Below are 57,671 nucleotides of genomic sequence, written 5' to 3'. Positions count from 1 at the left end.
GGCTCGCTCCCGGCCGGCCGCCCGACCACCCGGCACGCGACACACTGAACCAGTTGCGCACCAACGACTTCCGACGCCAACAGCGCGCCGAGAAGCGCTGGAACGACGCCAACCCGCCACCCTTCTAGACACCGCCGGTCACGACAACACCGACGCGGTGGGCGAGATCATGAATTCCGGGAAGCTCCGTAGTAGCGGCGCAGGAACTCGTCGCGGTACTCGGTGTAGGTGCCGTTCTCGATGGCTTCGCGGGCACGGTCGACGAGGGTGACGATGAAGGACACGTTGTGCAATGTCGCCAGGGTTGCACCCAACCCCTCCTTGGCTTTGAACAGATGGTGCAGGTAGGCCCGGCTGTATTGCGACGTGTAATTCTCGACCTCGGGGTCGAGCGGCCGGAAGTCGCTGCGGTACTTCGCATTGGTGACGTTGTACCGGCCGTCGAGTGAATAGATCGCGCCGTTGCGGGCGACCCGGGTCGGCGACACGCAGTCGAAGGTGTCCACACCGTTCTCGATGGCGGTGAAGATGTCGTCGGGTTCACTGATCCCGAGCAGGTGTTTCGGCGAGTCCTCGGGGAGCTCGTCGTTCACCCAGCCGACGATCGTGCCGAGGTTGTCCTTCTCGAGCGCCCCGCCGATGCCGTAGCCACCGAAACCCTTTCCGCCGACCGCGCGGTCCGCCTCGCTCAACGCGACGAGATCGCGGGCCGCCTTGCGACGAAGGGCCTCGTATTGGGCGCCCTGGATGACACCCCACAGCGACTGCTGGGGACGGTGCGCACGCTCGACACTCAACCGGTTGTGTTCGTCGAGGCACCGAATCGCCCACAGGCGGGTTCGCTCCAGCGAATTGACCTGGTACTCGCGGGTGTTCATCAGCGTGGTCAGCTCGTCGAAGGCGAAGATGATGTCTGCCCCGAGCTGGTGCTGGATCTGCATCGACACCTCCGGCGTGAACCGGTGGGCCGACCCGTCGAGGTGCGACTTGAAGGTCACCCCGTCGTCGTCGACCCGCGAGAGCCGTTCCTTGCCGTTGGCGGTGAGGTCGTCGTCGGGGGTGCCGGTGGCCTCCATCGAGATGACCTTCTTGAACCCCGCACCCAGCGACATGACCTGGAAGCCGCCACTGTCGGTGTAGGTGGGACCCCGCCAGTTCATGAACGCCCCGAGCCCACCGGCAGCGTCGATGATCTCGGGCCCCGGCTGTAGATACAGGTGGTAGGCATTGGCGAGCACCGCCTGGGCGCCGAGGGCGGAGACAGATTCCGGCAGGACCGTCTTGACCGTCGCCTTGGTACCGACGGGAACGAACGCAGGGGTGCGGATCGGTCCGTGCGGTGTGGTGATCGTCCCCGTGCGCCCGCGGGTGCCGGCCAGGGTGGTGCCGACGACGTAGGTCGGGTCGGCGATATCGGTTCCGGTACTGCTCACGTCCAGCATCTTCGCAGGTCGAGGGCGCCCACCCCAAACCGGCGCGAGGCACCGGCAACCTGTTCGGCCGGTGGCATCCCATTCGCTACGGTGGTGAACCATGTCGCGCAGAACTCGTCCCACCGGTGCCACCACGAGCCACTCTCGCCGAACGATCAGGGTCGCCGCGGCGGCCGTCGGCCTCGCCGCGGCGATGTCGACGCTCCTCGCATGCGGGGCGGAACAGGACGTGACCACCGCGTCGTCGACCACCCAGGCCGGCACCGCGGAGTCGGGACAGCAGTCCGCCGAACAACCCGCCACCTCGCCTCCGGTGGTCCCCGGTCGCAAACCCGTGTCATCGACGCCGACCTCCAGCGCGACACAGTCCGACGACTCCGACACCACCTGCGGCACCATCCCCGGCCCCGACGGCGCGCTGCGCGTGCTGATCCTCGCCGGCGACGTCGCCTGCGACTCGGCGACGAGCATCGCCGCCCAGTACGGCCCGAAGATCGCGAGCGGCCAGCAGCAGTCGGTGGCCGGATGGACCTGCGCACCATCCCAGCTCGAAGGCGTCCTCGCCGCCTGCCAGAAGGGCACCGCGGTCATCGGTTTCGCACCCTGATCGGCTTAGCGGGCTTGACCCTCACGTGACGTCAGGCAGCAGGGTTGTCGATGTGAGCGAGGACAAGCACACTTCGAAGATGGATGCCCGGGAGCTGACCGTGGGTGTCGTCGCCGGCATGGTCGGCGTCAGCATCCGCACGCTGCACCACTATGACCAGATCGGTCTGGTCGAGCCATCCGGCCGGACCCCGGCCGGATACCGGGTGTACGACGACACCGACGTCGAACGACTCCACCAGGTACTCACTTATCGAGAGCTGGGCTTTTCCCTCGAGCAGATCGCGACCCTGCTCGACGACCCCGATGCGGACCCGCTGAGTCATCTGCAGACCCAGCGTGCGCTCCTCACCGACCGGATCGACCGCTTGCTCCGGATGGTCGCAGCACTGGAGGAGATGATGAACGCCAAGAACGAGGGCATCTCGCTGTCGGCGAGTGAGCAGGCCGAGATCTTCGGGGACGACTGGCTCGGGGACGAGTACGCCGCCGAAGCCGAGGAGCGCTGGGGGAACACCGAGGCGTGGACGCAGAGCCAGAAGCGGTCCGCCCAGTACTCCAAGGACGATTGGCAGCGGATCAAGGACGAGACCGACGATCTCGAGCGCCGTCTCGCCGAGGCGATGCGTCGCGGGGTGACACCCGGCACCGCCGAGGCGAATTCACTCGCCGAGGAGCACCGCGCACAGATCGGCCGCTTCTACGACTGCGACCACGACATGCAGGTCTGCCTGGCCGACATGTACGTCGCCGATCCGCGCTTCACCGAACACTACGACGCCCAGGCTCCCGGCCTGGCCGTGTACCTGCGGGAGGTGATCCGCGCAAACGCCGAGCAGCGCCGATGATGATCATCATCGGCCCGCGCCCTCGTCTGTGGTGAGTTAGATTTGCTGTTCATGACCACTGACGAGGGCGTCCACAACCAATCCGGCGGAGCGCGCGCGACGACCAACATCGGCGATGCGATGTCGTTGCGGACCGTCTTCACCCGGACGGGCGAGGCCACCGAGCTCCCCAAGTTCTCGCTCAGTGACTCGATGTTGTTGCCGGAGACGGCATATCAGATCGTCCACGACGAGGCGATGCTCGACGGCAATGCGCGACTGAACCTCGCGACCTTCGTCTCGACATGGATGGACGGCGAGGCGCAGAAGCTGTATGCCGAGACCGTCGACAAGAACATGATCGACAAGGACGAGTATCCGCAGACCGCCGCGATCGAGGACCGGTGCTGGCGCATCCTCGCCGACCTGTGGCACAACCCCGACGTCGAGAATGCCATCGGCACCTCGACGATCGGGTCGTCGGAGGCGTGCATGCTCGGCGGACTCGCCCTCAAGCGGCACTGGCAGACGCGGCGCCGCGCCGAGGGCAAGTCGACCGAGAACCCCAACATCGTGCTGTCGACGGCGGTGCAGGTCTGCTGGGAGAAGTTCTGCAACTACTTCGAGGTCGAGCCGAAGTGGGTGCCGATCAGTCCCGACCACCTCGTCCTCGACGGTCACGAACTCGAGAAGTACGTGGACGAGAACACCATCGGGGTCGTCGCCATCATGGGGCAGACCTACACCGGCATGTACGAGCCGGTGACCGCGATCGCGGCCAAGCTCGACGAGATCCAGGCCGACACCGGCCTCGACGTGAAGATCCACATCGACGGTGCGTCGGGTGCGATGATCGCCCCCTTCTGCCAGCCCGACCTCGAATGGGACTTCCGGGTCGACCGTGTCGTCTCGATCAACACCTCCGGCCACAAGTACGGTCTCGTGTACCCGGGCGTCGGGTGGATCGTGTGGCGCGACACCGAAGCACTACCGGAGAGCATGGTGTTCCACTGCTCCTACCTCGGCGGTGACATGCCGACGCTGGCGCTCAACTTCTCCCGACCCGGCGCCCAGGTCTTGCTGCAGTACTACATGTTCCTGCGGCTGGGCCGGGACGGGTTCACCCAGGTCCAGCAGGGCTCCCTCGATGTGGCGCAATGGCTTTCCTCGCAGATCGCCCAGATCGACGGGCTCGAGTTGGTGAGCAAGGGCGACACCATCCCGGTCTTCGCGTGGAAACTGAAGGCCGGGCACACCGAGAACTGGAATCTCTACGACCTGTCCGACCGGCTGCGCATGAAGGGCTGGCTGGTTCCCGCCTACCCGATGGCCGACGACCTCGCCGACCTGACCGTGCAGCGAATCGTCGTGCGCGCCGGGCTCAGTCACGATCTCGCGCGTGCACTCATCGCGGACATCGAGACCGAGGTGCAGTTCCTCGACCGCCTCGAGAGCCCGATGCCGCGCGAGGGCGACGGGTCACACTTCCACCACTGACCCTGCCGGTTGAGCTTGTCGAAACCCCTCAGTCCAGCAGTGCCTGCGCCACGCGCTCGAGCGCGGCGACCCGACTGCCCTTGACCAGCACCGCGGCCCCCTCCTCGAGGGTGCCGAGTTCGGCCGCCACGCCGTCGACGTCGGAGACGTGCCGGGCGGAGTCGCCGTAACCGGCCTCGGCGACCGCGATGACCTCGATCCCGAGGTCACGGGCCTCGAGCGCGATCGCGTGATGCTGGGCGGGTGAGTCGGCGCCGAGTTCGGCCATGGTGCCGAGGACTGCCACCCGTCGCGTCGCGGGCAGGGCGGCCAGCGACCGTAGTGCCGCCGACATCGACGTCGGGTTCGCGTTGTAGGCGTCGTTCAGCACCACCACGCCGCGCGACGAGGTCGTCAGTTCCATTCGCAGGCCGGACAATTGCGCACCGAGCAGGCCGGTCGCGATGTCCTCGACAGCGACCCCGAGACCGCCGCCGGCAGCCGCGGCGGCCAGCGCGTTGGGGACCTGATGTTCGCCACGTGCGCCCAACCGGACATCGGTCGATCCCCACGGGGTGTGCAGCCGGAACGACGCGCGTAGTTCGTCGTCCATCACGATGTCGGAGGCGAACACATCGGCGTCCGGTGAGAGTCCATAGCGCAGGACGCGAGCCGAGGTGCGGTCCGCCATCGCCGCGACGTACCGATGGTCGGCGTTGAGCACCGCGATCCCGTCGGCCGGTAGCGACTCGACCAGTTCACCTTTCGCGCGCGCGACGGACTCGATGTCGCCGAACAGCTCCAGGTGGACGCCCTCGACGCGGGTGATGACGCCGACCGTCGGATGCGCGATGGAACACAGCAGGTCGATGTGCCCGATTCCGCGTGCGCCCATCTCGAGGACCACCGCCTCCACGTCGTCGGCGGCCGCGGCGAGGGTGATCGGGAGTCCGAGCTCGTTGTTGAACGACTTCTCGCTGGCCGCGGTCCGATAGGTGGTGCCCAGAACTCCGGCGAGCAGATCCTTGGTCGAGGTCTTGCCGACCGAGCCGGTGATGCCCACCACGCGATCGGGGATCCGGGTGCGGACGGCCCGCCCGAGGTCGGCGAGCGCGAATGCGGTGTCGGCGACGCGGATGGCGGTTCCGCCGACCGGATCGGTCCGTGAGGTGAGGTAGGCGCCGGCCCCGCCGTCGATGGCCGCCGGGATGAAGTCGTGGCCGTCGCGCTCGGCCACGATCGGTACGAACAGCTGACCCGGCCGGATGCTCCGCGAGTCGATACTCGCCCCGTCGATCTGCACGTCGGGCCCCAGGAGTTCCCCGCCCACGGCCTGCGCGACCTCGCTCGCTCTGAAATGCACGGTCTCACGCTAGCCGACGAGCACTGCCGCCCCGCACACGGCGAGAGCCCGATCGCAAGGGGCCGTATCGTGACAGTCATGTCTTCTCGGCTGCTGCGTCTGGTGGTTCTCTACGGTGGCGTCTCCGCCGAGCACGATGTGTCGCGGGTCACCGCGGCGCACGTCCTGGCCGCCGCCGACCGGGCCAAATACGACCTGGTCCCCATCGGCATCGCCAAGGACGGGGCGTGGCTTCGCAACGACAAGGCGATCGCGGCCATCGCCGACGGGACGCCGCTCCCCGACACCCTCGAGGTCGCCGGGACCGCCGTCGACCCGCTGACCGAACTGCGAGGTCACGCCGACGAGGCCATCACGGTCGTCCTCCCGCTTCTACACGGTCCGCACGGCGAGGACGGCACCATCCAGGGGATGCTCGAGCTGTTCAAGCTGCCCTATGTCGGCGCCGGTGTGCTGTCGTCGGCGGTCTGCATGGACAAGGCGATGGCCAAGATCGTCGCCGAGCAGGCGGGCATCCCGCAGTGCCGCTGGGTCGAGTTCCGCGACGGCGTCGACGACCCGGAGACCGTCACCGCCCGCGCGATCGACGCCCTGGGGCTCCCGGTGTTCGTCAAGCCGGCGAACCTCGGCTCGTCGGTGGGCATCACCAAGGCGCACGACGAGGCCGAACTCGACGCGGCGGTGAACCTCGCGCTCCGCTACGACAACGTGGTCATCATCGAGGAGGCGGTGACCGGTCGCGAGATCGAGGTCGCCGTTCTCGGCGACACGGCACCCGAGACCTCGGTGCCGGGCGAGATCAAGCCCGGCAGCGAGTTCTACGACTACGAGGACAAGTACGTCACCGGCGCCGCCCAGCTCGTCATCCCCGCCCCGGTGTCCGACTCGGCGGCCGCCGAGGTTCGCGAACTCGCGGCGAAGACGTTCACCGCGATGCGGTGCAGCGGCATGGCCCGCGTCGACTTCTTCTACGAGGAGTCCGGCCGTGGCTGGCTGCTCAACGAGGTCAACACCATCCCCGGATTCACCCCGGGGTCCATGTATCCCAAACTGTGGGAAGCGAGCGGCGTGTCGTACCCGGACCTGATCGATTCGCTGGTGACCTTCGCGCTCGAGGTGCACCGTCGCCGCGTGGGCTTCTCCACCGAACACTGATCCACCCGATCCGTGGCGGACATGTGCACATAGCGCGCACGTTTTCCCCAGATCGCGAGCGCGTCGGGTTGTAGCATCGCAACCGTGACCCACTCCCAGTCTGCGCGGGCCCTGCGAGTGCTGGTCTATTCCGACGACGCGCAGACCCGCGCCCAGGTCATCGGCGCGATCGGCAGCCGCCCGGACCCCGGGATCCCGCCCGTCAGCTACATCGAGGTCGCCACGGCCCCAATGGTGTTCGCGCAGCTCGACGCCGGTGTCATCGACGCCGTGATCGCCGACGGCGAGGCCACCCCGGCCGGCGGCATGGGCCTGGCCAAGCAGATGAAGGACGAACTCGATCCCAGCCCGCCGGTGCTCGTCCTCCTCGGGCGCGCCGACGACCGGTGGCTCGCGGACTGGTCGCGCGCCGACGCCGTGTCCGTGCTGCCGGTCGATCCGATCGCCCTGCCCCGTGCGTTCGTCGAGATGGTCGGAAACGCCGAACTCTAGAAAACAGTGACTCGCGCCACACACTCACCTAGGCTTGTGTTGCAGCTCACATTCGTACTGGCGGACCAGATCGGCAGCCGGCGCGGATAGGACGAACACCCGGGCCGGCCGCACCGAACAGGTGCACTCCGGTCGCCACAAGCGAGGAGGGGTCCGCGCTTTGAACGCCTACGTCCCGATCATGATCCTCGGGGCAATCGGCGTGGCGTTTGCCGTTTTCAGCGTCTTCATCGGCATCGCGATCGGTCCGAAACGGTACAACCGCGCCAAACTCGAGCCCTACGAATGCGGCATCGAGCCGGTCGAACAGAGCCTGCTCTACCCGACGCGACGCACCGCGGGCGGCGCCGTGGCGACCGGTTCGGTCCAGCGCGTGCCGGTCAAGTACTACCTCACCGCGATGCTCTTCATCATCTTCGACATCGAGATCGTGTTCCTCTACCCGTGGGCCGTTGCCTTCGACTCACTCGGGTGGTTCGGCCTCATGGCCATGCTCTTGTTCATCGTCAACGTGTCCGTCGCGTACGCCTACGAATGGCGCCGCGGCGGACTGAGTTGGGACTGAGAGCTTTTCGCACGATCCGACACCGGCAAGGAGGTCACCCATGGGACTCGAGGAGAAACTCCCCAGCGGATTCCTGCTGAGCACCGTCGAGGATCTGGCGGGCTTCATGCGCAAGGGCTCGCTGTGGCCGGCGACATTCGGGCTCGCCTGCTGCGCCATCGAGATGATGGCCACCACGTCGGGGCGCTATGACCTCGCACGCTTCGGCATGGAGGCGTTCCGGGCATCGCCACGTCAGGCCGACCTCATGATCGTCGCCGGCCGGGTCAGCCAGAAGATGGCACCCGTCCTGCGGCAGATCTACGATCAGATGCCGGAACCCAAATGGGTTCTCGCCATGGGAGTCTGCGCGTCGTCTGGCGGGATGTTCAACAACTACGCGATCGTCCAGGGCGTCGACCACGTGGTCCCCGTCGACATCTATCTGCCGGGCTGCCCGCCGCGTCCGGAGATGCTGCTGCACGCGATTCTGAAACTGCACGAGAAGATCCAGGAGATGCCGCTCGGGGTCAACCGCGAGGAGGCCATCTGGGCGGCCGAACGCGCAGCCCTCCAGGCCACCCCGACGATCGAGCTCAAGGGGTTGCTCCGATGACGACGCCCGCAGGCCACCAGGATCCCGAGAATCCGGCGCCTCCGCCCCCCGATTCCGAACAGATCGGCGTCCGGCACGGCCTGTTCGGCCCGCCCGGAACCGGCGACACGTCGGGATACGGCGGGCTGGTCCGGCCGGTCACGCTGCCGCCCAGCTCGTCCCGTCCGTACGGCGGCTACTTCGACGAGATCGCCGATCGCCTGCGAGACGAACTGGGCGATCGTCACGACGACGCGATCGAGAAGGTCGTGGTCTTTCGCGACGAGATGACCATCCACGTTGTGCGCCGGCATCTCCCGGCCGTTGCATTGGCTCTTCGCAATGCGCCCGCCCTGCGCTTCGAACTCTGCCTGGGGGTCAGCGGTGTCCACTACCCCGGCGATGCGGACCGGGAACTCCACGCCGTCTATCCCCTCGCATCGCTCACGCACGGTCGACGAGTGCGGCTCGAGGTCGCGGCCCCGGACGCCGATCCGCACATCCCGAGCATCTGTGACATCTACCCGACCAACGACTGGCACGAACGCGAGACCTACGACTTCTTCGGCATCGTCTTCGACGGCCATCGATCTCTGACCAGGATCGAGATGCCCGACGACTGGGAGGGGCATCCCCAGCGGAAGGACTACCCGCTCGGCGGAGTCCCCGTGGAATACAAGGGAACCCGCATCGACCCGCCCGACCGGAGGAGGTCGTACAACTGATGACCGACACCCACACACGCACCTACACCGTGTCCGGGCAGGACTGGGACTCGATCGTGTCCGACGTCCGCACCCGCGCCGAACAACAACCCGGTGACGAACGCATCGTCGTCAACATGGGTCCGCAACACCCGTCGACACACGGGGTCCTGCGTCTGATCCTCGAGATCGAGGGCGAGACCGTCACCGAGGCCCGCTGCGGAATCGGGTACCTGCACACCGGGATCGAGAAGAACCTGGAGTACCGCAACTGGACTCAGGGCGTCACGTTCGTCACGCGGATGGACTACCTGTCGCCGTTCTTCAACGAGACCGCCTACTGCCTCGGTGTCGAGAAACTCCTCGGCATCACCGACGACATCCCGGAGCGTGCCACCGTCATCCGGGTGATGCTGATGGAACTCAACCGCATCTCCAGCCACCTCGTCGCATTGGCCACCGGCGGAATGGAACTCGGTGCCGTCACGGCGATGTTCCTCGGATTCCGCGAACGGGAGATGATCCTCGACCTGTTCGAACTCATCACCGGCCTCCGGATGAACCACGCCTACATCCGGCCCGGGGGTGTCGCACAGGACCTCCCGGCGGATGGTGTCGAACGTGTCGCCGAGGTGATCCGCCAGCTCCCCGGCCGCCTGGACGAACTCGGAGATCTGCTGACCGACAACTACATCTGGAAGGCGAGGACCCAGGGCGTCGGTTACCTGGATCTCACCGGCTGCATGGCACTCGGGATCACCGGCCCGGTGTTGCGGTCGGCCGGTTATCCGCACGACCTGCGCCGGGCCGAACCATACTGCGGTTACGAGGACTACGAGTTCGACGTCATCACCGAGGACACGTGCGATTCGTACGGCCGCTACCTGATCCGCGTCCGGGAGATGCGCGAATCGATCCGCATCGTCGAACAGTGCCTGGAACGCCTGCGTCCGGGGCCGGTGATGGTCGCCGACCGCAAACTCGCCTGGCCTGCCGACCTCGCGCTGGGGCCGGATGGACTGGGCAATTCGCCCGAGCACATCGCGCGGATCATGGGGACCTCCATGGAGGCTCTCATCCACCACTTCAAACTGGTGACCGAGGGCATGCGCGTCCCGGCCGGCCAGTGTTACATCGCCGTCGAATCACCGCGGGGCGAACTCGGCGTCCACATGGTCAGCGACGGCGGCACCCGTCCGTACCGCGTCCACTTCCGCGACCCGTCGTTCACGAATCTGCAAGCGGTCGCCGCGATGTGCGAAGGCGGGATGGTCGCCGACGTCATCACGGCGGTGGCCAGCATCGACCCCGTGATGGGAGGCGTGGACCGATGACCGATCCCGTGTTCGTGGACCTGAGCACCGCACCGCCGCCGGAGGGATCGGCGCCGGCGCACGCCACCCCGGTCCCACCCATCGTCTTCGACGGCCCGACGGACTACCCGGTCGAGGTCGCCGAGCACCTCGAAACACAGGCCCGGCCGATCGTGGCCCGCTACCCGCAGGCTCGATCGGCGCTGCTGCCGCTGCTGCACCTGGTCCAGTCCCAGGACGGCCGCCTCACGCGCGCCGGCATCGAGTTCTGCGCCGCGCTACTGGATCTGACGCCCGCACAGGTGGCCTCGGTCGCCACCTTCTACTCGATGTACCGGCGCACACCCACCGGCGAGTACCTGGTCGGCGTCTGCACCAACACCCTCTGCGCGACCCTCGGCGGCGACGAGATCCTGCGCTCGGTCTGCGACCACCTCGGCGTCGAACCCGGGGACACCACAGCCGACCACCGCATCACCGTCGAACACGTCGAGTGCAACGCGGCCTGCGATTTCGCGCCGGTGGTGATGGTCAACTGGGAGTTCTTCGACGACCAGACCCCGGAGTCGACCATCGAGCTGATCGAGGACCTCCGTGCCGGCGTCGAGGTCACCCCGGCTCGCGGAACCGGTCCGGTGCGATCGTTCCGAGAGACCGAACGGGACCTTGCCGGGGTGGTCGCGCCGGCCCCGGCCGAGCAGCCGACGAGTGCAGCACCCGACCCCGAGCCCGAACCTCCGGAGGCCCCGGTCCTGTCCCGCCACTGGAGCGAGCCGGAATCCTGGACCCTCGAAAATTACCGACGCCACAACGGCTATCGCGCGTTGTCGACCGCGTTGCGGACTCCGCCCGACGACATCATCGAGATGGTCAAGGCCGCCGGACTCCGCGGCCGCGGCGGCGCCGGCTTCCCGGTGGGCATGAAGTGGTCGTTCATCCCCCAGGGCGACGAGACCATCCCGCACTATCTCGTGGTCAACGCCGACGAGTCCGAGCCCGGTACCTGCAAGGACATGCCGCTGATGCTCGCGTCGCCGCACACCCTCGTGGAGGGCGTGATCATCGCGGCCCATGCCATCCGGGCTCACCACGCGTTCATCTACGTACGCGGCGAAGTCGCCTCGGTTCTCCGGCGATTGCGCACCGCCGTCGACGAGGCCTACGCCGCTGGTTATCTCGGCGCCGACATCCTGGGTTCGGGCTTCGACCTCGAACTGGTCGTCCACGCCGGCGCGGGTGCCTACATCTGCGGCGAGGAAACCGCACTGCTCGATTCGCTCGAGGGCCGACGGGGACAGCCCCGCCTGCGCCCGCCCTTCCCGGCGGTCGCCGGGCTGTATGCGAGTCCGACGGTCGTGAACAACGTGGAGTCGATCGCGAGTGTCCCGTCGATCGTCCGTAACGGCGTCGACTGGTTCCGGTCCATGGGCACCGAGAAGTCGCCCGGGTTCACCCTCTACTCGCTGTCGGGCCATGTGACCCGTCCCGGACAGTACGAAGCGCCGCTGGGAATCTCGCTACGGGAACTGCTCGATCGCGCCGGCGGGGTGCGCGCCGGGCACGAGCTGAAGTTCTGGACGCCGGGCGGGTCGTCGACGCCGATGCTGACGCCGGAGCACCTCGACGTCCCGCTCGACTACGAGGGCGTCGCCGCGGCCGGGTCGATGCTCGGCACCAAGGCCCTGCAGATCTTCGACGAGACGACGTGTGTGGTCGGCGCCGTTCTGCGGTGGACGGAGTTCTACGAACACGAGTCCTGCGGGAAATGCACCCCGTGCCGCGAAGGTACGTACTGGCTGGTGCAACTGCTCCGTCGTCTCGAGCACGAGGGCGGGACCGCCGCGGACCTCGACACCCTCGCCGACGTCACCAACAGCGTCGTCGGCAAGTCGTTCTGCGCTCTCGGGGACGGCGCGGGCAGCCCGATCGTGTCGTCGTTGGAGTACTTCCGCGACGAGTATCTGGCTCACCTCGACCACGGGTGCCCGTTCGATCACTCACGGTCGACCGTCTGGTCGGGAGGCGTCCGATGACACTGGTTCACGGCAGCGGTCCGGCGACCGAGACAGACAACCTGGTGGGCATCACGATCGACGACCGTGTTGTCCGGGTTCCCAAGGGCACCTTGGTCATCCGTGCGGCCGAGCAGATCGGGATCACGATCCCGCGGTTCTGCGACCACCCGCTCCTGGAACCGGTCGGCGCCTGCCGGCAATGCCTCGTCGAGGTCGAGGGACAGCGGAAGCCGCTCGCGTCGTGCACGACCGTGGCCACCGAGGGGATGGTCGTGCGGACACAGCTCAGTTCCGAGATCGCGGCGGGAGCCCAGCGCGGGGTGATGGAGCTCCTCCTGATCAATCACCCCCTGGACTGTCCGGTGTGCGACAAGGGCGGCGAGTGCCCCCTGCAGAACCAGGCGATGTCGGCCGGGCGCGCGGAGTCCAGGTTCGACGGCGTCAAGCGGACCTTCACCAAGCCGGTCCCGCTGTCGTCGGAGGTCCTGCTCGACCGGGAGCGGTGCGTGCTGTGTGCCCGCTGCACCCGATTCTCCACGCAGGTCGCGGGTGATCCGCTCATCGAGCTCGCGGATCGCGGTGCGCTGCAACAGGTCAGCATCTACGCCGACGAGCCGTTCGACTCCTACTTCTCCGGGAACACCGTCCAGATCTGCCCGGTCGGTGCGCTGACGGGCGCGCAGTACCGGTTCCGCGCGCGCCCTTTCGACCTGGTGTCGACGCCGAGCGTGTGCGAGCACTGCGCCAGTGGCTGCGCCCAGCGCACCGATCACCGCCGCGGCAAGGTCCTTCGACGGCTCGCCGGCGACGACCCCGAGGTCAACTCGGAGTGGAACTGCGACAAGGGACGCTGGGCGTTCGCCTACGCGTCGTCGGCGGAGCGGATCACCGCTCCACTCGTCCGGGACCGGCACGGCGAACTGCGTGAGGTGTCCTGGGCGCACGCGGTGCGCGTCGCGAGCGAGGGGTTGTCCCGATCGCTGGGCAACACCGGTGTTCTCACCGGCGGCCGGCTGACCGTCGAGGACGCCTACGCGTACTCACGATTCGCGCGGATCGTGTTGCGCACGAACGACATCGACTTCCGCGCCCGCAGCCACAGCGCCGAGGAGGCCGCCTTCCTCGCCGCCCGCGTCGCCGGGCGCGGGCTCGAGACCACCTACGAGGACCTGTCGAGCGCGCCCGCGGTGCTGCTCGCCGGGTTCGAACCCGAGGAGGAGTCCCCGATCGTCTTCCTGCGTCTCCGGCGCGCGGTCCGCACCTCGGGTCAGCGCGTCGCGACGCTCGCCCCGTTCGCGAGCCGAGGCGCAACCAAACTCGACGCCACGCTCTTCCCGACCGTGCCGGGTGACGAGGCCCGGGTGCTGCGGTCGGAGGCGGTGCTCGCCCACCTCGAGCCACCCGGTTCGGTCATCGTCGTCGGCGAACGGCTCGCCACCCGGCCCGGTGCGCTGCTCGCGGCCACGCAGCTGGCCGAGCGCACCGGCGCCCGACTGGCGTGGATCCCGCGACGCGCGGGCGAACGGGGCGCACTCGAGGCGGGAGCCCTGCCGGGACTCCTGCCCGGAGGGCGCCCGCTCGACGACGACGCCGCCCGTACGCCGGTGGCCGACATCTGGGGCACCGACCTCGACCCACGGCCCGGCCGAGACACCGCCGGGATCATCGATGCCGCGCGCTACGGACTCTCGCTGCTGATCGCCGGTGTGGACATCGACGACCTCCCCGACCCCACCGCGGCGACCGAGGCGCTCGCCGCCGCCCCGTTCGTCGTCAGCCTCGAGCAACGCCACAGCGCTGTCACGCGGTCCGCGGACGTGGTGTTCCCGACCGCCGTCGTCGCCGAGAAAGAGGGCACGTTCGTCGACTGGGAGGGCCGCCCGCGGAGCTTCACCACCGCCCTGAAGGATTCCGGCCATCTGTCCGACCACCGCATCCTCGACGCGATCGCCCGGCAGATGGGTGTCGACCTCCGATGTGGCGATGTGGCGACCATCCACATCGACCTGCGACGGATCGGTGGGTGGTCGGGCCGGCGGCCCGCCGTCGATGCCGTCGACATGCCGCAGCGCACTCCGGCCGCCGGCCAGGCGGTCCTGGCCGGCTGGCACATGCTGCTCGACGAGGGACGGATGCAAGACGGGGAGCCGTACCTCGCCGGTACCGCCCGCCCGCCGGTGGCTCGGCTGGCGCGCTCCACCGCAGCCGAAGCCGGTGTCGCGGCGGGTGGCCGTCTCCGCGTCAGCACCGCCGACGGCGCCATCACCCTTCCGGTGGAGATCACCGACATGCCCGACCGGGTGGTCTGGCTCCCGCTGTTCTCACCCGGCTCGCACGTCCACGCGGCGCTCCGCGCACAGGAGGGGGATCTCGTCGCCCTCGCGCCGGCTCCAGCACCGGTCGACATCACAGACGACACCGCAGGGGGTGCCCCGTGACACTCGCCGTCGACTACCCCACCCTCGACGACTTCGGGCTCGATCCGATCTGGCTCGTCGTCGCCAAGGCGGTGGCGGTGTTCGCGTTCCTCGTCATCAATCCGCTCGTCGCGATACTGCTGGAACGAAAGATCATGGCCCGCATGCAGACCCGGATCGGTCCGAACCGGGTCGGCCCCAAGGGAATCCTGCAGAGCCTTGCCGACGGGGTCAAGCTCGCACTCAAGGAAGGGATCATCCCCACCGGCGTCGACAAGGTAATCTACCTGCTGGCGCCGATCATCGCGGTCGTTCCGGCGGTGATGGCCTTCGCGGTCATCCCGTTCGGGCCGATGGTGTCGGTGTTCGGTCACCAGACACCGTTGCAGCTCACCGACCTCCCGGTCGGGGTCCTGTATGTCCTGGCCGTGACATCGGTGGGCGTCTACGGGATCGTGCTGGCCGGCTGGTCGTCGGGCTCCACGTATCCACTGCTCGGTGGCCTCCGGTCGACGGCCCAGGTCATCTCCTACGAGATCGCCATGGGACTCACCTTCGCCGCGGTGTTCCTCGACGCCGCGACCATGTCGACATCGGGAATCGTTGCCGCGCAGGAGCACCACTGGTATGTACTGCTGCTCCTGCCCTCGTTCGTCATCTACGCCATCTCGATGGTCGGTGAGACCAACCGGGCACCCTTCGATCTGCCCGAGGCCGAGGGCGAGCTGGTCGGCGGGTTCCACACCGAGTACTCGTCGTTGAAGTTCGCGATGTTCATGCTCGCCGAGTACATCAACATGGTCACCGTCTCCGCGCTCGCCACCACCCTGTTCCTGGGCGGTTGGCAGGCGCCGTGGCCGGTGAGCGCCTTCGACTGGGCCAACTCCGGTTGGTGGCCCGTGCTCTGGTTCACGTTGAAGGTGTGGGTGTTCCTGTTCGTGTTCATCTGGCTGCGAACCAGCCTGCCGCGCTTGCGGTACGACCAGTTCATGAACCTGGGCTGGAAGGTCCTGATCCCCATCTCGCTCACCTGGGTGATGGTCGTCGCGATCATCCGGGCCGCGTTCGCCGGTGAGGACGCCGACCTCACCCGGGCACTCGTGTCCGCGGGAGCCGGGCTCGTGGTCACGGGTCTGATCGCCTACGCGGTCTTGCGGCTGATGAGGATTCCCGACACCCCTGATGCGGCGGATGAGTCCGGAGACCCGGCCGCACCCGACGAGTTCGACCCGATGGCAGGCGGATTCCCCGTTCCGCCGATGCCCGGTCAGGTGATCCGACCGGGGACCACATCCGAGCCGGGCACACCCGTCACCGATCCGACAGCGAACAGGGAGACCACCGATGCCTGACTTCCTGAAACCCGTGAGCGGTTTGCGTGTCACCTTCGGCGGCATGTTCCAGCCGACGATCACCGAGCAGTATCCAGAGGAGAAGCGACCCACCGCCGCGCGATACCACGGCCGCCACCAGTTGAACCGGCATCCCGACGGCCTGGAGAAGTGCATCGGGTGCGAGCTGTGCGCCTGGGCCTGTCCGGCGGATGCGATCTATGTCGAGGGCGCCGACAACACCTTCGAGGAGCGCTACTCACCTGGCGAACGGTACGGCCGCGTCTACCAGATCAACTACTTGCGGTGCATCGGTTGCGGGCTGTGCATCGAGGCGTGCCCCACGCGAGCGCTGACGATGACCAACGACTACGAGCTCGCCGACGACAATCGCGTCGACCTCATCTACGAGAAGGACCGTCTGCTCGCTCCGCTGCAACCCGGCGTCGAGGCGCCGCCGCATGCGATGGCCCCGGGCTCCACCGAGGAGAACTACTACCGGGGTGAGGTGAGCGCCGACGGCCGCGTGGACCTGCCGGTTCCGACGGTCCGGGGTCACCGGGAGACGCAACCATGACCGCCGCGGACACCCTGTGGCTCGCCGACGAGGCGGTTCGCACCTCAACCGGTGAGGCGATCCAGTTCTGGGTTCTCGGAACCGTCGCCGTCGCAGGCGCTCTGGGCGTCGTCTTCGCCACCAAAGCCGTCTATTCGGCGATCTTCCTGGCCACCACGATGATCGTGCTCGCGGTCTTCTACGTCGCGCAGGGGGCACTGTTCCTGGGTGTCGTGCAGGTGGTGGTCTACACCGGCGCGGTGATGATGCTGTTCCTGTTCGTCATCATGCTGATCGGCGTCGACTCGTCGGACTCGTTGCGCGAGACGTTGCGCGGTCAGCGGGTGTCCGCCGCGTTGATCGGACTCGGCTTCGGGGTTCTGCTGATCGCCGGGATCGGCAGCGCCACCGTCGGAGTCGTCACTGGAGCCACCGCCCCCGACGCGATGGCCGCGGGCAGCGACGACGCCGTCGAGGCCATCGCCGAGCTGATCTTCGTCCGCTACCTGTGGGCCTTCGAGCTCACCGGCGCGCTCCTCATCGCCGCGACGCTGGGCGCCATGGTGCTGGCGCACCGGGAACGCTTCGGACCGCGGCTCACCCAGAAGGAACTGTCGCAGGCGCGGTTCCGCAGTGGGGTGAACCTGACCCCGCTGCCGACACCTGGCGTCTATGCGCGACACAATGCGGTCGACGTGCCGGCACGCCTGCCCGACGGCTCCCCGTCGGACTTGTCGGTGAACGCCATCCTGGCCGCGCGGACACTTCGCGCCCACACACCCGAGGAGCCGGGGGGTGGCCGGTGAACCCGGAGAACTACCTCTACCTCGCGGCGCTGTTGTTCACCATCGGCGCCGCCGGAGTACTGCTGCGACGCAACGCGATCATCGTCTTCATGTGCATCGAGCTGATGCTCAACGCGGCCAACCTCGCCTTCGTCACCTTCGCCCGGATGAACCAGTCGTTCGACGGCCAGGTGATCGCCTTCTTCACGATGGTCGTCGCCGCGGCTGAAGTGGTGGTCGGACTGGCGATCATCATGACCATCTTCCGATCGCGCCGGTCGGCGTCGGTCGACGACGCGGATCTGCTGAAGCGGTAGAGGAGGATTGGTGAACGCCGAACTCACTGCGTCACTGCTCTGGTCGATTCCCGCACTGCCGCTCGTGGGTGCCGCGATCCTGCTCCTCGGCGGACGCGCGACCGACCGGTGGGGGCACCTGCTCGGTACGGGTCTGGCGATCGCGTCGTTCGCGGTCGCGCTGATCATGTTCACCGGCATGGTGTCCCGTTCCGCCGACGACCGCGCCGTGTCGGACGTCCTCTTCAGTTGGGTACCGGTGGGCGAGCTGCAGGTCGACTTCGGGTTGCGCCTCGACCAGTTGTCGATGTGCTTCGTCCTGCTGATCACCGGCGTCGGTTCACTCATCCATGTCTATTCGATCGGCTACATGCAGCACGATCCCGATCGTCGTCGATTCTTCGCCTACCTCAATCTGTTCCTCGCGGCCATGCTGGTGCTCGTCCTCGCCGACAACTACCTGGGTCTGTATCTCGGCTGGGAAGGCGTCGGGCTCGCGTCTTACCTGCTGATCGGCTTCTGGCAGTACAAGCCGTCGGCGGCGACCGCGGCGAAGAAGGCGTTCGTCGTGAACCGGGTCGGCGACATCGGGCTGGCCGTCGGCCTGATGATCATGTTCGCCACGTTCGGGTCGGTGTCCTTCACCGCCGTCTTCGACGGCGCCTCGCAGGCGGGCGAGACCACGCTCACCGCACTGGGTTTCGTACTGCTCCTCGCGGCGTGCGGCAAGTCGGCGCAGGTACCGCTGCAGTCCTGGCTTGGCGACGCGATGGAGGGCCCGACACCGGTGTCGGCCCTGATCCACGCCGCGACCATGGTGACCGCGGGCGTCTATCTCATCGTCCGCTCGGGCCCGATCTTCGACCTCGCCCCCGCCGCCCAGGCAGGGGTCGTGGTCGTCGGCGCGGTCACCTTGCTGTTCGGTGCGATCATCGGTTGCGCGAAAGACGACATCAAGAAGGCGCTGGCCGCGTCGACGATGAGCCAGATCGGGTACATGGTCCTGGCCGCCGGGCTCGGGCCGGCCGGTTACGCGTTCGCCATCATGCACCTGCTGACCCACGGCTTCTTCAAGGCGGGGCTGTTCCTGGGCGCGGGTTCGGTGATGCACGGCATGAACGACGAGACCGACATGCGCCGCTACGGTGGCCTGCGCACCCTGATGCCGATCACGTTCGCCACCTTCGGTGTCGGCTATCTCGCCATCATCGGCGTGCCGCCGTTCGCCGGCTTCTACTCGAAGGATCACATCATCGAGGCGGCGTTCGGAGCCGGTGGCGCCAAGGGGTTGATCCTCGGTGGCGCCGCACTTCTCGGCGCCGGGATCACCGCGTTCTACATGACCCGGGTCATGCTGCTGACCTTCTTCGGCGACAGGCGCTGGCACGACGGCACCGACGCGCCGGTACCGCATCCGCACGAGTCGCCGCGGGTGATGACCGGTCCGATGATCCTGATCGCGCTCGGCTCCGTCGCATCAGGCGGCCTCCTGGCCATCGGCGGATCGCTGGAGACGTGGCTCGAACCCGTTGTCGGAGAACACACTGCGCACCACCTCATCCCGGTGTGGGCGATGACCGCGATCATCCTCGTCGTGGTCGCCGCCGGCGTTGCCGTCGCCTACCGTCAGTACGCGACCCGTGCGGTGCCGGTGACCGCACCCGAGGACGTGTCCGTGCTGACCGTCGCTGCCCGCCGCGATCTGTACGGCGATGCCGTCAACGAAGAGCTGCTGATGCGGCCGGGCCGGCGCCTCACCTCCGGGTTGGTCGCGGTCGAGTCCGACGGGGTCGACGCACTCACCAGCGGCGTCGGCGATGCGGTGACCGGTGCGTCGGGTCGAATACGGGGCTGGCAGAACGGATATGTCCGGTCCTACGCCCTGTCGATGTTCGCGGGCACCACGGTGATCGTGGCCCTGGTGATGGCGGTGAACGTCCTGTGAGCATCCCCTGGCTGACCGTCCTCTGGGTCGCGCCCGCGGTCGGCGCGGCGCTTGTCCTGGCGGTGCCGGCGCACCGGGCGACCGCCGCGAAGTGGTTCGCTCTCGTGATGTCCGTGGCGGTTCTCGTCCTGGCGATCGGCCTCGCGATCGGTTTCGATCCCGGTGGCGAGCGCTACCAGTTCGTCGAGGACGTCAGCTGGATACCGGCGCTGGGCACGCGGTACGCGCTCGGTCTCGACGGCATCGGACTGGTGTTGGTGCTGCTGACCGCGGCGCTACTGCCGCTGCTGCTCGTCGCCGGCTGGCGCGATGCGGAATCCGTCGGCTCGCTGGACAGCTCGGGCGGTCGCGCGCAGAAGGGCCCGCACATCTATCTGGCACTGTTCCTCGCGACCGAGGCGATGGTGCTGATGAGCTTCGTCGCCCTCGACGTGCTGCTGTTCTACATCTTCTTCGAGGCGATGCTCATCCCGATGTACTTCCTGATCGGCGGGTTCGGCACCGGGCCGAACCGATCGGCCGCGGCGGTGAAGTTCCTGCTGTACAACCTCTTCGGTGGCCTCCTCCTGCTGGCCGCGGTGATCGGGCTCTACGTGGTGACCGCGCAGGACGGGGTGGGCGCGGACGGTGGCGGGACCTTCGCGCTGCCGGACATCGCCGCCGCGGTCGCCGGCGGACAGATCGACGATTCGACCGGGCTGGCCAAGCTTCTGTTCCTCGGCTTCCTGTTCGCGTTCGCGGTGAAGGCGCCGCTGTGGCCGCTGCACTCGTGGTTGCCCGACGCCGCGGTCGCTGCCACTCCCGCCTCGGCGGTACTGATGATGGCAGTGATGGACAAGGTCGGGACCTTCGCGATGCTGCGGTTCTGCATGCAGCTGTTCCCGGATGCGTCACAGTATTTCGCGCCGCTCGTCTGCGGACTCGCCGTGGTCGGCATCGTGTACGGCGCGATCCTGGCGATCGGCCAGACCGACGTGATGCGGCTGATCGCCTACACATCCATCTCCCACTTCGGCTTCATCATCCTCGGGATCTTCGTGATGACCGACCAGGGCCAGACCGGCTCGGCCCTCTACATGGTCAACCACGGGATCTCCACCGCCGCACTGTTCCTCATCGCCGGGTTCCTGGTGTCGCGCCGTGGGAGCACCCTGATCGCCGACTACGGAGGGGTGCAGAAGGTCGCACCAGTCCTCGCGGGCACCTTCCTGGTCGCCGGGCTCGCCACCCTCTCGCTCCCCGGGCTCGCCCCCTTCATCAGCGAATTCCTGGTTCTCATCGGCACATTCACCCGATACCCGGTGGCCGCGGTGGTCGCCTGCTCGGCGCTCGTCCTCTCGGCGATCTACATCCTCTGGACCTATCAGCGGATGATGGGCGGGCCGCCTAAGACGCCCGATGCCCGCTCGTCGCCGATGCGTGACCTGGCGGGACGCGAGCTGGTGGTCGTCGCACCACTCCTCGCCCTGCTCATCGGGCTGGGGGTGTACCCGAAACCGATGATCGATCTGATCGATCCCGCGGTGCAGGCAACGCTCACCACCGTCGGCGTCGAATCGCCCGAACCGGCTGTGGCCGAGCCTGATGCGGAGGGCAACTGATGAATCCGAACACCCTCGTCGGAGACTCGATGACGCTCGCTGCCATCGACACCCCCAGCGTCGAGTACGCATCACTGTCACCGATGCTCATCGTGTTCGGCGCCGGGGTCGTCGGGGTGCTGGTCGAGGCGTTCGCGCCGGGCCGCCTGCGCTATCCCATGCAACTGTCTCTCTCGCTCGGCGGACTGGTCGTCGCATTCGCTGCGCTGATCACGCTGGCGGTCGCGCAGACACACGATGGCGCGAACGGCGAGTTCGCGATGTCCGGCGCGGTCGTCGTCGACCGGCCGGCACTGTATCTGCAAGGGCTGCTGCTGATCATCGCGATCGTTGCGGTCGGGTTCATGGCCGAACGTCGGCTCGAGCGCGTCGTGGCGCCCGTGACGATGCGCAGACTCGCCGGGGTCGGCGGGGCCGAGTCGGCGGCCGGCGCAGGCACCGCCGGCGTCGGTCCGAACGGTGGTGGGGTCGACGCGGACATGTTCACCCCCTCCGGAGCCTCGGTGCCCAACACCGACGCCGAGTTCGAGGCCACCCGCGCCGGTGCGGTGACCACCGAGGTCTTCCCGCTGGCCCTGCTCGCGGTGGGCGGGATGATGTTGTTCCCGGCGTGCGGTGATCTCCTCACGATGTTCATCGCGTTGGAGGTGTTCTCGCTCCCGCTGTATCTGCTGTGCGGACTCGCGCGGCGCAGGCGCCTCATCTCGCAGGAGGCCTCGCTCAAATACTTCCTGCTGGGTGCGTTCTCGTCGGCGTTCTTCCTGTTCGGCTCGGCGTTCGTGTACGGCGCCACGGGTTCGCTCAACCTCTCGACGATCGGTGCGTCGATCTCGGCGGCCGCCGGCAGCGGCGGAGACACCACGCTGGCACTCATCGGACTGGCTCTCCTCGCCGTCGGCCTGCTCTTCAAAGTGGGTGCGGTGCCGTTCCATTCGTGGATACCGGATGTCTATCAGGGCGCCCCGACGCCGGTCACGGCGTTCATGGCCGCAGCAACCAAGGTCGCCGCCTTCGGCGCGCTGCTACGTGTGTTCTACGTCGGCTTCCCCGCACTCCGCGAGCAGTGGGAACCCGCACTGTGGGCGGTGGCGATCGCCTCGATGGTGATCGCCTCGGTGATGGCGGTGACCCAAACGGACGTGAAGCGCATGCTGGCTTACTCGTCGATCGCGCACGCCGGGTTCATCCTGCTCGGCCTGATCGCCTTCGACGACGCCGGGCTCGGCGCCACGCTGTTCTACCTCGCCGCCTACGCCTTCACCACTCTCGGCGCGTTCGCCACGGTCGCCGTGATCCGCGAGCCCGACACAGACACCCGGACCTCCGCTCGCAATGCCGTCATCCACGGCGCGACACCGACACCGACACCGCGCAACCCCCACCTGTCCGGCCGCGAGGCCACCGACCTCACCCAGTGGTCGGGGCTGGGCCGCCGATATCCGCTTGTGGGTGCCATGTTCGCGGTCTATCTGCTCTCGTTCGCGGGCATCCCACTGACCAGTGGCTTCATCGCCAAGTTCGACGTCTTCGCCGCAGCAGCCGGTTCCGGCGGAGGCGTACTCGTGGTCATCGGCGTCATCAGCAGCGCGATCGCCGCATACGTTTACATCCGCATCATCGTCGCCATGTTCTTCGACGACGTACCCGCCACCGGCGCCCCGCACGTGGTGAAACCCAGTGTGCTGACGACGTCCGGCATCGCCCTGTGCACTCTCGTGACGGTGGCCCTCGGCGTCTTCCCCCAACCGCTGCTCGATCTCGCCGATTCGGCGTCGGTGTTCCTGCGCTGACGGGCCGCGGTCGTCGCTCGGGGTCGTCACTATTCAATTGTCAAACGTCCCGCGCAGTACCGTTTTCGGGCCGCGGCCGGGGCAGTTGTGTCCGGTATGCGGCGCAAACTGCCCCCAACGTCAGGCGGCTGCGGCTCGACAGGCCGCGGCCGGGACCACACCCCATCAGCTCAGTCGGTGCTGACACTCGCGACGTGTCGAATGATGTTCTCCGTCAGCGCATCCGGCTCGGACTCCGGTAGCCAGTGCCCTCCGGGTATCTGTTGGACGTCCAGCCCGCGAACGACATCGGCTGTCTTGCGCATCACGTCCACACTGAAGAACGGATCGTCCCGACCGTAGATGTACGTCGTGGGCACAGGATGTTGCGATGCAGGTGGCCGGGGATGCTTCGGCGGCCGCAGTCGCTCGAACAGCATCCGTCGATACCAGTTGACCGCGCCTCGCGCGACGCCGTCCGACCTCATGCGTTGCTGATAGTGATTCGCACGTTCCGCGGAGAGGCCGGACCGTTCCAGGAACCGGGCCAGGTGCCGCGTCAGCACATGTTCCGGTACCGCAGGCAGCACCAACGCGAGCATGTACCAGCTCCGCACTGCCTGTCCTGTTCGTAGCATTCCCCAAGCCAGGGCCTGCGGGTGCGGGGTCGACACGATCGTGGCGGTACGCAGTCGGTGCGGGTGAGTTCTGCGCATCGTCCACGTCAGAGCACCGCCCCAGTCGTGTCCGACGACATGAGCACGGTCCACGCCCGCGGCGTCGAGCAGCGCGATGACGTCGGCAACGAGCCGCGGCGACCCGTACCGCGACACCGACCGCGGGCACGCCTCGGGCGAGTAGCCACGCAGGTTCGGGATGAGAACCCGAAAACCACATGTGGCCAGCGACTGCCCCACTTCGTTCCACGCCGTACGGTCCTGCGGGAATCCGTGTAGAAGTACTATCGCCGGGTCGTCGGCAGCTCCGAGATCGGTCACTTCGAAGGTGAGCCCGTCGGCTGAGAACGTGTCCACGTGGCATTTCCTCCTCGGATGATCCAGTCGTACCAACCATGCCATCCTGGAACCCGTGGATCTGATCAGGCACTTGCGGTTCTTCGTCGCCGTGGCCGAGGAGGGTCACTTCGGTGAGGCCGCTGCCCGTCTGGAGATGACGCAGCCGCCCGTGTCGCAGGGTCTGCGCCGCCTGGAGAAACAGCTGGGGCTCCAGCTCATCCGACGCACCACGCGCGGCGCCGAACTCACCGACGCTGGTCGCGAACTCCTCCCCCGCGCTCGTCTGCTCGTCGACGACGCTTCGCGATTCATCGGCGAGGCCCGCCGGTTACACGAGCACACCGAGGTATTGCGTTGGGGCGCTGCGTCACTGATCGGACCGACGATCACAGCCACCCTCGCACATCGCATCGCCGGCGTGGCGTCCGGACAGGACGCCGTCAGCGCATCGACAGTGAATCTCGTCGAACAGGTGTCGGCCGGCTCACTCGACTTCGCCGTCGTCGAAGCCCCCTGTGTCACCGGATCCTTGACCAGCGGGCCGGTTGTCGTCGTCAAACGCTCGGTGGTGGTGCCTGCGACGCACCCGGCGGCATCCGCCGACCGGCCCCGCCTACGTCAACTGGCGGGTCTGCACTTCTGCCACACGCCACGGTCGTTCAACCCGCCCGCACACGACCAGCTGATCGACCGGTTCCGCGAGTCAGGACTCGACCCGCGGTTGTATCCGGTGACCTCAGCCGACCAGGTGCTGGCCGCGGTTGCTGCCGGGAACGCCTTTGCGCTGACGGTCGATCGCGACGTCCTCGCCGCGGTCGATGCCGTCCGCTGTCTTTCCATCGGGCGGGACGCCACGGCGCTACGCCTACGCGTCGTGTATCGCGAACCCGGTCTCAGCGAGGTGGCAGGAATCGTCACCGCCGCCCTCTACCGAATGGGCAAGGCCTCGTGAGCGCATCGACGTCCCTACCCGCGCCGGTCCGCGCCGAACTCGATCGCGTCATCCGCGAAACCTTCACCGATGCAGGGTGTTCGGGCTGCGTGCATGCACGGACGATCGGGCCGACACCGGTCGAGTTCAGCCACGATGCCGATGCGCCGGTCGTGCTGGCATCGGTGTACAAACTGGCGGTGTTGATCTCCTTGTGCCGCCTGGCAGATCGCGGTGACATCGACCTCGCCGCATCGATCACCGTCGAGCCCACGCGGTGGGCTCAGGGACCGACCGGGCTCGCGCTGTTCACCGACCCGGTGACCATGACCTGGCGCGACCTGGCCACGTCGATGATGACCGTCTCCGACAATGTCGCCGCCGACGTCATCCTCACCCACATCGGGTTGCCGCGGATCCACGCAGACCTGAACCAACTCGGCCTGACGCACACCCGCATCGTCGGCGGCGTCGCCGAACTGCACGAGCGCCTGCAGCGGGAGACGGGCACGAGCACCGTCGCCGAGGCTTTCGCAGCACTGGCCGATCCCGACATCGACCCGTCGGTCAGCGCCTACGACGCCGCGTACTCCAGCTCCGCGACGCCCCGAGACTGTACGACGCTGCTCGACGCGATCTGGACCGACCGCGCCGCGTCCGCCGCGTCGTGCGAGTTCATTCGGCAGACGATGAGAAAGCAGGTCTTCACCTCGCGACTGGCATCGGGCTTTCCGTTCCGCCGGGTCAGCGTCGCGGGCAAGACAGGCACACTCGTCGCTGTCCGCAACGAAGTCGGCGTCATCGAGTTCCCGGGCGAACTGCCGGTCGCCATTGCGGTGTTCACGATGAGCGCGAGGTCCGAGATGGCGCTGCCCGAGGTCGATCGCGCCATCGGGGAAGTCGCCCGCGCGGTGGTCACGGAACTACGAACGCCGACGACTGATCACAAACCACCGTTTCAGCAGCGACCATAGCGAACCGCTATCGACCCATTGTGTGCCGAAACTTGGCATCGCGGGGCTTCGATGGGTTGGCTCGGGGCATGCGTCGATGGTGGGCACTCCTGAGTGCATGTGCGGTGATCGTGGGTACGGTGTCGGGCTGCTTCCTGTCGTCGGAGTCGCCGGAGGACGCGCTGCGGTCTTTCGCCGCCGCCCTCCAGGAGGGGGATCCCTCCGGCGCCGCTGCACTCACCGACGATCCGGTCGCGGCGAACGCGGCGATCGCAGCGATGTTCGACGGCATGGGTCAGACGCCGAAACTCTCGGTCACCGGCAGCCTCGTCGACGACAAGGAGGTCAGTGGCACCCTCGATCACCGGTGGCAGATCCGCGATCGCAGCGTCGCGTATCAGACCTCCGTCGTCCTCGCCGAGACAGATTCTGGATGGCGGATTCGGTGGCAACCGTCCGTGCTCCACCGGCAACTCCGTGCCGGAGAGTCGTTCTCCTACAGCGATGACCGCGCATACCGAACCCCGGTTCTCGACGCCCGCGGTCGACCGCTCATGACGTGGCAGCCTGTCACACTGGTGAATCTGCAACGCGCGCAACTCGGTTCGGCAGATGCGCTCGCACGTGCACTCCGGCCCATCGAACCGGGCATGACCGCTGCGGGGATCCGCGCGTCCTTCGACGGCAACACTGCTCCGCAACAGACGGTCATCCGACTTCGCAGCTCCGATCTCGGCCGGGTCGAGCGCGACGTCAAGGCCATTCCCGGCGTCACGCTCAGCGAGCAGGGCGCGCTGCTCAGCGCGACGAAAGCTCTCCATTCACCGGCGATGTCGGGACTCGAGGACATCTGGCGTACGACCATCGACGCCACGGCCGGCTGGTCCGTCCAGATCGTCGACCCCGAGGGCACACCCACCCACCTCGTGGACTCGGCGCAGCCCGGTGCGACGCCCCCGGTGCGTACCACCCTCGATCGGGACATCCAGACCCGCGCGCAGCTCGCCGTCGACGATGAACGACGCCCGGCCATGATCGTCGCCCTCGAACCGTCGACCGGCGGAATTCTCGCCGTCGCACAGAACGACGCCGCGGACAGGTCGGGATCGGTGTCGCTGTCCGGCCTGTACCCACCCGGGTCGACATTCAAGACCATCACGACCGCCGCCGCTCTGGACGCCGATGCGGTTCAGGTCGGTTCGCAGGTGCGCTGTCCGGGACGCGCCACCATCGAAGGCCGGACCATCCCGAACGAGGACGACTTCGATCTCGGGACCGTGCCACTGCCCACCGCGTTCGCGCGGTCGTGCAACACGACGATGGGCGCCCTCGCGAACAAGCTCTCCGACGATGCCCTGACCACGATGGCGCGGCGATTCGGCATCGGCGCGGATTACACGGTCCCCGGCCTGACAACCGTGACCGGTTCGGTGCCCAGGGCCGACTCCCCCGCGTTGCGGGTCGAGAACGGTATCGGTCAGGGCACCGTGACCGTGAGCCCCTTCGGCCTCGCCCTCGCCGAGGCGAGCCTCGCTCGCGGCGAGACCGCGGTTCCCACCCTGGTGCAAGGGCAACGAACGACGGGAGACGTCGAACCCCAACAGATCTCCGATGGTGTCGTCCGAGCGCTCCGAAGCATGATGCGGGACACGGTCACTCGTGGTACGGCGACCGCGCTCCGTGATATCCCCGGACTCGGCGGCAAGACCGGCACCGCGGAATACGGTGACAACAAGAACCCGCATGGCTGGTTCGCCGGGATCGTCGGGGACCTGGCGTTCGCGACACTCGTCGTGGGCGGCGGGTCATCGGGTCCTGCGGTCGAGGTCACGGGTGAGTTCCTGCGTCCCTTGCGGAATTAGAGGCGTCCTCGACAGTGCCTCATTCGTAACGGTTTCCGGCACTGATCCCGCACTCCGCGGGCCCCGGGTCTCAGCGCGCCGGTTCCAGCGCCTTGCGGTACAGCGTCCTGCCCGACGCGTCGACCAGATCCACGCTCAGCACCTTGGTCCTACCGTCGATCGCCACCTCCCCGAAGTGCTGGAATCCCTCGGCCGGTGACACATTCGACTCGGTCGGCGCGTGCACGAACTCGTACTCGGCGCCAAAAGTGCCGTCCAGCGGACTCTCGGGGAACGCGCCTGCATGCAGCGGTCCGGCGACGAATTCCCAGAAGGGCGAGAAGTCCTTGAACGACGCGCGATCCGGCTCGTACGAGATCGCTGCGGTGTAGTGGACGTCGGCGGTCAGGAACACGACGTTCGGCACGTTCTTCGTCTCCGAGAGGATTCGCGCGAACGCGATCTCCCGACCCAGCGGGTCACCGTCGTCGCCCTGGGCGACGGCCTCCATGGCCTTGGGGCCGTTCGCCGGTGTCGTGTTCTTGTCCCCGACAACAATACTCAGCGGCAGGTCGTTGGCGACGACCTTCCATGTCGCGCGCGAACCCCTCAATCCGTCGATGAGCCACTGCGTCTGCTCGGCGCCGAGGAGACCGTTGGCGTTGCCTCTCGACCAGGCATCCGGATTCGGGTCCTTGTAGCTGCGCATGTCGAGAAGGAAGACATCGAGCAGCGGGCCGTAGGAGATGGTGCGATACAACCGATCCGACGCGCCGACCTCGACGGGTTGCCACTCCTGCCATGCCTGGCGTCCGTTGCGCGCGAGTGCGTCGACGCTCATCTCGGTGTAACCCTCGCGGCCTTGTCCGGACAGGCTCTCGCCGGGGAACCAGTTGTTGACGACCTCATGGTCGTCCCACTGCACGAGCTGCGGGACGGATCCGACGAAGCGTCGGAAATGCTGGTCGGTGAGGTTGTAGGCATAGTTGCCGCGGAACTGATCCACGGTCTGTGCCACCTGTTCCTTCGCCGGACTGGTGATGTTCCGGTAGAGCGTGCCGTCGTTCTGCTCCTGCGTCGGCTCGACGGGGTTGTCGGCGTAGATGGCATCGCCGGAGTGGATGAAGAACTGCGGGTCACGGTCGGCCATGGTGGAGAAGATCGTCAGGCCGCCCATGTCGGGGTTGATACCCCAGCCCTGGCCGACTACATCCCCGGACCACTGGAACCTGATGTCGCCCTCGCGCACCGGCGCGGTCGTGAAGGTGCCACTCACCGGTTCGGAGCGCGCTCCGTTCTCCCCCTCGAGGGTCACGCGATAGTGCACGACCTGTCCCGGTTCGAGGCCGGCGAGACGCAACCTCCCGGTCCCGTCGGTTGCCGGAGTCAACACCGGACCGCGGAGCGTGCGTGCACCGCTGAAGGATTCGGTCGATGCGGTCTCGACGATCATCGTCGCCGGACGATCCGACCGCGCCCACACCAACGCTCCGCCACTGGTCACTTCCCCGGTGGCCACGCCGTGGGTGAGAACGGGCCGGTTCCTGACCAGGCTCGGCGACGCCGCGCTCGGGTTCGACGATCCGCAGGCCGCGAGTGCCGATCCGACCGGGACGAGGAGCGCCCCCGCAGCGGCGGTCCGGAGGATCGTGCGACGTGACGGCGTCCCGACTCGTTGGGGTTGGGTCATGGTCTCCAGGGTCGCGCAGCACTTCCAATGCACCGTGAAGCGCGGGTGACGAGAAGGTGTCCGCACAGCGATACGGCGTTTCCGGCACGCCTGCCGCTTGACCGGACATACCCGGTCGGCTCAGATGGACTGATGAGCGACGAACTGTTCGAGCACAAGACCAAGACCGAGCTGTCTCGTGAAGAGGCCGCGAAGAAGATCCATGAACTCGCGGACGCGATCGCCCGTCACAACGAAGTGTCCTTCGTGGAGAACAACAAGACCGTGCGCGTCGACATCCCGGCCACGGTGCAACTGAAGATCGAGATCGAACGCGGTGAGGACGAGTCCGAACTCGAGATCGAGATCACCTGGTAGACCCGCCTGTTCAGGGAACGTCGGCCGCGCAGGATGCCCCTCCTGGCAGCAACATCCAAGTGTTCCGCTCACTCTGACGCAGAACGTCGTCGTACTGGGCGGTGACAGATAGCTTCGTCGGCAAACCGCACTGTCGAAGGAGCACCATGACCGAGACCGCCACCCGCCTCAATGACGTGGACATCGCCGCTGTCGGCCAACTGGTCGAGGCGATCCAGGGCGACGCCACCAAGGCGCAGACGACGTGGGCCGCGCACGTCCAGTGGAACGGTTCGTTCGCATCCGAGGCCCGGATTCGCAACTTTTCGCCAGTCGCGTCCGACGAGCCCGCCGCGCTCGGCGGCAGCGACACGGCACCCAACCCGGTCGAGCAACTGCTCGGCGCCCTGGGCAACTGCCTCGCCGTCGGCTATGCAGCGAATGCCACGGTGGCGGGCATCGAACTCAAGGACCTGCGGATTGATGTGAAGGGCGACGTCGACCTCCACGTCTTCCTCGGACTGGCGGAGGGACACGCCGGCTTCGAATCCATCACCGCCAAGGTGACAATCGACTCCGACGCCCCGCGCGAGAAGCTCGACGAGCTGCACGCCAAGGTCCAAGCCAGCTCACCTGTGGGACACACTCTCGGCAACGCGGTGCCGGTGGAGATCGTGTTGAGCTGACCAGATCTGTGCCGGATCAGCCGGAGACCGACACACGAACGCCCTCAGTCGATGACGATGGCCCGATGCCTACGATGACAGCGCGGCGAATCCTTGCTGGGCTCGCCGCAGTATTCGCACTGACCCTCGGCCTGTTGTTCACCGGAGCAGCCGCTGGAGGTGCGCCTGCGCACGCGAGCCCTGCCGTTCACAATGTCGATTACACATGTGGATCGGGATATTACGAGAACTCAGAGGGTAGCTGCATACCAGGTCCTGATGGTTCGCCGACCGGAATCCGCTGCAACGACGGAACATACAGTCACGCCGAGAACCGACAAGGTGCCTGTTCGCGGCACGGCGGCATCGCAGATGATTCTGGTGAGGCCGGAGCAGGGGGCGACGGAAGCGGCAGCGCCGAGCTCGGCTTCGGCAGTGCCGTGATCGGCAGTTCCGTGATCGGTATCGGATTCCTCAGCGCGCTGCTCTTCGGAAGCAGCTGACCTTCTCGAGTATCGTCGCCGTGTGACCGACCGCATCACCGACGAACGAGCACTCGAACACGGAGTTGCAGGTCACCCGCTGCTCGACAACCCGGCCCTCGCGGCCCTCACCGGACCGCACGCCCGCTTCGCCCAGCGCTACGGCGGGGCCCTGCGGTATCACCCAGACGTCTGCCCCATGGCGGCACTCCCTGACTCTCCCACCGGGCAGGACTGGTCAGATGCCGCCGAACTCGTCGGTCCCGGCGGTTCTCTGTTTCTGCCGGTGGTCTCGAATCGCCCACCCGCCGACTGGGATACGACAATGGACCTGCCCGGCGTCCAGATGATCGACGTCGGCGCCGACGCGAGACCAGACGACGAAGCCGTGACGCTCACGACTGCGGACGTGCCGGAGATGACCGACCTGGTCCAACGCACCCGCCCTGGGCCTTTCCGCCCGCGCACCATCGAGATGGGCACCTACCTCGGCATCCGACGCAACGACCGGCTGATCGCGATGGGCGGCGAACGGTTGAGCCTTCCGGGTTACACCGAGATCAGCGCCGTCTGCACCGCCCCGGAATTTCGCGGTCTCGGGCTCGCCTCACGACTCGTACTCGATCTGGCACACCGCATCCGGAATCGCGGCGACACCCCGATCCTCCATGCCGACGCCCGAAACGTCGGCGCGATCCGGTTGTACCAGCAACTGGGGTTCGTCGTTCGCCGAGAGGTTCTGTTCCAGGTCTTCACTGCACCGCAGTGACCGCACCGACCGATCTCGATCAGTTCCGCTTCAACGACTTCGCCAGCGGGGCGATCTCATCGAGGTAGATGGAAGCCAGCACGTCCGATTCGTCGGCCATGTGCCGCACCCGATCGGCCTCCGCTCGATCCCATTCGGTGGCGACGACGTGCTCGAAATCGTCGATCCCACCGACACGGTCGAGCCACTCCTGCTTCTCCTGACGCTGCTGGATCTGCGCGACGATCTGCCAGTAGCCGGCAAACGCCTCCAGACGCCGTACGAGTTCGTCGAGTCGGCCTGACAGCAGGAGCGACTTCTCGGCAAAGGTGGAAACCACTTCCGGGTCCGAAGCCAGGTGCCCCGACGGGGCCTCGCCGAGTATCGCGAACTGGTCTCGGAGGCCGACGGCAGCGTTCGCGATCGCGGTGACCTCGCCGGTCAGGTCGACGCGCACGGAGTGGCGATCGAAGAAGTCCAGCCGCCACGCGGGTATGTCACTGATGCGCTCGGCAACCGCAGCCGTCATCCACGCGATCTGTCCTACCGGGTCGGATGACAGGCGTCCGAGTTCGTCCGCCCCATGTCTGCCTCGGCCATCGGCATCGTCGGGTCCGTCGTCGCCGCGTTCCGCCGATCGACCACACCAGATGTCCGACGCCAGGACGACGAACCCGCCGGCATCCCTCGCCCCATCGTCAGCGCCAGGGTCAGCACTGTACAGTCGATCCCGAATCGCCCGGCACGCCCCCTGGCGCCGGGCCTGCGCCGATCGAAGGGTGGCGTCGAGGTCGCCCAACGGGTCGACCGGGGACTTCTCGGGCCCCCGCGCCGGGAGTGGGTTGTCGGAGGTCACCCGTGCGGCCGACCTCCGGTTGCGGATGTCGTCACGCATACCGCTGAACATCGCCGAGAACGCGCCGATCGCCATGCCCAGCAAGACCACGAGAGCAGCCGCGAGCACCACCACGAAGACGGCGACCACGACGTAGGTCATGGATCCAGTGAACCACGACCCTCGGGCTCGGTGGTCGGATTGACATCGAGGTCCGAGCCCTGTTCAGCGCGCGACCGAGAGCCGCGACCACGAACGAAGATCATCGCGAAGCGTCACCAAGCAAGCACTTGGTTTGCTAGTTTCTCCGTCGATGGGATTCCTGAAACAGACCACCCCGGAGATCGACTTCCCGACGTGGAGTCGCGGAACGCGCGCGGAGAAGATCAAGCCGATGGCCCGGCACTGGGCCGAAGTCGGGTTCGGGACGCCGGTGGCACTGCATCTGTTCTATGTGGGCAAGATCCTCGCCTACGTCCTCGTCGGCTGGGTCATCGTGATCAGCACCCCCGGCATCGACGGCTTCTTCGACGTCACCACCTGGTACGACGAGCCGATCGTCTTCCAGAAGGTCGTGTTGTACACGATGCTGTTCGAGGTCGTGGGCCTCGGATGCGGATTCGGTCCGCTGAACAACCGGTTCTTCCCGCCGTTGGGATCGATCCTGTACTGGTTACGGCCGAAGACCATCCGGCAGCCGCCGTGGCCGCGAATCCCGCTGACAGCCGGCGACTCCCGCGGTCCTGTTGATGTCGTTCTCTATGTCGCGCTCCTCGTCGTACTCGTCATCGCGTTGTTCAGCCCGGGGTCCGGCGCGATCCCCGAACTGGGCACGACGGTCGGCGTCCTTCCCAGCTGGCAGATCTGGGCCGTCGTGGGTCTGCTCGCGGCAGTCGGGTTACGCGACAAGACCGTCTTCCTCGCGGCGCGCGGCGAGGTGTACGGCGCGTTCGCGGTGGCGTTTCTGTTCAGCGGTGTCGACATGATCATCGCCGCCAAGTTGGTGTTCCTGTGCATCTGGCTCGGGGCGGCTACGTCGAAGCTGAACAAGCACTTCCCGTTCGTCATCGCGACGATGATGTCCAACAATCCGATCTGGCGGTCCCCGAAGATCAAGCGCAAGTTCTTCGAGCACTTTCCCGACGACCTGCGTCCGGGGCGCCGTTCGCGATGGATCGCCCACTTCTCCACGGCCGTCGAGGGACTCGTCCCGCTCGTCCTGTTCTTCTCGCACGGCGGGTGGGTGACCGCCGTCGCGGCATCGATCATGCTGATCTTCCACTTCGGCATCCTGTCGTCGATCCCGATGGGCGTGCCCCTGGAGTGGAACGTCTTCATGATGTTCGGCATCGTGGCGATCTTCATCGGTCATCCCGGCATCGGACTCACCGATCTCCAGTCACCCTGGCCGATAGCGCTCTTCGCAGCCTCCGCAGGTACCGTCATCGTCGGAAACCTGCTGCCGCGCAAGGTCTCGTTCCTACCGGGTATGCGGTACTACGCCGGCAACTGGGACACGGGCCTGTGGTGCATCAAGCCGTCGGCGTCGGCCAAGATCGAGAAGGGCATCGTCGCCATCGCGTCCATGCCGGCCGCGCAACTCGAACGCTTCTACGGCAGCCCCGAAGCGGCCCAGATCCCGCTGTACATGGGATATGCGTTCCGCTCGTTCAACAGTCACGGCCGCGCATTGTTCACGCTGGCGCACCGCGCGATGCGACCGATGCCCGAAGAGCAGTATGTGTTGACCGACGGCGAACGCATCTGCAGCACCGCGATGGGGTGGAACTTCGGCGACGGGCACCTCTCGAACGAACAACTCATCGAATCCTTGCAACGGCGTTGCCATTTCGAGCCAGGCGAGGTTCGGATCGTGCTGCTCGACGCGCAACCGATTCACCGCCAGACCCAGGAGTATCGTCTCGTCGATCCGGCGGTCGGTGAATTCGAACGGGGATACGTGCGTGTGGCCGACCTCGTCACCCGGCAACCGTGGGACGACCAGGTTCCGGTCACGGTCACCTGGCGCGCCGACGAAGGCCACGCGGACGAACCTGCCGGGTGAGGTGCGGCAGACGAGTCTGTATCGCGGATTGAAGTGCCGCAACGACTTCGATGGTTGCCCCGCAGCCCTTCGAGGCTCGGGGAGCAGTCGGCTCGTCGCTGATATGTAGTGCTGCTTTGTCAAGTTCCATGGCGAGTTGGCCTCCTTGCTAGGGGGCTGTAGTGGGGGTTGGCCACCCGCCGCGGTGTGTGGTGGTCGTTACTCGCGACGGTGTTGTCGGACTGATATACGCGGGTTGGTTACCGCTCAACGGTGTTCGACAGGAGATGAAAACGCTGACCGACGGGTCTATGTAAGCGTGCGTACCGTGCACCCAGAGGTGCTGGCGCACATAGCGACGCCGTGGATTCGTTCCCTGTTCACCACAGCACAGTCGCGGCGGGTGGCCAAGATTGTGTGTCAGTGCTGGTTAGTCGTCGAGCACCGCCAGCGACCAGCACCAGCCGGCGAGCTCACGAGCGATCGCGGTGTTGGCCACGCAGGGATGTTTGCTGCGGCGGTCGAATTGTTGCCAACGCTTGTGTAGCCGTCGGTTGCCGGCATGGCCACGGGCGCGGGCCGAGGGTGAGGCGGCCTCCCACCGACGGCGCATGGTCTGTCCGGGCGTGCCGTAGGGCCGCCGGTGTTGCCAGGCCGCCTCGACCAGCAACCGCCGCACGTGGGCGTTCCCGGCCTTGGTGATCGATCCCTGACTGCGGGTACCGCCGGTCGAGTATTCCGAGGGCACCAACCCGGCGTAGGGGCCGATCGTGGCGCCACTGAACCTCGACCAGTCGCCGATCTCGACGGCCAGAGCGAACGCGGTCAGCGTCGACACACCCCGCAGACATGACAATCGGGTGACAACAGCCCGCCACGGATCGGTGGCCGCGGTCTGTTCGATCAGCTCATCGAGGCGGTCTCGGCGTGCGGTCACGCTCAACACCGCGTCCAGGTCGTTGTCGAAGGCGGCTTGCAACAGCGGCAGCTCGAAACGTTGACGCTGCAGCCACTGTTGATGAACACCGGTCCAGGGTTTCCCGCCGGAGTAGACGATCCCCTGGCGCAGAAGCAGTTTGGACAATCGATGCCGCGCCCGCATCAGGTCGCTGCGAGCGTCCTCGCGGGCGCGGACCAGATCACGGGCCGCTTCGGTACCCTCCTCGGGCACACCGACCGCGACTACCTCGCCCAGGCGCAGCAACTTCGCCAGGTGCGCAGCGTCTCGGGCATCGGTCTTGACGCGGTCCCCGGCTGGCCGTTGCAGCTTCGAGGGCGCGGCAACCACACACTCCATCCCGGCCGCAGTGATCGCCCGAGCCAATCCGAAACCCGTCGGACCGGCCTCGTAGGCAACCCGCACAGGCGGAGCCAAGCTGTGAAGCCAGCTCACGATGGTCGCCGCATCGGGAACCAACGTCTCCCGAATCACGTTGCCGCTGTCCTCATCGATGGCGTGAGCGACCACCGAACGTGCGTGAACATCCAATCCGACACTTGTACCCTGAACAATCACCGGAGGCCTCCTGATCTGCAATGTGGTGCTACCGCCGAGTGTGAACTCAGCAGCAGCAACCCACGATGTGTTTGCAGCTTGAGGCCTTCGGCCCCAAGGCCCTCATACCGTCTATCGCTCCTCACACCTCAGGGAGCGGCAGTTGCTGTACGCGCTTCCGCCTCGCGCCGCTCGCGGGCTTCTGATGACGGCGGACGATTCACCACCCAGGTGGCGCCGCAGGCCATTGCCAGACCGAGACCCGTTGCCCATCCGAAGGGTTCGCCGTACATCGCCGTCCCCCACAATGCCGTGACGGGCGGCATGAGGAACATCAGCGTGTTGACCGAGGTGACGCCGGATCGTCGTAGGAGCACCCAGTACAACCCGTAGCCACCGATTGTGGACAGAACCGTCAGCCAGGCGATCGCCAACCAGAAGGTGCCATCCGCGGGCGGTACCGCCACTCCCGCGAGAAGTCCTGCCGCAGTGAAGATCACCGCGGACGCCCCGCAGTGGATCGCCAGGACGACCGTGGGTGAGGGCGAGTCGTCGACGCGTCGTTCGAGAAAGGTGGCCGCGACGAGTGCAGCCATTCCGAGCAGGGGTATGAGGTAGGCCCACCAGGGCGCAGCTGCCGAGGATGCCGCGTCCGACCAGGTCACGAGAACGACACCCGCCGCACCGACGAGCAGACCCCACCACTGGCGTCGATGGGTGACCGCACCGAGCAGCGGACCCGCCAGTGCGGCGACGACCAGCGGTTGGACGCCGTCGATCAGTGCGGTCGTCCCGGTGCTGACACCCAGCGCGATCGCCCAGTACACCGTGACCGTGTAGCCCGCTTGGGAAAGACCCCCGACCACGAGCTGGGAACCGAACCACCTCAGTGACATCGGCGCCAGACCCCGCCGACGCCACAGGAAGTACACAGCGCCGCCGAGCACGGCCGCCACCACCAGGAATCGCCACATGAGGATGGTGAGCACCGACGCCTCGGCGGCTCCCAGCTTGGCCCCGATGAATCCCGACGACCAACAGACGACGAACGCCGCCGACATCGCGAAGGTCACCCACCGCGCCGGTATACCGATCTGTGAAGTCTGCATGGATGCGACTTTACCGATCGGTGTAGTGTTTGTCATGTGACCGCCGAGACCGCACCCCCGACCGTGGACTGGACACCCAAGGCCCGACTCATCCTCGAGGCGGCCTCCGAGCTGTTCTACGAGCGCGGAATACATGCGGTCGGCGTGGACTCCATCGCGGAGGCCGCGGGCGTCACGAAACGCACGCTCTACGACCGCTTCGGTTCCAAGGAGCAGGTGGTCGTCGAGTATCTACGCGCCCGCAACGCCGCCTGGCAGGAGTTCCTCCGGTCCCGACTCGACGCAGCCGACCCGACGCCGGGCGCCCGACTCGCGGCGGTCTTCGACGCGACGCGGGACTGGTCGGCCGCCCGAGGCCACAAGGGGTGCGCGATGATCAACGCGCACGCCGAGATCAGCGATCCCGACCACCCGGCGTATCCGATCATCGTGGGGCAGAAGCACGATCTGCGTGACCTTCTCACCTCGATCGCCACCGATGCCGGGAGCCCCGATGCGAGCGCACTGGCACGACGGTTGTTCATCCTGCACGAGGGCGCGCTGGTGACCGCCGGGATGGGAGTCGAACCCGATGCCCTCGACGCCGCTCGGGACGTCGCGCTCGAGATGATCGGCGGGCCGCAGGCGAATTGACGAACTCTTAGCGGCGAGATGTGTTCCGCAACAACGCCGTGCGGAGTAGATCTGATCCGGTGACCTTGTTCGACCTACTGCCCTCACTGAAAGGCGTCACCGTGACCAGAACGTTCGAAACCGCAACGTGGGGAACCGAGCTGCGCTCCTGCGGCGCGGACGTCGTCGCCGGCGACCTCTCGCTCCGCGCGGAATCGCTGCATCGCAAGATCGCGTTCTACCTCGATGCCGATGGTGAACCGGTCTGCCAGTCCTTGTGCCCTACCTCGGTGTGGTTCCCCACGCTGGTCACCCGGATCACCTCTGCGGTCGTCGCACGCGGTCGCGTCGTCGTCCACGTCGACGCCACTCTCCCGCTCCACTCCGCGCTGCTCGACGTCGCGTTCCCCGGGTCGCACCTCGCGGGCGCCACCATGGCCGACATCACCGTGGTCGATCTCTCCCGGCATCGTCGCACCATGCACGCCGAGGTCCCCGCCCACCTCACGGTCACCGGCACCATCGCGCTGGCGCTGTCGCCCGTGATCCCGCCGCGGACACCGACCCAGCGGAACGTCTCTCGGTCCGTCACCGCCTGACCCGTTCGAACCGGACACGATATCGACTCGGCAAAGAGAAGCCGAAACCGCCGCAGAGGCCCATAATCGCTTGATGCAACCGGAAACGGTGTCACGGTTCCTGCCCGGGCTGGGAGTACTCCGCGGCTACGAGAGGTCGTGGTTGAAGGGCGACATCGTCGCCGGCATCGTGCTGACCGCCTTGCTGATCCCCGCAGGCATGGGATACGCGGAGGTCGCCGGCCTTCCACCGGTGACCGGCCTCTACGCGACGGTGATCCCACTGCTCGTCTACGCCGTCGTCGGACCGTCGCGCATCCTCGTCCTCGGCCCAGACTCGTCGCTGGCCCCGATCATCGCGGCGTCGATCATCCCGCTCGCGGCCTTCGACGCGGAGCGGATCGCGCTCGCCGGAGTCCTCGCCATCGAGGTCGGCGTTGTCCTGCTGATCGGCGGACTGCTCCGACTCGGTTTCGTCACCGATCTCCTGTCCAAGCCGATCCGGATCGGTTACCTCAACGGGATCGCGCTGGTCGTCGTGCTCAGCCAGTTGCCGAAACTGTTGGGCTTCGGCGTCGACGGCGATTCGGTCATCCAGGAGGCGATCAACATCGTCAAGGGCGTCGCGTCCGGCGACGCCGAATTGCTTCCGTCGGTCATCGGCATCGCCTGTCTCATCCTGATCTTCGGGCTCAGGTATTGGCGCAAGGCCATCCCGGGTGTACTCGTCGCGGTGGTTGCCTCGATCGTCGCGGTGGCGGTGTTCGGCTGGTCCGACGACCTCCCGGTCGTCGGCGCCATGCCTCGCGGCTTCCCGTCGCCGTCTCTGGAAGGCGTGACACTCGACGACGTCATCAGCCTCATCGGCCCGGCAGTCGGTATCGCGCTGATCGCCTTCGCGGACACCAGCGTGCTGTCGCGGACCTTCGCGGCTCGCGCCGGCGACCAGGTCGACGGCAGCCAGGAGATGGCGGCCATCGGCACCGCGAACATCGCCACCGGGTTCCTGAGCGGATTCGCGATCTCGGCGTCGTCGTCCCGGACCCCGGTGGCCGAACAGGCCGGGGCCAAAACGCAACTCGCCTCGGTCGTCGGGGCGCTCCTGATCGTGGTGTTCATCTTCATCGCACCGGGGGTCACCGCCTACCTCCCGTCGGCCGCGCTGGCCGCCGTGGTGATCGCCGCAGCGATCTCTCTCATCGACATCTCCGGCGTGGTCGCGCTGTTCCGCGCCAACTGGGTCGAGGGCGCGCTGTCGATCGCCGCCTTCCTGGGCGTCGCGCTGATCGGTGTCCTGCAAGGCATTCTGGTCGCGATCGGCCTGTCGTTCATCGCGTTCGTGAACCTCGCATGGCGTCCGTACCGGACGGAACTCGGCCGGGTTCCGGGAGTGCGCGGCTACCACGACGTGACCCGCCATCCCGAGGCCGAACGCATCGACGGCGTGCTGATCATCCGTTTCGACGCACCACTGTTCTTCGCCAACGGCGGCATGTTCGACGACTACGTCCGCGGCAAGGTCCGCGAGGCGAGAAAGGCCGGGCGAGAACTGCACACCGTGATCATCGCGGCCGAACCCATCGTCGACATCGACGCCACCGCGGTCGACGAACTCGTCGAGCTCGACGACTATCTCCGCACCCACGACATCACACTCGTCTTCGCGGAGATGAAAGACCCGGTGCGAGACATACTCCGACGCTATGACCTCCGTGTCGACGGCGAACCCCGGTTCGACGACTCGCATTTCGCGCCCACGACCGGCGCGAAGATCGACGAGATCACCGGGCAACCCCGGCGGGACATCGAGCGATCGGACGACCAGGCCTGACGCCACGACCGGCCACCGACACTCAGCGCGCGAACATCACCGGGCCGAGGAATTCGCAGACCGTCAGCGCCAGAGCGAGATCCAGGCGGTCACGGTCTCCCGGGACCTCGGCGAGTGCCTTGCCGATGCGGTACTTCACCGTGTTGCGATGAAGGTTGAGTCGTTCGGCGGTGTGGAGATGGCTCTCCTTTGTGGCGAGGTACACCGAGAGCGTCTCCCGCAACATGGAGGCGTTGGCGGTGTCCTCGGCGAGCCCACCGAGGACCTCGTGGACCCAAGCCCGCGTCGACTCGAGATCCTGCGCCAGAAGAGACACCACGGCCACGCCCCGGTCACCGAATCCGATCACCCGGTCCGCCGCACCACCCGGCATGGACGCCACGGAGTAGGCGGCGCGCGCCTGCTCGTGCGTTCGCCGAAAGCCCCGTGCCCCGGATGCGGGCATCCCCACCGCGACGCGGACACCCGCCGGAACGGTTGAGCGCACCGTGATCACCGACGAGTCGTCGGTGACGTCCCTACCGGTCAGCGGAATCCACGCCCACACGGTCGAACGGTCGATGGCGGTGACGATCGGCGTGACGCCCCCGCCGAGTCGGGCGCCGAGTTCGCGGGCCGCATGGGTGAGCCCGATGAGTTCGCGCGGTTCGTCCTCGGACGACCAGAGGATCAGCGCAAGATGACGCTGGTCGAGCTGGTACCCGGTCTCGGACTCGAATGCGCGCTCATCGGGTTCGGCACTGTCGAGGAACGAGAGGATGGCCGCTGACTGGACGTTCCCTTCGACCCCCAGCCAACGCCGGCGCTCGTCCTCGTACGCCTCGAACACGTACAGGGAGATCCAGTCGATGTAACCGAACAGCACGTCGGAGATGTGCCGTGTCAGCGCCATCGATTCCCCCGCATCGAGGTCGAGATCTTCGACCAGTCGATAACATCGGCGCATCACGCTGTTCTGCCCCAGATGGTAGGCCCGGACGAGCGAGTTCGAGGGCACGTCCCGTTGTGCCAGTCGCAGTGCGTATTCCACCGCGGCTGTGGTCGGTTGCAGGTGCTCGATCGGGATGTCGTTCGCGAGGACGTGGATGATCGTGGAGACGTTGCCGTGCACACTCGCCTCGAGCAGTTCCACGAGTTTGGGGTCGGTGTCGAGCTGATCGATCTCGCGGGCCATCATGGCACTCAATTCCGAGACGATGTCGGACACGTTGTCCTGCAGTGCCTTCGCGATCACAGCTGCTTGCTCGAGCAGTTCGGACCCGGCGGACGCGGGAACCCCTGCAAGCCGGTCGCGCGCGGCGTCCCCCGCCGGAGTCCGCAGCGCCCGCGACGGTCGCGAGGCAGTCATCGTGACGACCGCGCGTACCGCAGCGCCGACTCCGCGGCGTGGTAGCCGCACAACCCGTGGATACCGGCACCCGGCGGACTGGCCTGTGAGCAGATGTACACGCCCGGAACGCCGATCGCGTACGGATCGAGCGCTGCCCGGGGCCGCAGGACCATCTGCAGGCCGTCGTTCGCGCCGCCGATGATGTCCCCACCCGCGAAGTTGGCGTTGGATGCGTGAAGCTGTTCGGTACCCGCGCTCGCCGTCGCCACGATCCGGTCGCGGAACCCGGGCGCGAACCTCTCGATCTGGGCGACGACCTGTTCGGTGGCATCACCGTCGAAGCCACGAGGGACGTGCGCGTAGGCATAGATCGGATTGAGCCCGCCCGCGCTGCGACCGGGGTCGGCGATGTATTGCTGGCCGAGCAGGACGAACGGCCGCGGAACCATCACCCCTGCCGCTCGCTGTCGCTCCGCGTGCGCGATCTCGTCGAAACCCCCGCCGAGATGCACTGTCCCGGCGCGCAGGCACTCCGGATTCGACCACGGGATGTCACCGTCGATCGCGAAGTCGACCTTGTATGCCGACGACCCGATTCGATAACGCCGGTACGAGCGGCGAATTCGGGTCGGCATCTCGTCGCCGAAGATCGAGAGAACCTGGGCCGGGGACAAGTCCAGCAGCGTGATGTCCGCCGGCGGCAGGTCGGCACGCGAGCTCACCCGGACCCCGGTCTCGATCTTGCCGCCCGAATCCCGCAGCGCCCCGACGATCGCCGCGGTGATCGCTCCCGATCCGCCTTCGGCCACCGGCCAGCCGTAGCGGTGTCCGCTCGCCGCGATCATCAGCCCGAGGGAAGCGGTGAGGGGCCGGTCCAAGCGGGAGAACAGGTGTGCCGCGATCCCGCCGTAGAGCGCACGGGCCCGCTCGGTGCGGAACCAGCGGGCGAGCGCGGTGGCCGGCAGGATGGCCCGGGGCCCGAACGACGCGAGCCGGATCGGGTGACCGGGTACGCGGACGATCGGGCGGAGCAGATCGTCGCCGAGGTCATCGAAATGCTCGGCGAGATCACCGAACATCGCCTTCCAGCGCGGTCCGTCGGCGCCCAATCCCGCCGCCGTGGCGTCGATCGACCGGAACAGCAGGCCGGCGTCGCCGGAATCGAGAGGATGTGCGCAGTCGGCTTCGGGCCACTTCCACACCAGCCCGTATCGTTCGAGACCCACCTCGGCCCAGAACGGCGAGCCCACGCCCAGCGGATGAAAAGCCGAACAGTGGTCGTGGATGACGCCCGGCACCGTCAGTTCCCCCGACCGTGCCCCACCACCGACGGTGTCGGCCGCCTCCAGGACCTGCACGTCGACACCGTTGCGCGCCAGGTGCAGAGCGGCGGCGAGCCCGTTGGGCCCGCCGCCGACCACGACAGCTGTGGTCACTGCGGCGCCTGATCGGTCAGCCGGACCGGCGTCGCGCTGCGATCATCGGAGCGCATCTGCGGTTCATGCACCACCTCAGGATCGGTGACGGCGCGGTGAGCGTCAACGTCGAGGCTCCAGTCGACCTGGAACGGAATGGGGCCGTTCGGCAGCCACGGTTGCTCGTTCACCGCATCGGTCACCCGGTAGGTCCCGGTCTCGATCACACCCAGCGCCGCGTCGATCACCTTGAATCGCTGTGTTCCCCGGTGGATCGGCTGGGACTCGATCCAGGCCACCGTGAACTCGCCCGGCGCGAAGTCACACCGCCTCTGCAGAGCCGCGATGAGCCGTTCGTCGTGGAGGTGCCCGTCACCGAAGTTGAAGGCCACCAGGGAGTTACACGAGAACTCCGCCTCGCGCAGTGTGTAGGTGTCGATGTCCGAGCCGAGGTGACGGATCATCAGCGAATACAGCGCTCGGCCCTGACTGTGCAGAGAACGCCACGCCAGCAGCTGGTGCATCACGACGTCGGCCACGTCTGCCGGATACGACCCGAGCAGCTGGGTGCGGGTGTTCTTCGCGGGACGCACGATGTGCTGGTCGAGCTTCTCTTCGGCACCGGGTGCGAACGCCCAGGTGGCCGATGCCCAGTTACCCGCGTACTGCCGCATCGACGGAAGGAACGAGACCAGGTCTGGACGCAGGTTGCCGAGTACGGGGAAGAAGCAGAGCGCAACACCGATCAGCACCATCGCCCACGGCATCGATGTGTCGGATAGCGCGTAACCGTCCCAGGCCGGGAAGCCGAGGAACAGGAACACCGAGGCATACGCGAAGAGCAGGTTCCATTCGAGCGGAACGGCCAGGGGAAAGGTCGACAGGATGAACAAGTGGAAGCACACCATGAGGACGACCGCGGCCACGGTGAGCGTCTTGCTGGTCGAGAACAGCAGGACCAGCGGCGTGACGACCTCGACGATGGTGCCCAGGACGTGCCCGACTCCCCCGGCCAGCTTCGACGGCCGCATGTCCTCGGGGAAGTTGCGATAGTGCGCCCGCTTGATCTTCGTGCTCGGCACCCACGGGGTGTTCGACAGCATCGGTGGGATCACCATCGAGAAGTGATGTCCCAGCTTGGAGACACCGGCGCCGACCCACACCGACACGATGAGCAGTTTGAGCGCCAGGATCATGTCGAGGAACGGCAGGAAGCCGAAGAAGATCATCGCCGGGAGATACTGCTCGGAGCGCGCGGCGATGAAGATGACCTTGTCGCGCAGGCCGATCACCACGAGCAGCGCGATGAGCGGGTACATCAGGACGGGGTTCACCAGGCCCTGGTTGTCACTCATCGCTGAGTCCAGTGAACTCGATGCGACTCCCGGAAGCGCGATCGCCACAGCGAGATTCGCGAGGATCAGGGCGTAGACCGCGATGTCGAACGCGGTGCGGGAGTCCCCCTTGGTGAAGGGCACCTTCCCCGGCCACGGTGGGAGCCGGATGGTCTGGGGACGAAGCCAGTACAGAAACCCACCGGTCATGGGTTTGAAATGACCGGCCAGTGGTCCCCACGACCCCCCGATACCCAGGACCTCCACCAGAACGGTCCACAAGACCAACTTCTGATAGACGACCGGCTGGTTCCACCACTCGGCCACGTGCAGCGGATCGAGTCCGGATGTCAGGGTCGCGAGCGCGATCCCGACGCCGCCGTAGAAGACGAAGACCTTCATCAGATAGATCAGATGCACCATCTTCGGCGTGCCGAAGCCATGATCGGCCCAGTGTGCCCCGAGGACGCGGATCCGGTCGAAGAACGGCCGCTGGAGAAATGTCTCCGGTTCCACCTGGGGGAAGGCTGGTTGGGTGAATCCCATTGCTGTGCACTCCTTGTCGTTTGTCTGTTGTCGGGTGGTGCGCCATCGCCGGTGTCGGCGCGCGGTTCACCGCCCTCGGTGTCGGGGTCGAGCGTCGGGGTCGGGCGGGGTGAGTGAGGGATCAGGCGGTCTGCGGACTTCGGAGACCCGACCGCAGCGCGGGCTTGTCGATCTTCCCGACAGGATTGCGCGGGAGTTCGTCGACGATGTGGATGATGCTCGGTCGCTTGATCTTTGCCAGCCGGTCGGCGAGGTGATCACCCAGGACCTCCGCGTCCACTCCGCGGTGTGGGTATGGGACGACGAACGCGACGGGCAGCTCGCCGTAGAGTTCGTCCGGCGCCCCCACGACCGCGCACTCGAGTACGTCGGGATGGGTGGCGAGGGCGTTCTCGATCTCCTTGGGGTAGATGTTCTCCCCGCCCCGGATGATCATGTCCTTGATCCGGTCGACCAGAGTGAGGTAGCCGTCCTCGTCGAGGCGGCCGACGTCACCGGTGTGCAACCGGCCGTCGACGATGGTCGCAGCGGTCTCCTCAGACCGGTTCAGATAGCCGCGCATGACATTCGGTCCACTGATGACGACTTCACCGATTTCGCCGACGGGCACCTCCGCGCCCTGTTCGTCGACGATGACGATCTGCTGACCCGGAAGCGCAGGGCCCACGGTCCCGAGTTTGCGGACCCCGTCGATCGGATTGCAGGCCGACGCACAGGTGCCCTCCGTCAGGCCGTAGCCTTCGACGACTGGTATTCCGAAGGCGCCCTCGACCCGGTCGAGCAGTTCCCTGGAGATCGGGGCGGCCCCACACACCGCGAACCGGAGGGGACCGGTGGCCTCGGCGGTGAGCCCGTCCTGCGATACGAGAAGCGCGTAAATCGTTGGTACGGCCGAGAAATACGTCGGGGTGAGTCGTGCGACGTCGTCGAAGAACCGCGACGGCGAGAATCGTCCGGTGATGCTCAGCTGTCCGCCCGCGAGCATCGGGGCCAGAAAGCTGATGCAGATGGCGTTCACATGGAACAGCGGCAACACCAGGAGCGCATGGTCGGCCTCGGTGAGACCGAAGTGCGTCACCATCGTCGACGCCATGTAGTGCAGGTTGCCGTGCGACAACCGGACGCCCTTGGGCCTGCCGGTGGAACCGGAGGTGTAGACCAGCAGTGCGTCATCGTCGGCCGCCGGCGGATCCGACCCCCGCCAGCCCGGACTCGGCGCGGTCGCCAGCTCATCGGCCACGAGATGGACACGGCCGGGCCCACTTCCTCCGGCGCTGGTGCCGATCACGACTCGTGTCCCGGAGTCCGCCAGCTGATACTCGGCCTCCTCGGAGGTGAAGGCCGGGTTGACCGGTGTGGCGACCGCGCCGATCCGCCATGCCGCCATCAACGTCACGAGGAGTTCGACCCTGTTGGGCAGGAAGGTCGCCACCACGTCCCCCCGTCGAACGCCAAGGCTGGTGAGCTGTTCGGCGAGACCCTCGACACGCCGGGCGAAGCCGGCGTAGTCCAGCGCGAGAACATCATCGCGAACACACGGGGCGTCGTCGCGGTGGGTCAGGTCCCATGCGAAGTACGTGCTGGTCACCGGGGTGCCTCCAAGATCCTCGTCGTCGATGTGATCCAGAACACTATGAAAATGCGAGCGGAACGGAAACGGTCGCGGAGGCCAGACTTCGTCCGGACCTTTGTGCTCGGGGGACAATCCGGACCGAGGGCACCGTCGTCCGTTCGAGCGGTCCATCCGCCATGTCCCGGTAGCCTGTGATGTGCTCAGCGCGGGCCCCGCGAGCGCTCCCCCGAACTCGAGCCGGGCCATCGTTCCACCGACGTCACCCAGACCCGTTGAGGAAGCCTCACCGATGACCGCGCACGCCGACGGACCCTCGTCGTCGAGACGTTCCCCGGGCGACCTGCGCGCGCTCGCCGCGGTAGCCGAGTTCGACGCCGCACTCACCGACCAGGAGCGGCGGGTACTCACCGAGCGCATCTACGCCGGCAGACCTCGTACGCAGGCCGAGGTCGCCGACCTCCTCGGCCTGTCGCGCGAGCGCGTCACCAAGATCGACCGGTCCATCCGACACCGCCTGGCCGCGCTGATCGACGCGGATCGTGCTCTCGCCCAGTTGTCGGCGACGATCAACCTGCGGGCCGCTCCACTCGCGGACGCCGTCCAGCTCACCGCGGACTCGACTCTCGCGGGATCGCCGGTGGGCGACGCCGAAGCCCCCTGCTGGCGGGTGGTGGCCGCGGCGTCGGGTTTGCGTACCAGCGAGGACTGGATCATCCGGGGCACCTTGCGCTCGGTCGCCGAGTTCACGAAGTCGGCCGTCTCGGAGGCGGCGCTTCCCGGTGGGGTGGCTCCGATCACCACGATCGCCGATCATCTGGGTTTGTCCGACGATTCGGCCGCGCGATGGCTGCGGCGGGTGGGGTACGAACTGATCGACGGTCATGCGATCTCCACGCGATCGACCACGGGCGCGATCGTCGCCGCGGTGCTCTCGATACGCGGCGCGGCAATGACCTTCGCCGAGATCGTCGATGCGACTTCCGCGATTCCGCGCGCCCACAACAGTATTCGCAACGCACTGGCGTCGGATTCGCGTATCGTCAAGACCGACCGCACCCGCTACGGTCTCGCCGAGTGGGGCCTTCCGCGATACGAGCCGGTGCACCTGCAGATCGGTGCGATCCTGGCGGACGGTGACGGGGCCGCACCTATCGACGAGGTCATCGCGACGATCCGCGGCCGACACGACGTCAGCGAGGCCACCATCCGCGCATACGCCGGCGCCGGTGAGTTCCAGATACGTGGCGGCGTCGTCACCCGGCGCGAGTGGGCGCACCGCCCCCGGCGAACCCCGGGACGGACGCGCGGTCTGTATCGCGAGGACGACCTCGTGCACTGGGCCACGACGATCACGCCCGCACAATGTCGCGGAACGGGATTCAACATCCCCAGCGCCGTCGCCGGCCTCCTCGGCATCGGACCTGGTTCCCCGGTTACCCTCGAGACCTCGCTGGGTACGCAGACTTTCACGTGGGCGTCGGTCCAGGCGCGGTCCGGTTCGATCCGACGGTTCATCGACGCACTCGAACTCGCACCGGGTACACCGGTGTTCTTCGACTTCGGGCCGCGCACGTTCGCCGTTCGACGGGCCGAGCTCTCCACCGCGTCGCCGACCGCCGCCATCCTGACTCGAATAGGCCGTCGCCCGGCACGGCTCACCAGACCTCGCCTCATCCGGGTGCTCGCGGAATCGCTCTGGCTCCCAACGGATTCAACACTCGACGACGTTGTCGACCTCCTCGTCCGACGCCGTGAGGCCGACCTCGCCGACCGGGTCGCCGCGATGCGCTGAGGCTTCGGACGCCCGGTCACCGAGCGGCCGGGGCTCCCCAGTCGGGCACCCCGAACGGGGCATCGACCGCAACGCACGCGCCGGCCGACGCACAGGCGAGGATGCGGACCATGGTCTCGCGGGTGCCGAGATCCCCTTCGAGTCCGACACGTGCACCACGATGCAATCCGTCGTGCTCGGCCACCCATTCCGCCTCGGCGACGAGTTGGCGCGCAGTGTCGAGAGACCCCGCGTCGAGGTCGGCGAGCAGGCCACCCTCCCCACGCACCGGATCGGGTCCGCCGAGAGCGGCGAGTACGAAGTCGTCGGCAACCCGGTACATCGCGCGGGAGCGACTCTGGTGCGCAACGGCTTCGACGAGGTCCTCGACCTCGACGCACTGGTCGATGTGGGCGAACACGAAGCCGATGTCGTCCGATCCGGCCGGTGCGCGGCGTGGGTCGAGGACGATCGGCACGGTCACGGCGTCGACCTCGAGAAGTGAATGCCAGGCGAGGATGAACTCCCAGCCCGTGTGGATCGCGAGACCCACCCGGCTCCCCGGGGTGACCCCGCAGGAGGCCAGCTGCTCGGCCATCCACTCCACGGACTCATAGAACCGTTCGTAGTCGATGACGGCATCACCGGTGTGCACCGCGGGCAGCGCACCGTGGGAGTCGTGGGCTGCGCTCAGCAGTGAACACGATACCGGTGTCCGAATCACACGTCCCCGCTTGTAAGACGAGTTCGCCTGCAAAGCAACCGAACTCGAGACCTTCGCGTGCGAGACCACCACCAGCGCGCGCCGGCAAGATTCTCACGCCTTGCAAAGGTTAGGCTACCTTTACCAGCCGGGAGCGTGTCAACCCCACTACATAGTTTTTCACTCATCTCGTATTTAGGGTACGTTCACCAACGATCGCCACCCTGCCGCAGCTGACGGGCTCATCCCCCTGCGATGAGTTCTCGACGCATGCGACATCCCGTCCTCGGGCGGGTAGATGAAACGAGGAGAGCACGAGATGACACAACGAACCTTGCGGGCCGTCGGACTGTCCGCACTCATCGGCGGATCGGTGACCGCCGCGCTGCTCGCCGGCGCCGCGTCGGCGGGTGCGGACGCATTCGTCCGCCTACCGGACGGCACCGCGACCGGTGACGGCATCCGGATCGTACGGTCCGAGGAGAGCGCACGGGTGTCTGCCTCGATGGCCGCCAACGGCGTGTCCAGGACCACCTGGGTCAGCGGTCAGATCACGCTGTATGCACCGAATCTCAAGCCTGCCAAGGCAGGACCGAGCGTCGGCGCCGCCGGCGAGACGACACTGCCCGGGAGCAACGGCACCGCGACGAACGGCGCCGCCGCCACCCTATCCACCGGTTACATCATCGGATGCCAGGTGAACATCAAGGGCCTCCAAGGCGGTCTGTCCGGATCGCTGACCCCGACCGCACCGTCCCTGTCGGGGACCCTGACCGTTCCGCTGGCTGCAGGCGACGTGACGTTCGTGGTGTTGAACACCAAGAACATCGAGAAGGCCGGCACCTACCACCTCGTCTACGACGACGCGCAGATCGATGTGCAGAACTGCGGCGGATACGCCCAGGCGCGTGCGTTCACCACGATCGAGACGACCGGCGAGGTGCACCAGAAGGTGAACCTCTACGGCAAGCCGTTCTCCATCGGCTGACCGCGAAACCGTTGACCATGACCATGACTCGCCGAATCGGAGCTCCCATGACCGCCCCCCAGCGCCACACCGCGCGCACCCGTATCCTCGCGGCCACAACCGCACTCGCCTGCGCGGCACTGGTACCCGCGTTGACCGCGGCACCCGCACAGGCCGACACCGTCGTCGAACTCCCCGGTCAATCCGTCACGAAGACGTTGAAAGACGGTACGACAGTGACCATCACGCGCAGCAACGAATCCGCGCGGATCACCCCGTCGATGGGCAGCACGCCCCTGCACCGCAATGCGTGGGTGTCCGGCAAGTACGTGGTGTCGACGTCCGACAAGGCGGCGAAGATCGGCGTCGGGGCGGGCTACATCGTCGGCTGCCAGCTCACGCTCGGCGGTAACTCGAACAGCCGGGCCGGCGCTTCCGCGCCCAACTACGACCTCCAGAGCGCGACCGCGACTGCCGAGACCGGCGCCGGCGTGACCATCGGCCCCGGCCAGGCCGTCAACTACGTGATCAACGACCGCGAGTACAAGGACGCGTTCGGCGCGGCCGGCCACTCGTCGTCGATCAGCTTCGCCGGCGGCAAGGGAACTCTCGCCTACACCAACGAGACCATGATGGTGAACGGCTGCGCCGGCTACGCACAGGCCCGGTCGTACGCCAAGGTGAGCGTCACGACCGACAACGTGTCGCAGTCGATCGCCGTGTACGGGAAACCGTTCAGCCTGGGCTGATTCGACGGCGCAGACCCGGACAGCGAAATGGCCCCCCACCCGTGAGGATGGGGGGCCATTTCCGGCGGTGGCGGAGGGATTTGAACCCTCGGTACGGGGTTACCGCACACAGCATTTCGAGTGCTGCACCTTCGGCCGCTCGGACACGCCACCGCCGAAGACTGTACCGCAGACCTGCGGTCAGACTTAAATCAGCTGCTCAGGCGGGTGTGACAACGCAGGTCGCCTGCGCTTCGAGGCTCGTCGCTTACGCTCCTCGCACCTCAGGGAGCAGGGGGGCATCGCCTTACCCTCAGAGCAGGGCAGGGGACATCGCCTTACCCTCAGAGCAGGGCAAGAGACATCGCCTTACCCTCAGAGCAGGGCAAGAGACATCGCCTTACCCTCAGAGCAGGGGGCACCGCCGAGCGGCGGGTGTACTAGTGGCCGGTCAGCTTGTTCTTGACGTCGTCGATCTTGCCCTTGACGGCATCGGCGGCCTCGGTGACCTTCTGCTTGCCCTGGGCCTGCGCCTGGTCGCCCTTGCCCTCGTTCTTGAGGTCCTGATCGTCGGTGAGGCTGCCCGCGGCTTCCTTGCCGCGACCCTTGAGCTCTTCGGCCTTGTTCTTGGCGTCGTCCGTGGTTCCCATGAAGCCTCCTGGGTTGAGGTTCGGCGCGGCCGGGTGCCGTCCGATGTGGAAGAACTCGGCGACGACCGACGCGCCGGCTGCTCGACACTGGCGCCGCCTGAGGAGCGGACTCCTGCCTCCCACCGTGCCACAGGTGCACACTGAGCTGCAGGAACGCAGGTCAGCGGCCTGTCAGCGGCTGGTGAACTTCTCCGACACCTCGTTGAGCTTGTCCTTGGCGGTGCTGAACGCCTCCTGGACCTTCTCGTTCTCCGCGAGGTCGTTGAGCTTGTCCTTCGCGGTGGCCAGGGCGTCCTGGACCTGCTTGCTCTCGACGAGCTCGTCGATCTTGTCGCGGGCGGTTCCCAGCGCCTCCTGCACCTTGCCGCTCTCGGCGAACTCGTTGATCTTGGCCTTGGCGGTGTCGAAGGCCGCGGTCACCTTGTCGGACGGATCGGTCATGACTACTCCTCGCGGGTCGGGGTGCTGCATTCCAATCTGCCAGGACCGCGCAGCGACGACCACCGGTCCGCACCCTGAGATCTCACCGATCTTGTCCTTGCGCGACCCCGAGACCGCGCGCGATCACGGGTGTCGGCGGGTGGCGAAGAAGTCGACCATGAGCGCGCGGCACTCGTCTTCGAGGACGCCGCCCTTCACCTGGGGGCGATGCGACAGCCGTGGATCGCGCACGACGTCCCACAATGAGCCGACCGCACCCGTCTTGGGCTCCCACGCTCCGAACACGACGGCGTCGACCCGGGACAGCGTGATCGCGCCCGCACACATGGTGCAGGGTTCGACGGTCACCGCGATCGTGCACCCCGGGAGCCGCCAGCCGTCACCGAACGCCCGCGCCGCCGCACGCAGCGCGAGGACCTCGGCGTGTGCCGTCGGATCGCCATCGGCCTCCCGGCGGTTCGCCGCGCGGGCCAATTCGATGCCCTCCGGGTCGAAGACGACCGCACCGATGGGTACGTCGTCGGTCCCCGACAGCGTCGCCGCATCGAGTGCGGCACGGACCATGGATTCCCAGGGGGGCGCACTCATCGCGCGGATGCCGACAGGCTCAGTGGCCGAGCGAATCGAGGACCTTGCCCAGCTCGTCGGCGAAGCCGAGCCGTGCGGCGATCATGCCGAGTTGCTCGTCGGCGTAGAGATCGGTGTCGCCGACGATGACGCTCATGACCGCGTCGGGCAGTCCCAGGTCGGCGAGCAACCCGAGATCCCCTTCTTCCCACGGATCGATCTGGTCGAGTTCGTCCGGATCGATGTCGGGCACCTCGACGTTCAGGGCGTCCAGCGCGTCGACCGCGATGTCGTAGTCGACGGAGGCGGTCGCGTCGGAGATCAGGAGACGCGCTCCCGTCGGGGACGGCCGCACGATGATGAAGAACTCGTCGTCGACATCGAGGAGCCCGAACACCGCGCCCGCGGAACGCAGCTCACGCAATTGGGTTTCGGCGTCCTCGAGGTCGGAGAGCGCAGACGGCTTCATCGCGGTGACCTTCCAGCCACTCTCGTCGCGTACGACCGCCACGGCAAAACCGTCGATGTCGTCGTCCACGTCCTGCGCGTTCGACCCCGACTTCCCAAATCCGGCACCGGCCATGCAGGAAACCGTAGCCCCTATCACCGGTACTCCCAAGTCCCGGTTCACCGTGCGTGACCGGTATGGGAACGTGTCAGGGTGACTGCCGCGCCGTCGTCCCCCGCTCTCACCCTCCCCCGACCGGTATGCGTGCTGGGCCTGGGCCTGATCGGCGGCTCGCTCGTGCGGGCCCTGCACGACGCCGGACACGAGGCGTTCGGCTACAACCGGTCGACGGCGACCGTCGATGCCGCCACGCGCGACGGATACGACGCGTCCTCGGATCTCGTTGCGACACTTGGCCGCGCGGCGTCGTCGGACGCACTGGTCGTGCTGGCGACACCCGTGACGACGATCGAGCCGCTGGTGACCGCCATCGCCGAGCACGCCCCCGAGGTCCTTGTCACCGACGTCATCAGCGTCAAGCAGGAAGTCGCGCGCGTCCTCGCCCACCTGCATCCCGGTGGGCGGTATGTGGGCGGTCATCCGATGGCGGGGACCAGCTCGTCGGGCTGGGCAGCAACCGACGCGACCCTCTTCGACGGAGCCATGTGGGCCGTCACCACAACAGACGACACCCCGTCCGACGACTGGCTCACGGTGGCCGCGCTCGCCGTGGCCGTCGGCTCACGGGTGGTGCCGGTCGCCCCCGATGCGCATGATCGGGCGGTCGCGGCGATCTCCCATCTACCGCACCTGACCGCCGCGGCAACGGCCGCCGTCGGGGCCGGTGAGAGCGACCTCGCGCTGCGCCTGGCGGCCGGTAGCTTCCGCGACGGCACCCGGGTCGCCGGCACGGCACCCGCCCTGCAGCGGGCGATGATCGAGGCCAACGGCATCGCCGTGCTCAACGTCCTCAGCGAGACCATCGACCGCCTCATCGCCGTGCGCGACGAACTGCGCGACCACGGAACCGTCGAAGTGCTCGTCGACGACGGACACCGCGCCCGGGCTGCGTACGAGCAGCTGCACTCCGGGACCGCGGAGGTCATCTCCGGGGTGACCGTCGGCGACGACGGCTGGCAGCAGGAACTCCGCCGTCAGGCCCACCAGGGCCGGGTGTGGGTGGGCTGAACCCGGGCAGGGCTCAGACGCGCCGCGCGAGACCCGGATAGTCGACGACGAAGTTGTTCTCGTCGACCGTGATCGTCGTCGTCGCGAGCGGCGACACCACGCGGAATCCGTCTTTGCCCGGGGTGTACGACATTGTCGCCGGCTTCACGTCGCCGCTGGGCAGATACATGTAGGCGACCGGGACCTCGACCGTTGTGGGCGTCGACGCCGACAGGCCGCGGCGTCGGATCGGCAGAGAGTTGAACATGGGCGACAGCGCGAGGTCCACGTCTTCGGCGCCGTCGAAATCAGAGCGGGTGGTCTCGCCGTCGGGGCGTCGGATCAGCCACGTGCCCTCGTCGTCGCGGGTGATGCCGAACTGCGTCTCCCCGTCCGCGCGCACCAGGTGCACGGTCAGCCGCTTGACCACACCGGCGTCGGTGGTCTGCAGCTCATAGGACGCGGAGAACGCCTCGTGGTCGGCGGTCGCCGCGGCGATGATCCGTCCGTATGCCTTGAGGCGCGCGCCGGACACGACCAGGCGGACCTGTTCGAGTCGATCGGTGTCTTCGCCCCGCCACGTGAGCATCGTCTTGAACTCGTCGTTGGGGGCGGAAGACTGACCACTGTCTGGGGCTGTCTGCGGGGAACTCACGTGACCAAGGTAGCGAGCCACGGCCCCGATCACACATCGGACGAGCAGGTCACCCCACCGACACGCGGGATTCGCGGTGACGGGAACGTGACGGCTCAGGCGATGCAGGACGCGGTGCGACGGGTGGACGACGGCGTCACCGTGTCCTCCACCACCACCTCGCCGTCGACGGTGATCGAGCAGGTCACCGCACTACCCGTCCCCGCGATCACCAGCAGACGCAGCGGATTGATCCCGCCGGTGAACTGGACGGTCCACGGATTCGTCGGGGCGAACTCGGAGCGCAACCCGGCATCGTCGACGTACAGGATGGTGGCCTGCCCGTCGATGGTCGCCTCGTAGGTCACCGGTTTGTTCTGCGGGTCGATCCGCTCACCGGGTTGCCCCGGGAGCTGTTGTCCCGGCTCGGGCGGGGTGAGGCTGGGCGGTTCGAAGGTACGAGGGATCGGCATCGTGTCGGTGGTGAGCGGCGAATCCGCGAGGGGTTCTTCGGCCCCCTGACGGAGTCCGAGGAATCCGACGAAGGCCACCACGAGCAGCACCACCATCCCCGAGGTCAGGACCAGGGTCGCGGTGGGTACTCCGAGAACGCGGGAACCCGCCCGGCCGTCCGCGTCGTCGGCCTCCCGCTCGGCGGTCGCAATCCGCTCGCCCTCGGCACGCTCGGCGCGCTCGGCCATGGTCAGCTCGGTGTTCGTCGGCTGGCCGGGACGGAACAGCGGGGTGCCGTCGGAGGCGTACCCGAGCGGCGGATAGAGCTGCGGTGCGACGGGCTGTCCGTACAGATCACGCGGGGACCCGCCGGTCTGACCGCCGGCATCGTCGCGGTGCCGCGGATCGCGGGCGCCGGGGTCACGGCCCCCGTACGGCTGTCCCATCGTCGGCCTCCGGTCGAGATCGTGAGCGTCGTCGTCGACGACGCGTCGAGGCACCGGCTGCAACCGGGCGGACCGGCGCGACGCCGCGTGTCATTCCATCTCCGACCTTACGACGCGAGTTCGGATGCTCATCTCGGCGATCGGAAAGCCGCAGGCCACGACGACGCCACGGTGACAAAGGACCAGTTGGTCGAATGAGTCCCGGAACGGGAGAGATGACCGGGAATGGAGAACCGTGGCCGCGCTGCCGCCCCACCCCCAGATCTTCGGGGGCGGCAGCCCCCTGACAGGCCCCACCGATAGGAGTTCACCGTAGTGAACTGACAGTACTTTCACATACAGCACACCAGGCTGCAACAGGTGATGGGCTGATCGGGTCAAGTGGGACTGGAGTCCGCTTCACCCGCGCGGGCGGCGATCTCTTTTCCCCTTTCACCATAAGCCCTGGACAGGGGCTTGCCGCAAGGCCCCCCTCGCGGTGCAGAATCGCTCTCTCACCTGCCGAGACAACCCCGCCGCCTGCCGATTCGGAGCCCCATCTGTGCCCTCAGTCCCCGAAGCCCCTGCCGACGTGAGTCCGACGACCACCGTTGTGTTCGCCCTCCCCGACCAACTGTCCCCGAAGAACGATCCCGTCCTCATCGCCGACGACACCCGACATTTCACCTCGATCACCACGAGTCTGCGGCGCACTCTGACGGACGCCGAGGAACGCCTGCAAGGACTGCTGCGCGAAGCCGGCGGCAAGGGGCGGCGGGCCGTCGACCGCGACATGGAGATCCATCAGCTCGGCTCTCGAATACGATCCCTACGGCGCTTCGGCCTCGACCTGTGCCTGGGCCGGCTGGTCCGCGACGACGGGGACATCCTGTACGTCGGGCGGCTCGGACTGACGGACTCTGCCGGCGAGACCCTGCTCGTCGACTGGCGCACCCCGCTGGCCGCGCCGTTCTTCGCCGCCACCCGTCGAGACCCGATGGGACTGGTGAGCCGACGCCGCTACCGCTGGACGCACGGCCGGATCACCGACTACTGGGACGAGGTCTTCGTCGACGACCCCGCGGTGCTCGCCTCGCACGCCGCGCTCGACGAGCAGTCGGCCTTCCTCGCCGACCTCGGCGCCAGTCGTTCCCCGCGGATGCGAGATGTCCTCGGCACCATCGCCACCGATCAGGACGCGATCATCCGAGCCGGCTCGCACGGCGCCCTCGTCGTCGACGGTGGTCCCGGGACCGGCAAGACCGTCGTCGCGCTGCATCGTGCCGCCTACCTCGTCTACGCCGATCCGCGCCTTGCGGGCAATCGCGGCGGGCTGCTCGTCGTCGGACCCCACCGGCCCTACCTCTCCTATGTCGCCGATGTGCTGCCGAGTCTCGGCGAGGAGAGCGTCCAGACATGCACTCTCACCGATTTCGTCGTCGAAGGTGGTTCGGCGACAACCGAAACCGACGTCGACGTGGCGCGATTGAAGTCATCGGTTCGGATGGTTGAGGCGGTCGAACCGGCGGTGAGATTCTACGAACAACCGCCCACGACGCCCTTGGTGGTCGAGACTCCGTGGGCGGAGACGACTCTGACACCGACCGATTGGGCGGACGCCTTCGACGTGCCGGAACACGGTACAGCGCACAACGATGCCCGCGACGAGGTGTGGGAGGAACTGGTGTCCATCATCGCCTCGCGACACGACGACGACGTGCCCCACCACGCGCTGCGTCGTGCGTTGGCGGCGAACGACGAACTCGTGACGGCATTCTCGCGCGCGTGGCCGGTGCTCGACGCCGCCGAGATCGTCGGTGACCTGTGGTCGGTGCCGGCATTCCTCCGCATGTGCGCGCCGTGGCTGTCCCCCGCCGAGGTACGCGTGCTCCAGCGCGCCACCCCGCACGCCTGGACCGATGCAGACCTGCCGGTCCTCGACCGCGCACATCGGCGAATCGGGGATCCGGCGGCGCCGGCCCGACGTCGCAGGCAGCGCACGGCCATGACGGCCGAGCGCGAGAAGATCGACCGCGTGGTCGACGACCTGATCGCCGCGGAGGTCCACGACGACGGCGAGGGACTGATGGCGATGCTGCGGCACGAGAACCTGCGCGACAACCTCGGGGA

Annotated in this window: 53 protein-coding genes and 1 tRNA gene (2 of these 54 running past the window's edge); 35 read left to right on the top strand and 19 right to left on the bottom strand. The window is 67.2% G+C overall.

All coding sequences use genetic code 11. From position 1 onward, the window contains the following. Positions 1-128: the final stretch of an HNH endonuclease signature motif containing protein gene (locus KTR9_RS02540; protein WP_044505705.1), read on the top strand. It extends 1,543 nt beyond the left edge of the window; the window shows 128 of its 1,671 coding nt (coding positions 1,544-1,671); the start codon falls outside the window, past its left edge; it ends in the stop codon at positions 126-128. 39 nt (positions 129-167) lie between these two features. Here the strand turns inward: KTR9_RS02540 and tgt are convergent, their stop codons facing one another. Then, positions 168-1,442, bottom strand: coding sequence for a tRNA guanosine(34) transglycosylase Tgt (tgt, locus tag KTR9_RS02535; RefSeq protein ID WP_014925081.1), 1,275 nt, complete (start codon positions 1,440-1,442; stop codon positions 168-170). Positions 1,443-1,533: 91 nt separating this feature from the next. On the opposite strand from tgt, the gene KTR9_RS02530 reads away from it, so the two are divergent. The 3 genes from KTR9_RS02530 (at position 1,534) to KTR9_RS02520 (ending at position 4,363) form a co-directional block, all read left to right on the top strand. Continuing rightward, the gene (locus KTR9_RS02530; RefSeq protein ID WP_193363220.1) at positions 1,534-2,040 is read left to right on the top strand and encodes a hypothetical protein; all 507 of its coding nucleotides are present in this window, start codon (positions 1,534-1,536) and stop codon (positions 2,038-2,040) included. Positions 2,041-2,119: 79 nt separating this feature from the next. After that, complete coding sequence (locus KTR9_RS02525) at positions 2,120-2,887, top strand: MerR family transcriptional regulator (RefSeq protein WP_014925080.1); 768 nt, start codon at positions 2,120-2,122, stop codon at positions 2,885-2,887. Positions 2,888-2,938: 51 nt separating this feature from the next. Then, positions 2,939-4,363 (top strand): glutamate decarboxylase, encoded by a 1,425-nt coding sequence (locus KTR9_RS02520; RefSeq protein WP_014925079.1) that lies wholly within the window; start codon positions 2,939-2,941, stop codon positions 4,361-4,363. A 28-nt stretch (positions 4,364-4,391) separates the two neighbouring features. On the opposite strand, the gene KTR9_RS02515 is transcribed toward KTR9_RS02520, so the two are convergent. Next, positions 4,392-5,705 carry a UDP-N-acetylmuramoyl-tripeptide--D-alanyl-D-alanine ligase gene (locus KTR9_RS02515; RefSeq protein WP_193363219.1) on the bottom strand — a complete coding sequence of 438 codons (1,314 nt, stop codon included), beginning with the start codon at positions 5,703-5,705 and terminating at the stop codon, positions 4,392-4,394. 78 nt (positions 5,706-5,783) lie between these two features. On the opposite strand from KTR9_RS02515, the gene KTR9_RS02510 reads away from it, so the two are divergent. The 15 genes from KTR9_RS02510 to nuoN all read left to right on the top strand — a co-directional run bounded on the left by KTR9_RS02510 (position 5,784) and on the right by nuoN (position 23,244). After that, positions 5,784-6,860, top strand: a complete 1,077-nt coding sequence (locus tag KTR9_RS02510) for a D-alanine--D-alanine ligase family protein (protein ID WP_014925077.1) — start codon at positions 5,784-5,786, stop codon at positions 6,858-6,860. 84 nt (positions 6,861-6,944) lie between these two features. After that, positions 6,945-7,352 (top strand): hypothetical protein, encoded by a 408-nt coding sequence (locus KTR9_RS02505; RefSeq protein ID WP_014925076.1) that lies wholly within the window; start codon positions 6,945-6,947, stop codon positions 7,350-7,352. Positions 7,353-7,512: 160 nt separating this feature from the next. After that, on the top strand, positions 7,513-7,917 hold the full coding sequence (locus tag KTR9_RS02500; RefSeq protein ID WP_010844709.1) for an NADH-quinone oxidoreductase subunit A: 405 nt from the start codon (positions 7,513-7,515) through the stop codon (positions 7,915-7,917). Between the two features lie 40 nt (positions 7,918-7,957). After that, positions 7,958-8,512: a NuoB/complex I 20 kDa subunit family protein gene (locus KTR9_RS02495; protein ID WP_010844710.1), complete on the top strand. Its 555-nt coding sequence runs from the start codon at positions 7,958-7,960 to the stop codon at positions 8,510-8,512. Beyond that, positions 8,509-9,216, top strand: a complete 708-nt coding sequence (locus tag KTR9_RS02490) for an NADH-quinone oxidoreductase subunit C (protein ID WP_010844711.1) — start codon at positions 8,509-8,511, stop codon at positions 9,214-9,216. The genes KTR9_RS02495 and KTR9_RS02490 overlap by 4 nt, the downstream gene beginning before the upstream one ends. Then, entirely contained in the window at positions 9,216-10,529 is a 1,314-nt protein-coding gene (gene nuoD / locus KTR9_RS02485; protein WP_010844712.1) for an NADH dehydrogenase (quinone) subunit D, read from the top strand. The genes KTR9_RS02490 and nuoD overlap by 1 nt, the downstream gene beginning before the upstream one ends. Beyond that, on the top strand, positions 10,526-12,541 hold the full coding sequence (gene nuoF / locus KTR9_RS26790) for an NADH-quinone oxidoreductase subunit NuoF (protein ID WP_014925075.1): 2,016 nt from the start codon (positions 10,526-10,528) through the stop codon (positions 12,539-12,541). The genes nuoD and nuoF overlap by 4 nt, the downstream gene beginning before the upstream one ends. Then, positions 12,538-14,961: an NADH-quinone oxidoreductase subunit G gene (locus KTR9_RS02475; RefSeq protein ID WP_014925074.1), complete on the top strand. Its 2,424-nt coding sequence runs from the start codon at positions 12,538-12,540 to the stop codon at positions 14,959-14,961. Before nuoF ends, KTR9_RS02475 begins: the two co-directional genes overlap by 4 nt. Continuing rightward, on the top strand, positions 14,958-16,292 hold the full coding sequence (nuoH, locus tag KTR9_RS02470; RefSeq protein ID WP_014925073.1) for an NADH-quinone oxidoreductase subunit NuoH: 1,335 nt from the start codon (positions 14,958-14,960) through the stop codon (positions 16,290-16,292). The genes KTR9_RS02475 and nuoH overlap by 4 nt, the downstream gene beginning before the upstream one ends. Beyond that, the gene (gene nuoI, locus KTR9_RS02465) at positions 16,285-16,848 is read left to right on the top strand and encodes an NADH-quinone oxidoreductase subunit NuoI (RefSeq protein ID WP_014925072.1); all 564 of its coding nucleotides are present in this window, start codon (positions 16,285-16,287) and stop codon (positions 16,846-16,848) included. The genes nuoH and nuoI overlap by 8 nt, the downstream gene beginning before the upstream one ends. After that, positions 16,845-17,633, top strand: coding sequence for an NADH-quinone oxidoreductase subunit J (locus KTR9_RS02460; RefSeq protein WP_010844717.1), 789 nt, complete (start codon positions 16,845-16,847; stop codon positions 17,631-17,633). Before nuoI ends, KTR9_RS02460 begins: the two co-directional genes overlap by 4 nt. After that, a complete protein-coding gene (gene nuoK / locus KTR9_RS02455) occupies positions 17,630-17,929 on the top strand; it encodes an NADH-quinone oxidoreductase subunit NuoK (RefSeq protein WP_010844718.1) in 300 nt (99 codons plus the stop codon). The genes KTR9_RS02460 and nuoK overlap by 4 nt, the downstream gene beginning before the upstream one ends. A gap of 10 nt (positions 17,930-17,939) precedes the next feature. Continuing rightward, complete coding sequence (nuoL, locus tag KTR9_RS02450; RefSeq protein ID WP_014925071.1) at positions 17,940-19,853, top strand: NADH-quinone oxidoreductase subunit L; 1,914 nt, start codon at positions 17,940-17,942, stop codon at positions 19,851-19,853. Beyond that, a complete protein-coding gene (locus KTR9_RS02445; protein WP_014925070.1) occupies positions 19,850-21,454 on the top strand; it encodes an NADH-quinone oxidoreductase subunit M in 1,605 nt (534 codons plus the stop codon). The genes nuoL and KTR9_RS02445 overlap by 4 nt, the downstream gene beginning before the upstream one ends. After that, positions 21,454-23,244: an NADH-quinone oxidoreductase subunit NuoN gene (gene nuoN, locus KTR9_RS02440; protein ID WP_014925069.1), complete on the top strand. Its 1,791-nt coding sequence runs from the start codon at positions 21,454-21,456 to the stop codon at positions 23,242-23,244. Before KTR9_RS02445 ends, nuoN begins: the two co-directional genes overlap by 1 nt. A 170-nt stretch (positions 23,245-23,414) precedes the next feature. Here nuoN and KTR9_RS02435 read toward each other — a convergent pair whose 3' ends face one another. Continuing rightward, positions 23,415-24,257 (bottom strand): alpha/beta fold hydrolase, encoded by an 843-nt coding sequence (locus KTR9_RS02435; protein WP_014925068.1) that lies wholly within the window; start codon positions 24,255-24,257, stop codon positions 23,415-23,417. A 55-nt stretch (positions 24,258-24,312) separates the two neighbouring features. Between KTR9_RS02435 and KTR9_RS02430 the strand changes: the two genes are divergently transcribed. From KTR9_RS02430 to KTR9_RS02420, 3 genes are all read left to right on the top strand, one after another. Next, positions 24,313-25,191: a LysR family transcriptional regulator gene (locus KTR9_RS02430; RefSeq protein ID WP_014925067.1), complete on the top strand. Its 879-nt coding sequence runs from the start codon at positions 24,313-24,315 to the stop codon at positions 25,189-25,191. Then, on the top strand, positions 25,188-26,144 hold the full coding sequence (locus tag KTR9_RS02425; RefSeq protein ID WP_014925066.1) for a serine hydrolase: 957 nt from the start codon (positions 25,188-25,190) through the stop codon (positions 26,142-26,144). The genes KTR9_RS02430 and KTR9_RS02425 overlap by 4 nt, the downstream gene beginning before the upstream one ends. Positions 26,145-26,212: 68 nt before the next feature. After that, positions 26,213-27,985: a penicillin-binding transpeptidase domain-containing protein gene (locus KTR9_RS02420; RefSeq protein WP_014925065.1), complete on the top strand. Its 1,773-nt coding sequence runs from the start codon at positions 26,213-26,215 to the stop codon at positions 27,983-27,985. A 70-nt stretch (positions 27,986-28,055) separates the two neighbouring features. On the opposite strand, the gene KTR9_RS02415 is transcribed toward KTR9_RS02420, so the two are convergent. Further along, a complete protein-coding gene (locus KTR9_RS02415; RefSeq protein WP_044507522.1) occupies positions 28,056-29,654 on the bottom strand; it encodes an alkaline phosphatase D family protein in 1,599 nt (532 codons plus the stop codon). A gap of 132 nt (positions 29,655-29,786) precedes the next feature. Between KTR9_RS02415 and KTR9_RS02410 the strand changes: the two genes are divergently transcribed. From KTR9_RS02410 to KTR9_RS02400, 4 genes are all read left to right on the top strand, one after another. Beyond that, a complete protein-coding gene (locus KTR9_RS02410) occupies positions 29,787-30,011 on the top strand; it encodes an amphi-Trp domain-containing protein (RefSeq protein WP_010843269.1) in 225 nt (74 codons plus the stop codon). 146 nt (positions 30,012-30,157) lie between these two features. Next, positions 30,158-30,676: an OsmC family protein gene (locus KTR9_RS02405; protein ID WP_014925063.1), complete on the top strand. Its 519-nt coding sequence runs from the start codon at positions 30,158-30,160 to the stop codon at positions 30,674-30,676. Between the two features lie 65 nt (positions 30,677-30,741). After that, positions 30,742-31,158 (top strand): DUF3761 domain-containing protein, encoded by a 417-nt coding sequence (locus KTR9_RS28245; RefSeq protein WP_083889014.1) that lies wholly within the window; start codon positions 30,742-30,744, stop codon positions 31,156-31,158. Between the two features lie 22 nt (positions 31,159-31,180). Then, positions 31,181-31,906 carry a GNAT family N-acetyltransferase gene (locus tag KTR9_RS02400; protein WP_014925061.1) on the top strand — a complete coding sequence of 242 codons (726 nt, stop codon included), beginning with the start codon at positions 31,181-31,183 and terminating at the stop codon, positions 31,904-31,906. 19 nt (positions 31,907-31,925) lie between these two features. Here KTR9_RS02400 and KTR9_RS02395 read toward each other — a convergent pair whose 3' ends face one another. After that, on the bottom strand, positions 31,926-32,882 hold the full coding sequence (locus KTR9_RS02395; protein ID WP_014925060.1) for a hypothetical protein: 957 nt from the start codon (positions 32,880-32,882) through the stop codon (positions 31,926-31,928). A 151-nt stretch (positions 32,883-33,033) separates the two neighbouring features. Here KTR9_RS02395 and KTR9_RS02390 point away from each other — a divergent pair, with 151 nt between their 5' ends. Continuing rightward, positions 33,034-34,785: a DUF3556 domain-containing protein gene (locus KTR9_RS02390; protein ID WP_044505697.1), complete on the top strand. Its 1,752-nt coding sequence runs from the start codon at positions 33,034-33,036 to the stop codon at positions 34,783-34,785. A 409-nt stretch (positions 34,786-35,194) separates the two neighbouring features. On the opposite strand, the gene KTR9_RS02385 is transcribed toward KTR9_RS02390, so the two are convergent. Beyond that, positions 35,195-36,280 (bottom strand): IS110 family transposase, encoded by a 1,086-nt coding sequence (locus KTR9_RS02385; protein WP_014924910.1) that lies wholly within the window; start codon positions 36,278-36,280, stop codon positions 35,195-35,197. 128 nt (positions 36,281-36,408) lie between these two features. Next, entirely contained in the window at positions 36,409-37,368 is a 960-nt protein-coding gene (locus KTR9_RS02380; RefSeq protein ID WP_014925058.1) for a DMT family transporter, read from the bottom strand. A 36-nt stretch (positions 37,369-37,404) separates the two neighbouring features. Between KTR9_RS02380 and KTR9_RS02375 the strand changes: the two genes are divergently transcribed. From KTR9_RS02375 to KTR9_RS02365, 3 genes are all read left to right on the top strand, one after another. After that, the gene (locus tag KTR9_RS02375; protein WP_044505695.1) at positions 37,405-38,001 is read left to right on the top strand and encodes a TetR/AcrR family transcriptional regulator; all 597 of its coding nucleotides are present in this window, start codon (positions 37,405-37,407) and stop codon (positions 37,999-38,001) included. 101 nt (positions 38,002-38,102) lie between these two features. Beyond that, the gene (locus tag KTR9_RS02370) at positions 38,103-38,579 is read left to right on the top strand and encodes a hypothetical protein (protein ID WP_044507520.1); all 477 of its coding nucleotides are present in this window, start codon (positions 38,103-38,105) and stop codon (positions 38,577-38,579) included. Positions 38,580-38,652: 73 nt separating this feature from the next. After that, a complete protein-coding gene (locus KTR9_RS02365) occupies positions 38,653-40,389 on the top strand; it encodes a SulP family inorganic anion transporter (protein WP_014925055.1) in 1,737 nt (578 codons plus the stop codon). Positions 40,390-40,411: 22 nt separating this feature from the next. Here the strand turns inward: KTR9_RS02365 and KTR9_RS02360 are convergent, their stop codons facing one another. The 4 genes from KTR9_RS02360 to KTR9_RS02345 form a co-directional block, all read right to left on the bottom strand. After that, positions 40,412-41,737 (bottom strand): PucR family transcriptional regulator, encoded by a 1,326-nt coding sequence (locus KTR9_RS02360; RefSeq protein ID WP_044505693.1) that lies wholly within the window; start codon positions 41,735-41,737, stop codon positions 40,412-40,414. Then, on the bottom strand, positions 41,734-43,155 hold the full coding sequence (locus KTR9_RS02355) for a phytoene desaturase family protein (protein WP_014925053.1): 1,422 nt from the start codon (positions 43,153-43,155) through the stop codon (positions 41,734-41,736). The genes KTR9_RS02360 and KTR9_RS02355 overlap by 4 nt, the downstream gene beginning before the upstream one ends. After that, positions 43,152-45,014, bottom strand: coding sequence for a DUF3556 domain-containing protein (locus KTR9_RS02350; protein ID WP_014925052.1), 1,863 nt, complete (start codon positions 45,012-45,014; stop codon positions 43,152-43,154). Before KTR9_RS02350 ends, KTR9_RS02355 begins: the two co-directional genes overlap by 4 nt. Positions 45,015-45,135: 121 nt before the next feature. Further along, a complete protein-coding gene (locus KTR9_RS02345; RefSeq protein WP_014925051.1) occupies positions 45,136-46,602 on the bottom strand; it encodes a class I adenylate-forming enzyme family protein in 1,467 nt (488 codons plus the stop codon). Between the two features lie 274 nt (positions 46,603-46,876). Between KTR9_RS02345 and KTR9_RS02340 the strand changes: the two genes are divergently transcribed. Further along, complete coding sequence (locus tag KTR9_RS02340; protein ID WP_014925050.1) at positions 46,877-48,379, top strand: sigma factor-like helix-turn-helix DNA-binding protein; 1,503 nt, start codon at positions 46,877-46,879, stop codon at positions 48,377-48,379. 16 nt (positions 48,380-48,395) lie between these two features. Here KTR9_RS02340 and KTR9_RS02335 read toward each other — a convergent pair whose 3' ends face one another. After that, positions 48,396-49,082 carry an AMP-binding protein gene (locus KTR9_RS02335; protein WP_274518057.1) on the bottom strand — a complete coding sequence of 229 codons (687 nt, stop codon included), beginning with the start codon at positions 49,080-49,082 and terminating at the stop codon, positions 48,396-48,398. A 298-nt stretch (positions 49,083-49,380) separates the two neighbouring features. Between KTR9_RS02335 and KTR9_RS02330 the strand changes: the two genes are divergently transcribed. Then, positions 49,381-50,049: an MspA family porin gene (locus KTR9_RS02330; RefSeq protein WP_014925048.1), complete on the top strand. Its 669-nt coding sequence runs from the start codon at positions 49,381-49,383 to the stop codon at positions 50,047-50,049. A gap of 47 nt (positions 50,050-50,096) precedes the next feature. Continuing rightward, on the top strand, positions 50,097-50,777 hold the full coding sequence (locus KTR9_RS02325; protein WP_044505690.1) for an MspA family porin: 681 nt from the start codon (positions 50,097-50,099) through the stop codon (positions 50,775-50,777). 65 nt (positions 50,778-50,842) lie between these two features. Here KTR9_RS02325 and KTR9_RS02320 read toward each other — a convergent pair. The 5 genes from KTR9_RS02320 to KTR9_RS02300 all read right to left on the bottom strand — a co-directional run bounded on the left by KTR9_RS02320 (position 50,843) and on the right by KTR9_RS02300 (position 52,997). Continuing rightward, positions 50,843-50,930: transfer RNA gene (locus KTR9_RS02320), tRNA-Ser, on the bottom strand. A gap of 266 nt (positions 50,931-51,196) precedes the next feature. Then, positions 51,197-51,406, bottom strand: a complete 210-nt coding sequence (locus KTR9_RS02315; RefSeq protein WP_014925046.1) for a CsbD family protein — start codon at positions 51,404-51,406, stop codon at positions 51,197-51,199. Between the two features lie 171 nt (positions 51,407-51,577). Then, the gene (locus tag KTR9_RS02310) at positions 51,578-51,847 is read right to left on the bottom strand and encodes a hypothetical protein (RefSeq protein ID WP_014925045.1); all 270 of its coding nucleotides are present in this window, start codon (positions 51,845-51,847) and stop codon (positions 51,578-51,580) included. 123 nt (positions 51,848-51,970) lie between these two features. Continuing rightward, positions 51,971-52,435, bottom strand: a complete 465-nt coding sequence (locus KTR9_RS02305) for a nucleoside deaminase (protein ID WP_193363218.1) — start codon at positions 52,433-52,435, stop codon at positions 51,971-51,973. A gap of 19 nt (positions 52,436-52,454) precedes the next feature. Next, positions 52,455-52,997, bottom strand: a complete 543-nt coding sequence (locus KTR9_RS02300; protein WP_014925043.1) for a tRNA adenosine deaminase-associated protein — start codon at positions 52,995-52,997, stop codon at positions 52,455-52,457. 78 nt (positions 52,998-53,075) lie between these two features. Here KTR9_RS02300 and KTR9_RS02295 point away from each other — a divergent pair, with 78 nt between their 5' ends. After that, positions 53,076-54,050, top strand: a complete 975-nt coding sequence (locus KTR9_RS02295; RefSeq protein WP_014925042.1) for a prephenate dehydrogenase — start codon at positions 53,076-53,078, stop codon at positions 54,048-54,050. 13 nt (positions 54,051-54,063) lie between these two features. Here KTR9_RS02295 and KTR9_RS02290 read toward each other — a convergent pair whose 3' ends face one another. Together KTR9_RS02290 and KTR9_RS02285 are read right to left on the bottom strand one after the other, a co-directional pair. After that, positions 54,064-54,618: a putative glycolipid-binding domain-containing protein gene (locus KTR9_RS02290; RefSeq protein ID WP_010843241.1), complete on the bottom strand. Its 555-nt coding sequence runs from the start codon at positions 54,616-54,618 to the stop codon at positions 54,064-54,066. Between the two features lie 161 nt (positions 54,619-54,779). Continuing rightward, positions 54,780-55,562 (bottom strand): hypothetical protein, encoded by a 783-nt coding sequence (locus KTR9_RS02285; protein WP_014925041.1) that lies wholly within the window; start codon positions 55,560-55,562, stop codon positions 54,780-54,782. A 571-nt stretch (positions 55,563-56,133) separates the two neighbouring features. Between KTR9_RS02285 and helR the strand changes: the two genes are divergently transcribed. Continuing rightward, positions 56,134-57,671 carry the 5' portion of an RNA polymerase recycling motor ATPase HelR gene (gene helR / locus KTR9_RS02280; protein WP_044505685.1) on the top strand. Its footprint extends 610 nt past the window's final position, so 1,538 of the gene's 2,148 nt are visible here — the first part of the coding sequence; it begins with the start codon at positions 56,134-56,136; the stop codon falls past the right edge of the window.

The sequence above is a fragment of the Gordonia sp. KTR9 genome, from assembly GCF_000143885.2.
Taxonomy (GTDB): Bacteria; Actinomycetota; Actinomycetes; order Mycobacteriales; family Mycobacteriaceae; genus Gordonia.
The sequence above is the reverse complement of the archived record's forward strand: the minus strand, read 5'-3'. Positions and strand labels throughout refer to the sequence as shown.

Coding starts and splice junctions, on each gene's coding strand:
- KTR9_RS02325 (WP_044505690.1), top strand. CDS start 50,097: ATGACCGCCCCCCAGCGCCACACCGCGCGCACCCGTATCCTCGCGGCC.
- KTR9_RS02365 (WP_014925055.1), top strand. CDS start 38,653: ATGCAACCGGAAACGGTGTCACGGTTCCTGCCCGGGCTGGGAGTACTC.
- KTR9_RS02520 (WP_014925079.1), top strand. CDS start 2,939: ATGACCACTGACGAGGGCGTCCACAACCAATCCGGCGGAGCGCGCGCG.
- KTR9_RS02415 (WP_044507522.1), bottom strand. CDS start 29,654: ATGACCCAACCCCAACGAGTCGGGACGCCGTCACGTCGCACGATCCTC.
- KTR9_RS02305 (WP_193363218.1), bottom strand. CDS start 52,435: ATGAGTGCGCCCCCCTGGGAATCCATGGTCCGTGCCGCACTCGATGCG.
- KTR9_RS02510 (WP_014925077.1), top strand. CDS start 5,784: ATGTCTTCTCGGCTGCTGCGTCTGGTGGTTCTCTACGGTGGCGTCTCC.
- KTR9_RS02420 (WP_014925065.1), top strand. CDS start 26,213: ATGCGTCGATGGTGGGCACTCCTGAGTGCATGTGCGGTGATCGTGGGT.
- nuoD (WP_010844712.1), top strand. CDS start 9,216: ATGACCGACACCCACACACGCACCTACACCGTGTCCGGGCAGGACTGG.
- KTR9_RS28245 (WP_083889014.1), top strand. CDS start 30,742: ATGCCTACGATGACAGCGCGGCGAATCCTTGCTGGGCTCGCCGCAGTA.
- KTR9_RS02380 (WP_014925058.1), bottom strand. CDS start 37,368: ATGCAGACTTCACAGATCGGTATACCGGCGCGGTGGGTGACCTTCGCG.
- KTR9_RS02490 (WP_010844711.1), top strand. CDS start 8,509: ATGACGACGCCCGCAGGCCACCAGGATCCCGAGAATCCGGCGCCTCCG.
- KTR9_RS02285 (WP_014925041.1), bottom strand. CDS start 55,562: ATGGGACAGCCGTACGGGGGCCGTGACCCCGGCGCCCGCGATCCGCGG.
- KTR9_RS02410 (WP_010843269.1), top strand. CDS start 29,787: ATGAGCGACGAACTGTTCGAGCACAAGACCAAGACCGAGCTGTCTCGT.
- nuoN (WP_014925069.1), top strand. CDS start 21,454: ATGAATCCGAACACCCTCGTCGGAGACTCGATGACGCTCGCTGCCATC.
- KTR9_RS02300 (WP_014925043.1), bottom strand. CDS start 52,997: ATGGCCGGTGCCGGATTTGGGAAGTCGGGGTCGAACGCGCAGGACGTG.
- KTR9_RS02310 (WP_014925045.1), bottom strand. CDS start 51,847: ATGACCGATCCGTCCGACAAGGTGACCGCGGCCTTCGACACCGCCAAG.
- KTR9_RS02495 (WP_010844710.1), top strand. CDS start 7,958: ATGGGACTCGAGGAGAAACTCCCCAGCGGATTCCTGCTGAGCACCGTC.
- KTR9_RS02530 (WP_193363220.1), top strand. CDS start 1,534: ATGTCGCGCAGAACTCGTCCCACCGGTGCCACCACGAGCCACTCTCGC.
- nuoI (WP_014925072.1), top strand. CDS start 16,285: ATGCCTGACTTCCTGAAACCCGTGAGCGGTTTGCGTGTCACCTTCGGC.
- KTR9_RS02475 (WP_014925074.1), top strand. CDS start 12,538: ATGACACTGGTTCACGGCAGCGGTCCGGCGACCGAGACAGACAACCTG.
- KTR9_RS02350 (WP_014925052.1), bottom strand. CDS start 45,014: ATGGGATTCACCCAACCAGCCTTCCCCCAGGTGGAACCGGAGACATTT.
- KTR9_RS02330 (WP_014925048.1), top strand. CDS start 49,381: ATGACACAACGAACCTTGCGGGCCGTCGGACTGTCCGCACTCATCGGC.
- KTR9_RS02395 (WP_014925060.1), bottom strand. CDS start 32,882: ATGACCTACGTCGTGGTCGCCGTCTTCGTGGTGGTGCTCGCGGCTGCT.
- KTR9_RS02360 (WP_044505693.1), bottom strand. CDS start 41,737: ATGACTGCCTCGCGACCGTCGCGGGCGCTGCGGACTCCGGCGGGGGAC.
- KTR9_RS02315 (WP_014925046.1), bottom strand. CDS start 51,406: ATGGGAACCACGGACGACGCCAAGAACAAGGCCGAAGAGCTCAAGGGT.
- nuoF (WP_014925075.1), top strand. CDS start 10,526: ATGACCGATCCCGTGTTCGTGGACCTGAGCACCGCACCGCCGCCGGAG.
- KTR9_RS02340 (WP_014925050.1), top strand. CDS start 46,877: ATGACCGCGCACGCCGACGGACCCTCGTCGTCGAGACGTTCCCCGGGC.
- tgt (WP_014925081.1), bottom strand. CDS start 1,442: ATGCTGGACGTGAGCAGTACCGGAACCGATATCGCCGACCCGACCTAC.
- KTR9_RS02460 (WP_010844717.1), top strand. CDS start 16,845: ATGACCGCCGCGGACACCCTGTGGCTCGCCGACGAGGCGGTTCGCACC.
- KTR9_RS02290 (WP_010843241.1), bottom strand. CDS start 54,618: ATGCTCACGTGGCGGGGCGAAGACACCGATCGACTCGAACAGGTCCGC.
- KTR9_RS02390 (WP_044505697.1), top strand. CDS start 33,034: ATGGGATTCCTGAAACAGACCACCCCGGAGATCGACTTCCCGACGTGG.
- KTR9_RS02405 (WP_014925063.1), top strand. CDS start 30,158: ATGACCGAGACCGCCACCCGCCTCAATGACGTGGACATCGCCGCTGTC.
- KTR9_RS02525 (WP_014925080.1), top strand. CDS start 2,120: ATGGATGCCCGGGAGCTGACCGTGGGTGTCGTCGCCGGCATGGTCGGC.